Annotated in this window: 51 protein-coding genes (1 of these 51 only partly in view); 29 read left to right on the top strand and 22 right to left on the bottom strand. The window is 72.3% G+C overall.

All coding sequences use genetic code 11. The annotated features are described in order from the left end of the window. The 5 genes from hemG to ACIBJC_RS38260 all read left to right on the top strand — a co-directional run. A protein-coding gene (hemG, locus tag ACIBJC_RS38280; protein ID WP_399301117.1) for a protoporphyrinogen oxidase crosses the window boundary here: on the top strand, window positions 1-1078 show its 3' portion. Its footprint begins 383 nt before the window's first position; 1078 of the gene's 1461 nt are visible here — the last part of the coding sequence; the start codon falls outside the window, past its left edge; it ends in the stop codon at window positions 1076-1078. Between the two features lie 4 nt (window positions 1079-1082). Continuing rightward, on the top strand, window positions 1083-1799 hold the full coding sequence (gene hemQ, locus ACIBJC_RS38275) for a hydrogen peroxide-dependent heme synthase (protein ID WP_399301115.1): 717 nt from the start codon (window positions 1083-1085) through the stop codon (window positions 1797-1799). Window positions 1800-2915: 1116 nt separating this feature from the next. After that, window positions 2916-4265, top strand: coding sequence for an MFS transporter (locus ACIBJC_RS38270; RefSeq protein WP_399301113.1), 1350 nt, complete (start codon window positions 2916-2918; stop codon window positions 4263-4265). Then, on the top strand, window positions 4262-5206 hold the full coding sequence (locus tag ACIBJC_RS38265; RefSeq protein ID WP_399301111.1) for a dihydrodipicolinate synthase family protein: 945 nt from the start codon (window positions 4262-4264) through the stop codon (window positions 5204-5206). Before ACIBJC_RS38270 ends, ACIBJC_RS38265 begins: the two co-directional genes overlap by 4 nt. Continuing rightward, entirely contained in the window at window positions 5203-6339 is a 1137-nt protein-coding gene (locus ACIBJC_RS38260; RefSeq protein ID WP_399301109.1) for a mandelate racemase/muconate lactonizing enzyme family protein, read from the top strand. Before ACIBJC_RS38265 ends, ACIBJC_RS38260 begins: the two co-directional genes overlap by 4 nt. Before the next feature lie 241 nt (window positions 6340-6580). Here ACIBJC_RS38260 and ACIBJC_RS38255 read toward each other — a convergent pair whose 3' ends face one another. Then, entirely contained in the window at window positions 6581-7654 is a 1074-nt protein-coding gene (locus ACIBJC_RS38255; RefSeq protein WP_399301107.1) for an alkene reductase, read from the bottom strand. A gap of 279 nt (window positions 7655-7933) precedes the next feature. Between ACIBJC_RS38255 and ACIBJC_RS38250 the strand changes: the two genes are divergently transcribed. Then, window positions 7934-8428, top strand: a complete 495-nt coding sequence (locus tag ACIBJC_RS38250) for a MarR family winged helix-turn-helix transcriptional regulator (RefSeq protein WP_399301140.1) — start codon at window positions 7934-7936, stop codon at window positions 8426-8428. On the opposite strand, the gene ACIBJC_RS38245 is transcribed toward ACIBJC_RS38250, so the two are convergent. The 5 genes from ACIBJC_RS38245 to ACIBJC_RS38225 all read right to left on the bottom strand — a co-directional run bounded on the left by ACIBJC_RS38245 (window position 8419) and on the right by ACIBJC_RS38225 (window position 14714). Further along, complete coding sequence (locus tag ACIBJC_RS38245) at window positions 8419-10056, bottom strand: alpha/beta hydrolase (RefSeq protein WP_399301105.1); 1638 nt, start codon at window positions 10054-10056, stop codon at window positions 8419-8421. The two genes, ACIBJC_RS38250 and ACIBJC_RS38245, sit on opposite strands and share 10 nt — an antisense overlap. A gap of 243 nt (window positions 10057-10299) precedes the next feature. Continuing rightward, a complete protein-coding gene (locus ACIBJC_RS38240; protein ID WP_399301104.1) occupies window positions 10300-11310 on the bottom strand; it encodes a TIGR04222 domain-containing membrane protein in 1011 nt (336 codons plus the stop codon). Window positions 11311-11316: 6 nt separating this feature from the next. Beyond that, window positions 11317-12693: a DUF692 domain-containing protein gene (locus ACIBJC_RS38235; RefSeq protein WP_399301102.1), complete on the bottom strand. Its 1377-nt coding sequence runs from the start codon at window positions 12691-12693 to the stop codon at window positions 11317-11319. Between the two features lie 220 nt (window positions 12694-12913). Then, window positions 12914-13690, bottom strand: a complete 777-nt coding sequence (locus ACIBJC_RS38230) for a DUF4142 domain-containing protein (RefSeq protein ID WP_399301100.1) — start codon at window positions 13688-13690, stop codon at window positions 12914-12916. Between the two features lie 169 nt (window positions 13691-13859). Beyond that, the gene (locus tag ACIBJC_RS38225) at window positions 13860-14714 is read right to left on the bottom strand and encodes an aminoacyl-tRNA hydrolase (protein WP_399301098.1); all 855 of its coding nucleotides are present in this window, start codon (window positions 14712-14714) and stop codon (window positions 13860-13862) included. A gap of 98 nt (window positions 14715-14812) precedes the next feature. On the opposite strand from ACIBJC_RS38225, the gene ACIBJC_RS38220 reads away from it, so the two are divergent. The 4 genes from ACIBJC_RS38220 to ACIBJC_RS38205 all read left to right on the top strand — a co-directional run bounded on the left by ACIBJC_RS38220 (window position 14813) and on the right by ACIBJC_RS38205 (window position 17326). Continuing rightward, the gene (locus tag ACIBJC_RS38220; protein WP_329822040.1) at window positions 14813-15490 is read left to right on the top strand and encodes an AIM24 family protein; all 678 of its coding nucleotides are present in this window, start codon (window positions 14813-14815) and stop codon (window positions 15488-15490) included. Between the two features lie 22 nt (window positions 15491-15512). Beyond that, the gene (locus ACIBJC_RS38215) at window positions 15513-16427 is read left to right on the top strand and encodes an ATP-binding cassette domain-containing protein (protein WP_399301096.1); all 915 of its coding nucleotides are present in this window, start codon (window positions 15513-15515) and stop codon (window positions 16425-16427) included. Further along, entirely contained in the window at window positions 16424-17095 is a 672-nt protein-coding gene (locus ACIBJC_RS38210) for an ABC transporter (protein WP_399301094.1), read from the top strand. The genes ACIBJC_RS38215 and ACIBJC_RS38210 overlap by 4 nt, the downstream gene beginning before the upstream one ends. A 63-nt stretch (window positions 17096-17158) precedes the next feature. Beyond that, window positions 17159-17326 (top strand): hypothetical protein, encoded by a 168-nt coding sequence (locus ACIBJC_RS38205; RefSeq protein WP_329822037.1) that lies wholly within the window; start codon window positions 17159-17161, stop codon window positions 17324-17326. A gap of 39 nt (window positions 17327-17365) precedes the next feature. Here the strand turns inward: ACIBJC_RS38205 and ACIBJC_RS38200 are convergent, their stop codons facing one another. From ACIBJC_RS38200 to zapE, 5 genes are all read right to left on the bottom strand, one after another. After that, window positions 17366-18229 (bottom strand): polysaccharide deacetylase family protein, encoded by an 864-nt coding sequence (locus tag ACIBJC_RS38200; RefSeq protein ID WP_399301091.1) that lies wholly within the window; start codon window positions 18227-18229, stop codon window positions 17366-17368. Window positions 18230-18315: 86 nt separating this feature from the next. Next, entirely contained in the window at window positions 18316-19257 is a 942-nt protein-coding gene (locus ACIBJC_RS38195; RefSeq protein WP_399301089.1) for a PPK2 family polyphosphate kinase, read from the bottom strand. A gap of 137 nt (window positions 19258-19394) precedes the next feature. Continuing rightward, on the bottom strand, window positions 19395-20759 hold the full coding sequence (locus tag ACIBJC_RS38190; RefSeq protein WP_399301087.1) for an alkaline phosphatase PhoX: 1365 nt from the start codon (window positions 20757-20759) through the stop codon (window positions 19395-19397). A 209-nt stretch (window positions 20760-20968) separates the two neighbouring features. Continuing rightward, on the bottom strand, window positions 20969-21394 hold the full coding sequence (locus ACIBJC_RS38185; RefSeq protein WP_399301085.1) for an OsmC family protein: 426 nt from the start codon (window positions 21392-21394) through the stop codon (window positions 20969-20971). Between the two features lie 103 nt (window positions 21395-21497). Further along, window positions 21498-22607, bottom strand: a complete 1110-nt coding sequence (zapE, locus tag ACIBJC_RS38180) for a cell division protein ZapE (protein ID WP_399301083.1) — start codon at window positions 22605-22607, stop codon at window positions 21498-21500. A 37-nt stretch (window positions 22608-22644) separates the two neighbouring features. Between zapE and ACIBJC_RS38175 the strand changes: the two genes are divergently transcribed. From ACIBJC_RS38175 to msrB, 4 genes are all read left to right on the top strand, one after another. Next, window positions 22645-23466 (top strand): pyrimidine reductase family protein, encoded by an 822-nt coding sequence (locus ACIBJC_RS38175; protein ID WP_399301081.1) that lies wholly within the window; start codon window positions 22645-22647, stop codon window positions 23464-23466. A 194-nt stretch (window positions 23467-23660) separates the two neighbouring features. After that, window positions 23661-24113 (top strand): indole-3-glycerol phosphate synthase, encoded by a 453-nt coding sequence (locus tag ACIBJC_RS38170; protein WP_399301079.1) that lies wholly within the window; start codon window positions 23661-23663, stop codon window positions 24111-24113. Between the two features lie 82 nt (window positions 24114-24195). Then, on the top strand, window positions 24196-25602 hold the full coding sequence (murC, locus tag ACIBJC_RS38165) for a UDP-N-acetylmuramate--L-alanine ligase (protein WP_399301077.1): 1407 nt from the start codon (window positions 24196-24198) through the stop codon (window positions 25600-25602). Window positions 25603-25653: 51 nt separating this feature from the next. Next, a complete protein-coding gene (gene msrB, locus ACIBJC_RS38160; protein ID WP_329822030.1) occupies window positions 25654-26061 on the top strand; it encodes a peptide-methionine (R)-S-oxide reductase MsrB in 408 nt (135 codons plus the stop codon). Window positions 26062-26063: 2 nt separating this feature from the next. Here msrB and ACIBJC_RS38155 read toward each other — a convergent pair whose 3' ends face one another. Both ACIBJC_RS38155 and ACIBJC_RS38150 read right to left on the bottom strand, forming a co-directional pair. After that, on the bottom strand, window positions 26064-28589 hold the full coding sequence (locus tag ACIBJC_RS38155; protein WP_399301074.1) for a GTPase-associated protein 1-related protein: 2526 nt from the start codon (window positions 28587-28589) through the stop codon (window positions 26064-26066). Between the two features lie 147 nt (window positions 28590-28736). Beyond that, window positions 28737-29141, bottom strand: coding sequence for a VOC family protein (locus tag ACIBJC_RS38150; RefSeq protein ID WP_399301072.1), 405 nt, complete (start codon window positions 29139-29141; stop codon window positions 28737-28739). A gap of 228 nt (window positions 29142-29369) precedes the next feature. Here ACIBJC_RS38150 and ACIBJC_RS38145 point away from each other — a divergent pair, with 228 nt between their 5' ends. The 3 genes from ACIBJC_RS38145 to ACIBJC_RS38135 all read left to right on the top strand — a co-directional run bounded on the left by ACIBJC_RS38145 (window position 29370) and on the right by ACIBJC_RS38135 (window position 32573). Then, the gene (locus ACIBJC_RS38145) at window positions 29370-30344 is read left to right on the top strand and encodes a hypothetical protein (RefSeq protein WP_399301138.1); all 975 of its coding nucleotides are present in this window, start codon (window positions 29370-29372) and stop codon (window positions 30342-30344) included. 81 nt (window positions 30345-30425) lie between these two features. After that, the gene (locus tag ACIBJC_RS38140) at window positions 30426-31565 is read left to right on the top strand and encodes a M24 family metallopeptidase (protein WP_399301070.1); all 1140 of its coding nucleotides are present in this window, start codon (window positions 30426-30428) and stop codon (window positions 31563-31565) included. A 198-nt stretch (window positions 31566-31763) separates the two neighbouring features. Beyond that, a complete protein-coding gene (locus ACIBJC_RS38135; protein ID WP_399301068.1) occupies window positions 31764-32573 on the top strand; it encodes a class I SAM-dependent methyltransferase in 810 nt (269 codons plus the stop codon). A 65-nt stretch (window positions 32574-32638) separates the two neighbouring features. On the opposite strand, the gene treZ is transcribed toward ACIBJC_RS38135, so the two are convergent. Further along, window positions 32639-34447 (bottom strand): malto-oligosyltrehalose trehalohydrolase, encoded by a 1809-nt coding sequence (gene treZ / locus ACIBJC_RS38130; protein WP_399301066.1) that lies wholly within the window; start codon window positions 34445-34447, stop codon window positions 32639-32641. Window positions 34448-34705: 258 nt separating this feature from the next. On the opposite strand from treZ, the gene ACIBJC_RS38125 reads away from it, so the two are divergent. Further along, on the top strand, window positions 34706-35254 hold the full coding sequence (locus ACIBJC_RS38125) for an FHA domain-containing protein (protein WP_399301064.1): 549 nt from the start codon (window positions 34706-34708) through the stop codon (window positions 35252-35254). Between the two features lie 141 nt (window positions 35255-35395). Here the strand turns inward: ACIBJC_RS38125 and ACIBJC_RS38120 are convergent, their stop codons facing one another. Beyond that, the gene (locus tag ACIBJC_RS38120) at window positions 35396-36460 is read right to left on the bottom strand and encodes a lytic polysaccharide monooxygenase (protein WP_399301062.1); all 1065 of its coding nucleotides are present in this window, start codon (window positions 36458-36460) and stop codon (window positions 35396-35398) included. 160 nt (window positions 36461-36620) lie between these two features. Between ACIBJC_RS38120 and ACIBJC_RS38115 the strand changes: the two genes are divergently transcribed. After that, entirely contained in the window at window positions 36621-37574 is a 954-nt protein-coding gene (locus ACIBJC_RS38115) for a phosphotransferase family protein (protein WP_399301060.1), read from the top strand. A 200-nt stretch (window positions 37575-37774) separates the two neighbouring features. On the opposite strand, the gene treY is transcribed toward ACIBJC_RS38115, so the two are convergent. The 3 genes from treY to glgX all read right to left on the bottom strand — a co-directional run bounded on the left by treY (window position 37775) and on the right by glgX (window position 43198). Next, window positions 37775-40117, bottom strand: coding sequence for a malto-oligosyltrehalose synthase (gene treY / locus ACIBJC_RS38110; RefSeq protein WP_399301136.1), 2343 nt, complete (start codon window positions 40115-40117; stop codon window positions 37775-37777). A 34-nt stretch (window positions 40118-40151) separates the two neighbouring features. Further along, window positions 40152-40973 carry a GNAT family N-acetyltransferase gene (locus ACIBJC_RS38105; protein ID WP_399301059.1) on the bottom strand — a complete coding sequence of 274 codons (822 nt, stop codon included), beginning with the start codon at window positions 40971-40973 and terminating at the stop codon, window positions 40152-40154. Between the two features lie 104 nt (window positions 40974-41077). Then, window positions 41078-43198, bottom strand: coding sequence for a glycogen debranching protein GlgX (glgX, locus tag ACIBJC_RS38100; RefSeq protein ID WP_399301057.1), 2121 nt, complete (start codon window positions 43196-43198; stop codon window positions 41078-41080). A 375-nt stretch (window positions 43199-43573) separates the two neighbouring features. Here glgX and ACIBJC_RS38095 point away from each other — a divergent pair, with 375 nt between their 5' ends. Together ACIBJC_RS38095 and ACIBJC_RS38090 are read left to right on the top strand one after the other, a co-directional pair. Further along, window positions 43574-44806, top strand: a complete 1233-nt coding sequence (locus tag ACIBJC_RS38095; protein ID WP_329822010.1) for an SAV2148 family HEPN domain-containing protein — start codon at window positions 43574-43576, stop codon at window positions 44804-44806. Between the two features lie 103 nt (window positions 44807-44909). After that, a complete protein-coding gene (locus ACIBJC_RS38090; RefSeq protein ID WP_399301054.1) occupies window positions 44910-45617 on the top strand; it encodes a 3'-5' exonuclease in 708 nt (235 codons plus the stop codon). 14 nt (window positions 45618-45631) lie between these two features. Here ACIBJC_RS38090 and ACIBJC_RS38085 read toward each other — a convergent pair whose 3' ends face one another. Continuing rightward, window positions 45632-46504, bottom strand: a complete 873-nt coding sequence (locus tag ACIBJC_RS38085) for a phosphotransferase enzyme family protein (RefSeq protein ID WP_399301134.1) — start codon at window positions 46502-46504, stop codon at window positions 45632-45634. A 172-nt stretch (window positions 46505-46676) separates the two neighbouring features. Between ACIBJC_RS38085 and ACIBJC_RS38080 the strand changes: the two genes are divergently transcribed. From ACIBJC_RS38080 to ACIBJC_RS38055, 6 genes are all read left to right on the top strand, one after another. Next, the gene (locus ACIBJC_RS38080; protein WP_399301052.1) at window positions 46677-47645 is read left to right on the top strand and encodes a carbohydrate ABC transporter permease; all 969 of its coding nucleotides are present in this window, start codon (window positions 46677-46679) and stop codon (window positions 47643-47645) included. Then, a complete protein-coding gene (locus tag ACIBJC_RS38075; protein ID WP_399301050.1) occupies window positions 47642-48481 on the top strand; it encodes a carbohydrate ABC transporter permease in 840 nt (279 codons plus the stop codon). The genes ACIBJC_RS38080 and ACIBJC_RS38075 overlap by 4 nt, the downstream gene beginning before the upstream one ends. Next, window positions 48481-49839, top strand: coding sequence for an ABC transporter substrate-binding protein (locus ACIBJC_RS38070; protein ID WP_399301048.1), 1359 nt, complete (start codon window positions 48481-48483; stop codon window positions 49837-49839). The genes ACIBJC_RS38075 and ACIBJC_RS38070 overlap by 1 nt, the downstream gene beginning before the upstream one ends. 59 nt (window positions 49840-49898) lie before the next feature. Then, window positions 49899-51113 (top strand): macrolide-inactivating glycosyltransferase, encoded by a 1215-nt coding sequence (mgt, locus tag ACIBJC_RS38065; RefSeq protein WP_399301046.1) that lies wholly within the window; start codon window positions 49899-49901, stop codon window positions 51111-51113. Between the two features lie 67 nt (window positions 51114-51180). Then, window positions 51181-51747 (top strand): DUF1697 domain-containing protein, encoded by a 567-nt coding sequence (locus ACIBJC_RS38060; protein ID WP_399301044.1) that lies wholly within the window; start codon window positions 51181-51183, stop codon window positions 51745-51747. Beyond that, on the top strand, window positions 51740-52105 hold the full coding sequence (locus tag ACIBJC_RS38055) for a DUF4440 domain-containing protein (RefSeq protein ID WP_399301042.1): 366 nt from the start codon (window positions 51740-51742) through the stop codon (window positions 52103-52105). Before ACIBJC_RS38060 ends, ACIBJC_RS38055 begins: the two co-directional genes overlap by 8 nt. On the opposite strand, the gene ACIBJC_RS38050 is transcribed toward ACIBJC_RS38055, so the two are convergent. Together ACIBJC_RS38050 and ACIBJC_RS38045 are read right to left on the bottom strand one after the other, a co-directional pair. Beyond that, window positions 52102-53304 carry a GDSL-type esterase/lipase family protein gene (locus ACIBJC_RS38050; RefSeq protein ID WP_399301040.1) on the bottom strand — a complete coding sequence of 401 codons (1203 nt, stop codon included), beginning with the start codon at window positions 53302-53304 and terminating at the stop codon, window positions 52102-52104. The two genes, ACIBJC_RS38055 and ACIBJC_RS38050, sit on opposite strands and share 4 nt — an antisense overlap. Window positions 53305-53438: 134 nt before the next feature. Continuing rightward, window positions 53439-54008 (bottom strand): TetR/AcrR family transcriptional regulator, encoded by a 570-nt coding sequence (locus tag ACIBJC_RS38045; RefSeq protein WP_399301038.1) that lies wholly within the window; start codon window positions 54006-54008, stop codon window positions 53439-53441. Window positions 54009-54079: 71 nt separating this feature from the next. On the opposite strand from ACIBJC_RS38045, the gene ACIBJC_RS38040 reads away from it, so the two are divergent. Then, window positions 54080-54571 carry an FBP domain-containing protein gene (locus tag ACIBJC_RS38040; protein WP_399301036.1) on the top strand — a complete coding sequence of 164 codons (492 nt, stop codon included), beginning with the start codon at window positions 54080-54082 and terminating at the stop codon, window positions 54569-54571. 12 nt (window positions 54572-54583) lie between these two features. On the opposite strand, the gene ACIBJC_RS38035 is transcribed toward ACIBJC_RS38040, so the two are convergent. Further along, complete coding sequence (locus ACIBJC_RS38035) at window positions 54584-55501, bottom strand: aldo/keto reductase (RefSeq protein ID WP_399301034.1); 918 nt, start codon at window positions 55499-55501, stop codon at window positions 54584-54586. A 34-nt stretch (window positions 55502-55535) separates the two neighbouring features. Between ACIBJC_RS38035 and ACIBJC_RS38030 the strand changes: the two genes are divergently transcribed. Next, on the top strand, window positions 55536-55937 hold the full coding sequence (locus tag ACIBJC_RS38030) for an NUDIX domain-containing protein (protein ID WP_399301032.1): 402 nt from the start codon (window positions 55536-55538) through the stop codon (window positions 55935-55937). Window positions 55938-56028 lie beyond the last annotated feature (91 nt).

Below are 56028 nucleotides of genomic sequence, written 5' to 3'. Positions count from 1 at the left end.
CGAGGGGCTCGCCCGGATCGCCCGCGAACCGGAGCTGCCCCCCACCGAGGTCGGCGACGACGTCGCGGTCGGCGCGTACGTCGCCGAGCGGCTCGGCCGCGAGGTCGTCGACCGGCTGGTCGAACCGCTGCTCGGCGGGGTCTACGCGGGCGACGCCTACCGCATCTCCATGAGGGCCGCCGTCCCCCAGCTCTTCGAAGCCGTCCAGGCCCACGACTCGCTGCTGGCCGGCGTCCGCGAGATCCAGGAGCGGACCGCGGCCAAGCGGCCCGGCGGCGCCGTCTTCGCGGGCATCGAGGGCGGCGTGGGCCGCCTCCCCGGCGCCGTCGCGGACGCCGTACGCGCCGGGGGCGGCGAGATCCTGCTGGAGACGCCCGTCCTCGCCCTGACCCGTACCGCCGAGGGCTGGCACCTGCGCACCGGACACCCCACCCGCCCCGACGTGCGTGCCCTCACCGCCGACGGCGTGGTCCTCGCGACCCCCGCGTGGTCCGCCTCCGCGCTGCTCGCCGACGCGTCACCAGCCGCCTCCGCCGAACTCGCCGCGGTCGAGTACGCGTCGATGGCGCTGGTGACGATGGCCTTCCGGCGCGCCGACGCCGGCGCCGTGCCCGACGGCAGCGGCTTCCTCGTCCCGCCCGTCGACGGCCGCACCATCAAGGCGTCGACCTTCTCCACCCGTAAATGGGGATGGGTCGACAAGGCGGCCCCCGACCTGTTCGTGCTGCGCACCTCCATCGGCCGCTACGGCGAGGAGGAACAGCTCCAGCGCGAGGACTCCGAACTCCTCGACGTCTCCCTGCGCGACCTCCGGGAGGCGACCGGCCTCACCGCCCGTCCGGTCGCCCACGAGGTGACGCGCTGGATCGACGGACTGCCCCAGTACCCGGTCGGCCACCAGGCCAGGGTCGCCCGTATCCGCGACTCCCTCGCCGAACTCCCCGGGCTGCGCGTCTGCGGCGCCGCGTACGACGGCGTCGGCATCCCCGCCTGCGTCGCGAGCGCGCGGCGCGCCGCGGACGAGATCATCGCCACGTCGACCCTGGCGCCGGGCACCGGTCGCGGCGCGGGAGAATAGCCCCATGACTGCTGCTCCCGAGAAGATCCCGAACGCCGGCAAGAAGGCCAAGGACCTCAACGAGGTCATCCGCTACACGCTGTGGTCCGTCTTCAGGCTGCGTGATGTCCTGCCCGAGGACCGGACCGGTTACGCGGACGAGGTCCAGGAGCTGTTCGACCAGCTCGACGCCAAGGACGTCACCGTGCGCGGTACGTACGACGTGTCCGGGCTGCGCGCCGACGCCGACGTCATGATCTGGTGGCACGCCGAGACCTCGGACGAGCTGCAGGACGCGTACAACCGCTTCCGGCGCACCCGGCTCGGCCGCGCGCTGGAGCCGGTCTGGTCGAACATGGCGCTGCACCGCCCCGCGGAGTTCAACAAGTCCCATGTGCCGGCTTTCCTGGCCGACGAGACGCCCCGCGACTACGTGAGCGTCTACCCCTTCGTCCGCAGCTACGACTGGTACCTGCTGCCCGACGAGGACCGCCGTAGGATGCTCGCGGACCACGGCAAGATGGCACGCGGCTACCCTGACGTACGCGCCAACACCGTGGCGTCCTTCTCGCTCGGCGACTACGAGTGGTTGCTGGCCTTCGAGGCCGACGAGCTGTACCGCATCGTCGACCTGATGCGTCATCTGCGCGCGTCCGAGGCGCGGCTGTACGTGCGGGAAGAGGTTCCGTTCTACACGGGCCGCCGCAAGTCGGTCGCGGATCTCGTGGCAGGGTTGGCGTGACGGTATGACGTGGTGGCCGGGTCCGTGACCGTACGGACCGGGCCGCCCCACCCGGAAGATCAGACGGCCGGCGGCAGTCTCCTGCTGCGCGCACGGCCCGTCCAGCGACACCGGGTTCGGCTCCGGGTTCCCATCGGCCGCAGGCCTGCGGAAACGCGGTGGACGGGGAAGAATCCTGTTCTTCCCCGTCCCCGCCCGTTCCGCCCCGGTCGCGGCCGATGGAACCCGGGTCGGTGTTCCGCCCCTTGAACGCGCCCCCCCGCCAACTACGCGCCCCACGGCCGGACTCCGGACCCGGCCGTCCGCCAGTTGCTGCCGGCGGCCACCGGAGCCGCCCCCTGGCCCCACCCGAGCTGGAGCTCTACCGCCACGCGGCGACGGACGTCGTCCACGCGGCGGCGGACGCGGGTGACCCCGGGGGCCCGCGCGGCGGTCCGGCGTCAGTGTCGCCGCCGGCCTGGGTGCGGACGAACAGGCCGCCATGGTCCGCGTTCCGGCGTGTGTCGAGGACAGCCTCAGCCGGGCGGTTGAGCGTCGGACGCCCGTTGTGCAGGCGGCTCGTCCTTCCCTGCTCCAGCCCGTTCCGTGCCGATCGCGGCCGATGGAACCCGGGTCGATACCCCAGGCGGAGCGTACCCCGGAATACCGGGACGGACAGTACGAAGGCCTGGCGGTGTCCGCCGGGCCTTTGTCCGTTTTCGCGCCACTGAATCCCGCCAACAGGCCGTCGTGGTCCGGCGGTACGGTCCGCGGTTCCTCGGAAACGGATTTTGTCAGAAGCGTTGACTAATCTCTTCGGGCGCTCCTACCTTCATCGCGTCGCACGTCGTACGTCATATACGAGGCCCGTTTTGAAGGGAGTAGGGGGCCTGTGGTTGTTATGTCCGCTTGGGGGTCGTCTCACGTGTTTGAGGGCTCAACGGCGCGGATCCTGCCACCCGTTTGGGGCTTCGGCGGATGGTCCGGCCGGCTGATCGGACAGCAGCCGTTCACTGACTGACGAGGTGAGACGCGGCCCGTTCACCGCCAAGATCCCGGGCCGCGACAGGAGAGTTCCGATGCTCCCTCCGGGGAGCTTAGCCAGATTCGGGAGCAATGGTGCCCCCTCTTTCCCCCATGCCCTTGTCCAAGACAGGGAGCTCGCCGGCCCGGCAGCGCAGCGGTATGCGCTGGACGATCGTGGGCTTCTCGGCCCTCGGCCTCACGATCGCCTATCTCGACCGCGCCGCGTTGAGCGTGGCCATGCCCTACATGTCGAAGGAGTTCCACATCAGCCCTGCCGTTCAGGGCGTGATGCTTTCGGCGTTCTTCTGGACGTACGCGCTGTTCCAGATTCCCTCGGGTTGGCTGCTCGATCGTTTCGGCCCGAGGATCATCTACCCCGTCGCCGTCGGCTGGTGGTCGATCTGGACGGCGCTGACCGCCCTCGCGCAGGGAGTCGGATCCGTCATGGTGTTCCGCCTCGGCCTGGGGATCGGCGAGGCGCCGGTGCAGCCGGCGAACATCAAGGTCGTCTCGCGGTGGTTCCCGCGCAAGGAACGGGCTTTCGCGTCAGGCCTGTTCGACATGGGCCAGCAGATCGGAACGGCGCTGTCGATCCCGGTGGTGACGGCGCTGGCCCTCTTCGGCGGCTGGCGCATGGCATTTGTCGTGATCGGTGTCGCCGGGCTGCTGTGGATCGTGGGCTGGTTGGCCGTGTACCGCGAACCCGAGGAGCATCCGCGGGTTTCCGCCGCCGAACTGGCCCACATCCGCTCCGATCGGGGTGCGACGGACTCGGCGGAGTCGGTCGGTGCCAACGTGCCGTGGCGGGAGCTGCTGGGCAACTCTCAGGTGTGGGCACTGATGACCGGTTATGTGTTCCGCTCGCTCGCCGGGGCGTTCTTCCTCACCTGGTATCCCAGCTATCTGCTCGACGACCGCGGATTCTCCGAGAAGGATTTCGGCATGGTGGGCTGGATTCCGGCGCTCATCGCGATCGGCTCCACCGTGCTCGGCGGCATCGTGTCCGACCGGATGCTGGCGTCCGGAATCTCCGCGAATCTGGCCCGGAAGGTTCCGATCGTCTCCGGGCTCGCCCTGAGCGCATGCATCGGTTTTGCCCCGTTCGTCGAGAGCAACCTTGTGCTGATGGTCGTACTCACCGTCAGCAGCGCCACGCACTCGTTCGCGGGCGCGGCGATCCTGAGCCTGCCGGCGGAAGTGGCGCCCTCGTCGGCGTCCGTCGGCGCGGTGGCCGGCTTCCAGAACTTCGGCTCCCAGGTGGGCAACCTCCTCAGTCCCATCGCCATCGGAGTGTTCCTGGCTTCCAGCGACGGGTCCTATGTGGGCCCCTTGATCGGCGCGGCGGCGTGTTCTCTGGGAAGCGCGGCGATCTACCTGTTCTGGGTACGCGTCAAGCCCGTCATGCCGCATCACGATCCTCCCGCGGATCTCACCGAGCACCCTGAAAGGACCACCTCGTGAGCACCTCGTTGAACGCCGGCCGTCTGGTCGAGCAGCTCAGCACCGTCATCGGGATCCCCGTCGTCCCGTACGACGAGGACGGCGCGGTCGACCAGGACCTCACGGTCGCACTGACGGAACGTCTGGTCCGCAACGGAGTGACCGCGCTGACGCCCAACGGCAACACCGGTGAGTTCTACGCGCTCTCCCCGGACGAACGCCGCGACGTTCTGACGAGCGTCCTCTCGGCGCGTGGGAGCGCCACGACGATCGTCGCCGGCGTGGGGTTCGATCTCGGGACGGCCATCACCGACGCACGCTTCGCCCGCGACTCGGGTGCGGACGCGATCATGATCCATCAGCCCGTCCTGCCGTATCTGACGCCGAACGGCTGGGTCGAGTACAACGCGAGGATCGCGGAGACCGTACCCGATATCGGAGTGTTGCCCTACCTCACCCATCGTGCGGTCACCGGTGCGCACATCACGCGCCTGGCGGAACGGGCGCCGAACGTGGTCGGGCTGAAGTACTCCGTACCCGATCCGGTCGTGTTCGCCACGACGAGGGCGGAGGCGGCGGACGGACTGCTGTGGATCACCGGCCTGGCGGAGTCGTACGCTCCGGCCTACTGGCAGGCAGGGGCACGGGCCTTCACCTCGGGCCTGGTCAACGTCGCTCCGGCCGTGTCTCTGGAACTGCTCGAAGCGCTCCGGCACCGTGACTACGGCGCCGCCACACGGGTCTGGCGGCAGATCCGGCACTTCGAAGAGCTGCGGGCCCGCGATGCCTCGGCCAACAATGTGTCGGTGGTGAAAGAGGCCATGCACCAGCTCGGTCTGTGCCGGCGCGACGTCCGTCCGCCCAGCCACCCGCTGTCCGACGCGCTCGCCCGCGAGGTCGCCGAGTCCATGGTGCAGTGGCGCTCCGCGGTGCCCGAGGTGGCCGGGGAGCGTGCGGCGTGAAGATCGAGTCGCTTCAGACCTTCCTCCAGCGGGTGGGCGACCGGCCCAGAGTGCTGGTCAAGATCAGCACTGAGGACGGGATCGACGGATGGTCGGAGGTGTACAACCACGGCCCCGACCTGGCTTACCCGCCGCTGCTGGACTACCTGTTCGAGCAGATCAAGGGTATGGACGCCCGGTCCCCGAGCCGGATCAACCAGTTCCTCCTGCAGTCCGGCCGCTTCCCCCAGGGGGCGCTGGGCCTCGCCGCCATCGCCGCCGTCGACCACGCGCTGTGGGACATCGCGGCCAAGGCCGTGGGTGTGCCGGTCTACCAGTTGCTCGGCGGTGCGGTACGCGACCGGGTGCGGGTCTACGCCGGTCTGTACTCCGCGCCGGATGTCGGGGAACTGCAGGACACCACCGCGGCGTTGCACGACCGGTTCGGCTTCACGGCGTTCAAGCTCAGCCCCTACCGGACGGCCCCGCACCGGACCCGGTTCGGGCTCGTGGTCCGCGAACTGGGCGAGTACTTCAGCGGGGTCCGCGACAGTCACCCCGCGGAGTGGGACTTCGCGTTCGACGCGCACGCGTGTCTGTGGGAACCGCGGCAGGCGATCGAACTCGGCGCCGCGCTCGCGCCCAACCAGCCACTCTTCCTGGAGGAGCCCATACGGCCCGAGCACATTCCCGCCTGGGGCAGGATCCGGTCCGAGATCGCGGTGCCGCTGGCGACAGGGGAGTGCCTGTACTCCCCGCACGAGTTCCTGGCGCTGCTCGGCGCGGGCGGAGCGGACATCGTGCAGCCGGACATCTGCGTGGTCGGGGGCCTCACCCAGATGGTGAAGATTGCCACCATCGCTGACGCGCACTACGTCCCGGTCGCCCCGCACAACCCGCTCGGTCCGCTCGCGACCGCGGCGAACGTGCACTTCGCGGCCGCGACGACCAACTTCAGCATCCTCGAGTACAAGCCGGACGACGTGCCGTGGTGCCCCGACCCCTACCTTCCGGTCGACGGCCACCTCGCACTGCGCCCGGACCGCCCCGGGTGGGGCATCGAGATCGACGAGGCCGCGCTCACGACCGACGACTGGATCACCTGGAAGCGGAAGGTTCCGGTCCGATCCGACGGCTCGACGGCATGGATGTGAAGCGGGTGACCGCCGCGGTATGAGCGGCGCCGTACAGGGGCGTCGCCGGTACCCACAGGCACCCGCGACGCCCCGCCCCGCCCCGGAATGCTCCGGTCCGCCCCGACGGGTGCTTCGGCACACAACGAGACGCTTACCCGCCTCGCTGTATCACGCACGCCGGTTGTCGCCGAACAGCTCGACGGACCCCTCTTCCACTGACGGCCGCTGCTGTTCGCCGGATGCCCGCGCGGGGCCGCCGTCAGCCGAGGGCCGGGTAGTCGGTGTAGCCGCCCTGGTCACCGCCGAAGAAGGCGGCGGGGTCGGGGGTGTTGTAGGGGCCGCCGGCGGCGAGGCGGGCCGGCAGGTCGGGGTTGGCGAGGAAGAGGGCCCCGTAGGCGATCAGGTCGGCGGTGCCGTCCTCGATGAGCTTCAGCTCGTCCGGGCCCGTGGGCTCCGTGCCGGTGAAGGGGTTGAGGACGAAGGTGCTCGGCCATGCCTTGCGCAGCCGCAGGACCAGGTCGCGGACTCCGGGCGCCTCCATCTGGTGCAGGTAGGCCAGACCGAGCGGGGCGAGCGCGTCCACGAGGGCGGTGTAGGTGGCCTCCACGTCCGGCCGGTCGCTCTCGTCGATGTCGTTGTAGGTGTTGCCGGGCGAGATGCGGAAGCCGACCTTGTCCCCGCCGATGGCCTCGGCCACGGCCTTCGCGGTCTCCACGGCGAAGCGGATCCGCCGCTCGGGGCTGCCGCCCCAGGCGTCGGTGCGCTGGTTGGAGCTGGGCGCCAGGAACTGGTGGATCAGATAGCCGTTGGCGCCGTGCAGCTCCACACCGTCGAAGCCCGCCTCGACGGCGTTGCGTGCCGCGGTGGCGAAGTCGGCGATGGTCTCCGCGATCTCCGTATCGGTCAGCTCGTGCGGTTCGACGAAGTCCTGCGGACCCTGGTGTGTGTAGACCTGGCCCTTGGCCGTGACCGCCGAGGGGCCGACCGGGGTGAGGCCCATCAGGCTCGGGTGGCCGACCCGTCCGGTGTGCATGATCTGCAGGAAGATCGCGCCGCCCTCGGCGTGTACGGCGTCCGTGATCCCGCGCCAGGCCGCGATCTGCTCGGCGGAGTGGATGCCGGGGGTGTCCGGGTAACCCTGGCCGATCGCGGACGGCTGCGTGCCCTCGGTGACGACCAGACCGGCGCTCGCCCGCTGCGTGTAATAGGTCGTCATCAGCTCGGTGGGGGTCTGCCCGGCGCCGTGGGCGCGGCTGCGCGTCATGGGGGCCATCACGATGCGGTTGGACAGGCGGATGCCGCCGAGTTCGTAAGGGGCGAAGGCCGTAGTCATGATCAGGATCCTGTTCGGTTCGGCTGGACGACACCACGCGATGCCATTGCCTGTTCGAACAAGTAAATGACCTCACCGCATTCCTGAACTTCTGTGACGTGTGTCACTCTTCTGTGCTGAAGTGCTGGCGGTGCCCGTCCCGTGGGGCGCAGGGCGCGTCGCGGTAGAATGTTCCTGTTCGGGCAACAATCAGACGTGAGGGCGTGAGGGGCTGTGAGCGGCGTGAGCGACATGGCGAAGGGTCCGGGCGGCGCCCCGTCCGGGGACCCCTGCGCGGACATGACCCGCTCCGTGCTGCCGCCGTCGGTACAGGCGGGGCCCGTGAGCCACGCGATCTTCCGCGTGGCCCGCCTGCACCGGATGCTCGCCGGACAACTCCTGCGCCGCGTGGGGCTGCACCCCGGGCAGGAGCTCGTCATGATGCAACTGTGGGACCTCGGCCCGCAGCGTCAGGCCGATCTGGTGCGGCTGCTCGGCTCGGACGCGGCCACCATCACCCGTACCGTCAAGCGGCTGGAGAACGCGGGCTTCGTCCGACGGCGGCCCAGCGAGACCGACAAGCGCGCCACCATCATCGAACCCACCGCCGCGAGCCTCGCACTGCGTAAAGAGGTCGAACAGATCTGGGCGGAACTGGAGGAGGGCGTCGTCGGCGGCCTGGGCGCGGGCGAACAGGACGCCATGATCCGTGTCCTGGACCGTATCGAGGAGAGCCTCAGCCTGGTGGCCGAGCGGCGTCCGCCCCTCGACCACACGGCGTGCACTCAGGAGTGAGAAGCCGGATCGAGCCTTCCCCGCGGGTCGGCGAGCCGGTTGGCCGGTTCGAGTGAGGTCGGGTTCGGCTCGGGGTGCGGCGCGCATTCGGTGCGCCGCGCCGGTGTCCTCCCGGTCAGCAGATAGTCCTCCAGGTACGCGTTGGCGCACGGGTTGTCGCCGCCCGAGACCCCGTGCGTACCGGCGTCCCGCTCGGTCACCAGCGCCGAGCCCGCCAGCCGGCGCTGGAGCTCCAGCGCCCCCTCGTACGGGGTGGCCGCGTCCCGCTCCGCCGCCAGGATCAGCGTCGGCGGGAGCTGTCCGGGGCGGGTGCGGACGTCGACGGGCTCCTGCCGGGGCGCGGGCCAGTAGGCGCACGGCAGGTTCATGAAGGCGTTGTCCCAGGTCTCGAATGGGGCGTGCCGCGCCAGCGCCGTGTTGTCGCGGTCCCACACCTGCCACCGGGTCGGCCACGGCGCGTCGTTGCACTCGACGGCGGTGTAGACGGCGCTGCTGTTCTCACCGCTCGCGGCGGCCGCCGGGCGGGGGGTGGCCTGGGCGATCAGCGGCTCGGGGTTGCCCCGGACGTACTCGGAGAGCGCGGTGGCGCGGAGCGCCCAGTAGTCGTCGTAGTAGCCCGCGCCGAGCATCGCCGCCTGGAGCTGCCCGGGGCCGACCTTGCCGCCCGCCGGTTCGTGCGCGACCCCGGCGCGCACCTGCTCGTAACTCCTCTGCACCTGCGCGGCGTCGGTGCCCAGGTGGTACGTCGCGTCGTGCTTGGCGACCCAGGTACGGAAGTCCTCCCAGCGCCGCTCGAACGCGGCCGACTGTTCGAGGTTGTTGCGGTACCAGATCCGGTCCGGGGCCGGGTCGACCGCGGAGTCGAAGACCATCCGCCGTACGTGCGAGGGGAAGAGCGTCGCGTAGACGGCGCCGAAGTACGTGCCGTACGAGGCCCCCATGAACGTCAGCTTCCGCTCGCCGAGCGCGGCGCGCAGGACATCGAGATCGCGGGCGTTGTTGAGGGAGTTGTAGTGGCGCAGCGCCTCACCCGCGTGGTCGGCGCAGCCCCGCGCGTACGCCTTCGCCTCGGCGATCCGCTCCCGCTTGTACGACGCGGAGGGGTGCGTGGGCGCCTGGGTCGGCGCCTTTCCGTAGTCCGCCGGGTCCTGGCAGGAGAGCGGCGCGGAGCGGCCGACACCGCGCGGCGCGTAGCCGATCAGGTCGTACGCGGCGGCGATCCGCTTCCACTGCGTCACCTCGGCGGCGAGCGGGAAGTACATGCTGGAGGCGCCGGGGCCACCGGGGTTGTAGACGAGCGCCCCCTGCCGCCGGTCGGCGGGACCGCTCGCGGCGACCCGGCTGACGGTGAGGCCGATCGTGGGTCCGTCGGGCGCGGCGTAGTCGAGAGGGACCTCGACGGTGCCGCAGGTGACGGGCGCGGGCAGCTTCTCGGCCTCGGGGCAGGCGCCGAACGTGACACCGGCGGCGGCGGCGCGCGCCGCCGCCCGGGCCACGCCGCGGGTCTCGGCGGTGGCGGCGGCCGGGCCGCTGTCGGCGGAGGCGCCGTCCGCCGGGACGGCGACGAGGGCCGACAGGACCAGGGAGCCGAGGGTCGTCAGAGCCCCGTACTTCGCGACTGCTCTCATCGTGTTCCCTTCGTGCGTGCGTACGAGCGGTCCGGAGATCTCCCGGAACCGGGGGTCCGGGGGAGCGACGGCACGACGAGGGTCGGCAGGGGGGCCGGGGCTTGGCAAGGACCGGCGAGCGGTGTCGCGGGCCGATGACCCCGATGCGCCCCACGGCCACTCCTGGGCGCCGCCCGGAGTGCGGAACGGGCGGGAGTGTGCCAGGGGGCGGGCAGGTCGGGGCGGGTGGGGCGGGGTGACGCTTCAGGAGCCTCCGCCGCCTCCGCCTCCGCAGCCCCCGCCTCCGCCCCCTCCGCCGCAGCTACTGCCGCCGCCACAACCGCTCCCGCCTCCACCGGACCCGGAGTCGCCGCCCGCGCCCCCGCCTCCGCCCCCGCAGGAACCGGCGCCGCAGCCGGACCCGGACCCGCCGCACCCCGTCCCCGAACCGGGCTGCGCGCCGGAGCACCACGCCACGGCACCGGCGGCGAGATGCGGCGCGGGCGAGAAGTCCCGTCCGGGGCGCATCCCCGCCGCCGTACGCAACTGCTCCCGCAGCAGCGGGTCGGGGACCCCGGCCAGGCCGTGCGCCGCGACCTGCCCGGCGACGGACGGCGGGGCGTACGGCTGCCCGGCGAGGAAGGCGCGCAGGGCCCGCCGTCCGGCCGGCGTGATCCGGCGCCCCGCGACGGAGGCGCAGACCAGGCCGACGACGGAGCCGATGACGAGGGTGGGCAGGAGGGCGAAGTTGTCGAACCCGTCGCCCAGACCGTCGTCGTGGAAGGCCGACAGGAAGGCCACGAAGAAGGTGACGGGCACGGCCAGCAGACACAGCACGCCCTGGAGCACGCCCCACCGCCGCCACGGCCGGGCCCGCTCAGGAGGGACCAGCAGCCCGCGCGCCGCGAGCGCGTCGCCCACCCGCTGGACGGCCGGGCCGCGCATCACCGCCAGCCGCAGCGCGTGCAGCCCGCCGTGCGGCGCCGCCGCGTGTTCGTCGAGCACCGACCGCTCGACGGGGTCATGGGCGACCGGCCGGAGTACGGCGACGATCCCCGGGCCGCCGACCGAGATCCGGCCGTCCGCGTGCATCCCGGCGAGCGCGGCGTCCACGACGCGCCCGGGGCCACCGCCGAGGAACGCGGCCTCCGCCACGTCATGGACCGGGCCCGCGCCGTCCGAGCCCCGGCCGCGCGGACCGGCCACCCCGGCGATCAGTGCCACGGACGAGGCGGCCACGGTGAGATGCGCCGCCAGTACGGGAAGAGAGGTCATCGCCCGTCACCCCCCGACCAGCGCGGCGCGGGCCGCGCGGACGAGCCGTACCGCCCGGCGCGGAGGGCGCGCGCCCGCGCGCTCCTGCCACCACCGGGTCAGCCGCCGCCGGGCCGCGGGATCCTCGGGGCGCCCTTCGACCAGCAGCGTCTCGACGAAGTCCAGCGCGTCCCTGCGGTAACCGCCGCGCATCGGCCGCCGCGCGGCGTACGCGAGGAACGCCGGGCGGAAGCCGTCGCCGAGGATCCCGGGCAGCTCGGGCGCCACCTTGGCGACGACATCCGCGCGCTTGGCGGCCAGTGCGCGGCTCTGCACGCCGAGCCGGCGCGGATCGAACCCCTCCGGTACGGGGGTGCCGGCGACCAGCGCCGAGAGCAGCGCGGTCTCGGCGAGCGCCAGCCGCGCCCGGGCCGCCTCGGCGGCCTCGGCCCCGGTGGCGGCGGCGGGGTCGTCGGCCTCGGCGGGGTCTTCCGTCGCGGGCGAGGAGGCCCGTACCGGAGCGGCGGCTTCCGGGGCTTCCAGGGCAGCGGAGGCCCGTACCGTCGCCGCCCCGCCGGCCTCCAGCGTCTCGCGTATCAGCGTCAGTTCGCCCGCCAGCTCCGCCGCGGGCGGGAAGTCGTCGTCCCGCTCCAGCAGGACGCCCGGCGGCGCCACCCGGGAGCGCAGCTCGGCGAGGATGTTGAGCACGGGCCGGGTGACCGGATGGGCGTGGGTGTCGTGCCAGACGCCGTCGCGCTCGATCCCGCCCGCGACATGGACGTACGCGATGGCCTCGACCGGCAGTTCGTCCAGCGCCCTCGCCGGGTCCTCTCCGCGGTTCACGTGGTTGGTGTGGAGATTGGCGACGTCGATCAGCAGCCGGACCCCGGTGCGTTCGACCAGCTCGGCGAGGAACTGTCCCTCGCTCATCTCCTCGTCCGGCCAGGAGATCAGGGCGGCGATGTTCTCCACGGCGAGCGGCACGGGCAGCGCGTCCTGCGCGATCCGTACGTTCTCGCAGAGCACGCGCAGCGCGTCGCGGGTACGCGGTACCGGCAGCAGATGACCCGCTTCGAGCACGGGGGACGCGGTGCGCGCCCCACCGGCCCGCACGAAGGCGATGTGCTCGGTGACCAGAGGGGAACCAAGGGCCTCGGCGCACTCCGCGAGCTCCCCCAGCCGCCGCGGATCGGGGCGGTCCGCGCCGCCGAGTCCGAGCGAGACCCCGTGCGGGACGACGGTGACGCCGCGCTCGCGCAGCCGTACCAGCGACTCGGGGAGATGGCCGGCGCACAGGTTCTCCGCGACGGCCTCGACCCAGTCGACCCCGGACAGGGCCTCCACCGTGTCGGCGATCTCCGGGCGCCAGCCGATGCCGGTGCCCAGACGTGGTGTGTCGTTCATGGTTTCCCCCTGTTGCGGACTCCTCCGTACGCGACCTCGCTCGCGGTTGCAGGGGTCATGACCCCGGGAACGCCTCGGTGAATCCTGGAGGGGAGACGTTCAGAGGTTGATTTGAGGTTCCATGCCCCCGCCACGAAAGCACGGTGCCTCCCCCCGTACGGATATGAGGGGGGAGGCACCGTGCTGTGGAACCGATGTGGAACCGCCGTGGATCAGCGGATCAGCTCGCGCCGGGCTCCGGCCGGTTGGTGTTGATCGAGGTGGGGGCGCCGGGCCCGGTGGAGGGCTCGGAGGTCAGCTTCTCGTTCCCGTTCGGCTCCACCGGATCCGCGGCCGGGGGCAGGTTGCCGTTCGGGGGCGGCGGGCCGGTCGGGCTGGCGGTCTTGGTACCGGCGGCCTCGTTGGCGATCTGGTCGAAGTCGACCATGCCGGTGGCCTCCAGCATGGTGATGTGGTCGAGGACCGTGATGTTGGCGTCGCTGGCGAGGTTGCGGATCAGGGTGTTCCTGGTGGTGTGCCGCACCTCCGCGATCAGGGCGAAGACCTTGCCGTGGGCGTTGCGCAGCAGGTTGGCGAACTTCTGCTCGTACTCCTGGCCGGTGGACGCCGACAGCTCCCTGAGCCAGCCCTGCTGCTGGTCGTTGGGCTGGTTCGGCAGCTCGACGCCGAGCTTCCCCGCCACGTCGCGGGCCCGCTTGTCGAGGTCGGTGTGGCCCACGACGAGGTGGTCACCACATTCCTTGATCGCCTTGGTCGGCGCGCGTTCGATGGCCTGCTGTCCGGCGGGCAGCTCCCAGAGCCCCGCCAGCCTGACCTTGACCAGGAAATCACGGTCGGTGGCCGTCAGGGGGCCCCACTGGGTGGAGACGGACGACGCGTTGATGTTGGCCTGCCCGGTCCCGGAACGGTCGGCGTACGACCACACAGGGAAGGCCAGTGCCGCCACTGTGGCGACCAATGCCGCGATGATGAGCGCCGAACCGTTGATACGTCGCAACAATGTGCTGCCTCCCGAACCGAAAACTGACACCGCTGAATCAACCGCTGAGAGCGCGGCCGTTCAACCCGCTTGGCGGTATGGAGGAATACGCACGGCGCACCGGGTGTGTTCAATCCGATGGCGACGGATGATCGATGACCGTGCGGGCCGCTCTCCCGGGCGTCGGTCAGCGGCGCAGCGACGGGTGGTCGGCGACCACCGTGCAGGACCCCGCGGCGATCTCCGTGAAGCCCGCGTCGCGGACCACCGGCAGCCCGGCGGTGGTGAGTTCACGCCAGTGCGCGGCGTCCGCGGTGCGGACGGAGAGCGGGAACCCGGCGTCGCGCCACGACGCGCGGTCCGTCTCCGACAGCTCCCACCAGGCGAGTTGGGCGCCGTGTCCGGCCTGGGCCATGGCTTTGCCCGCCGACATGTCGAGGTCGGGGCTCAGCCACAGCACCGGGTGGGCCGGGTCGGCCGGGGGCGGCGGCGCGGGGTCGTCCAGGTCGGTGCCGGAGACCTGGAGCTTGGCCAGCTCCTTGGGCCAGCCGTCGAGCGGGACGGGCGGGAAGACCCGTACCTCGGCGACGGACGACGACGTACCGGCGTCCGAAGTCGGCGTCCCGTCCGCCGAGGAGGCCGGCCCACCGTCCGCCGCGGCGGGCGACGCGTCACCGTCCGAGGCCGGCGCCGGTGTCAGCGGGCCGCTGCCCGTCACCGTGATCCCGGGGAGTGTGCGGGCGCGGCGCCACTCCGCGCCGCGCGCCCGCCGCACCACCTTGCGGATCCGGGCGTCCTGCCAGTCCCGTACGGCCCGGGCCCACTCGCCCTCGTCCGCGCCCTCGCCCAGGGCCCGTTCGTCGGAGAGCAGGGTGAGTACCGCGCGGGCGGCCGTCTCCAGGGCGTCGGTACGGGCCGGCGGCGCGGCCTTCTCGATCCGGACCACCAGCGGCAGTACGTACTGCGGGGCCTCGTCCCGGGCGGTCGACTCGTGACGGAAGGGACTCTCCGCCGGGGCGCTCTCGTTGCTCTCGCTGCTCACGGCCCCAGTCTGCCAGCCGCCGCGCCCCTCCCGGCCCGCGGATTTCTTGGCCGAACCTTTCTTGGCGGAAGGCACCGGTCCGGGCGACGATGCACGGCATGAAGAGCGACCTTTTCTCCACGGAACACATGGCCCAGCCGGCCACCGCGCCCGGGATGACCCTCCAGAACGCCAAGTCGATCAAGTACGCAGTCAACGGTGAGATGTACGCGCGGCAGGGGGCGATGGTCGCCTACCGCGGCTCGCTGGAGTTCGAGCGCAAGGGGCAGGGCCTCGGCGGGCTCCTCAAGCGCGCGGTCACCGGTGAGGGGCTGCCGCTCATGACGGTGAAGGGCCAGGGCGAGGTGTGGCTCGCGCAGGAGGCGGCCCACTGCTTCATCGTCGATGTGGAGCAGGGCGACGCGCTCACCATCAACGGCCGTAACGTGCTCTGCTTCGATCCGACCCTCAGCTACGAGATCAAGACGGTGAAGGGCGCGGGCATGACCGGCGGCGGTCTCTTCAACAGTGTCTTCACCGGCTACGGCAAACTCGGCGTCATCTGCGAGGGCGATCCCATCGTGATTCCCGTCACGGCGCAGGCACCGGTGTACGTCGACACGGACGCCGTCGTCGGATGGAGCGCACAACTCGGTACATCCCTGCATCGCTCCCAGTCCGTGGGCTCGATGATCCGCGGCGGATCCGGCGAGGCCGTCCAACTGATGCTCCAGGGAGAAGGGTTCGTGATCGTGCGGCCGAGCGAGGCGACTGCGCAGAAGCCCACCGCGCACTGACGCGAGCTGAGATCATGCCCGGATGAACCTCCAAGGTGTGGGCCGCCGTTACGGCCTCCGCGGGCCCTGGGTGCTGCGCGGGGTCGATCTCGATCTCCCCGCGGGCGCCCTGGTCCGGGTCGAGGGCGTGAACGGCAGCGGGAAATCAACCCTGTTGAGGCTGATCGCGGGCATCGACGTGCCGACCGAGGGCCGCCTGCGCGGCCGTTCCCGCACGGCGTACGTTCCCGAGCGCTTCCCCGTCTCGCTGCCCTTCACGGCCGCCGGATATCTGATGCACCTCGGCCGGATCCACGGGCTGCGCCGCGATGTCGCGGCGGCGAGCGCCGTCGAGTGGCTGGAGCGGTTCGGGGCGCAGGAGCATGCCCGTACGCCGATGGACGAGCTGTCCAAGGGCACCAGCCAGAAGGTGGCCGTCGCACAGGCGCTGCTGGCCGAGCCCGAGCTGCTGGTCCTCGACGAGGCGTGGACGGGGCTGGACACGGCGGCCCGCGCGGAGCTGGACCGGGCGGTCGCCGAGCGTGTCGCCGCGGGCGGCACGGTCGTCTTCGTCGACCACGACCGGCGGCGGCTGGCCGGGGCGTCCGACGCGTTGTACGGGGTGGTGGACGGCGGCGTGGTGCCCCGTACCGAGGCCGCGCTCCCCGACGACGAGCGGGACGGGGAGCACGGCGTGGTGGTACGGATCCTCGCCGAGGGACCGCCGGGCACGGTGCTCGACGGCGCGGCGGCGGCCGGACTGCCCGGGGCGCCCGCCTGCGACGTACCCGCCGAGGACGGTTCCGTCCTGCTGACGGTGGCCGCGGAGCACTCCGACGCGCTGCTGCGGGCGCTGCTCACCGCCGGTCCGCCCTGGCACATCAGGGAGGTGGGCCGGGCCGCGGAGCCGGCCCCGGCCGGTTCCGCCACCACGGAGACGGAGCGCATCTCCTCATGACCGCACTGCTCAGCTATCAGATCGCCCTGCTGCTGCGCTCGCAGCGCTGGCTGCCGCCGCTCCTGCTGTACGGGATCTTCCTCGGCGTCGGGGTGCAGTCGGGGCAGCCGATCCTGGACTCGCTCGGATACGCGGCGGCGGCCCTGCTGCCCGTCACCGCCTGGCTGGTCCGGATCTGCGTCACCCAGGAACCGGCGGCCTCGCGTGCGGTCGTCGGCGCGGTGAACGGGACGCGCCGGGCGCATCTCGCCACGCTGCTGGCCGCCGTGGCCGTCGCGGGCGCCATCGGGGTGGCGGGCACCCTGCTCGTCATCCTGATCAGCGAACCGAAGAACGCCGACTTCACGGTCGAGGTGGACGTGGTGTCCGCCGGTACGGCGGGGCTGCTCGCCGCGCTGGTCTGTCTGCTGGTCGGCGCGGCCGTCGGAGCGGTGTGCAACCGACCGCTGCTGCGCGCCCGGGGCTGGTCGATCGCGGCCACGACGGTGGTCTCGCTGGTCGCGCTGGTGATCACCGGGTCCCCGGCGCGGTACGCGGTCAGCGGCCTGGTGACCGGTTCGCTGACCGGGGAGGTCGGGGCGCCGGGGCCGGCGCTGGTGGCCGCCGTGCTGGTGGCGGGTGTGGCGGCGGCGGTGGCGTGCGTGATCGGCACCCGTCGGGACGGCTGAGCGGGCGGACCGGGGCCGGGCGACCGGGACCGGAGGACGGGCGGCCCCAGTAGGCTCGACCGTATGAGCGAGCGGACGAGCGGGCGGACGGCCGGAGAACCGGTGGTGACGGCGTACGCGGACTGCGTGCTGTGCGGGGAGCCGACCGAGCACCCGGAGACGGTCAGGGGCGCGACCCTCTGCCCCGTCTGCGAGTGGCAGGAGGCCCAGCGGACTGCGTGCTCGGGCTGATCCCGTGGGGCGGTGCCGTCCGCCGGCCTCCCCGTCGGTTCAGTGCGCCATCAGCTCCGACACCCGGACGAAGCGGAAGCCGCGCTCCCGCAGCTCCGGCACGATCCGCCGTACCGCGTCCTCCGTCACCGGCGCCGCGCTGCGCGTGCAGTGCATCACCACCAGGGAGCCGGGCTTCACGTCCGCCAGCACCTGGTCCGCGACGGCGTCCGGGTCCGTGGCGAAGGCGTCGCCGCTGACGACGTCCCACTGCACGGCGGTCACCTTCTGCGGGGCGAGCGCGCGCAGCGCCGCCTTGTCGTAACAGCCGCCGGGGAAGCGGAAGTACGGCACCACGTTGCGCGCCCCCGCCGCGCGGAACGCCTTGAAGGCCCGTTGTACGTCGCCGGCCATCCGCTCCTTGCCGATGACCGGCAGCCCGTAGCAGTCGGCGGTGAAGGCGTAGTGGCTGTACGAGTGGTTGGCGATCTCGAAGAGCGGGTCCGTGCCGATCGACTTCGCCTGGGTCGGGTACTCCTCGGCCCAGCGTCCCGTCATGAACACGGTCGACGGCACTTCGAGCCGGCGCAGCAGCGCGATCAGCGACGGGTTGTCGAAGCGCTCGCCGCTCGCGGCCCGCGGTCCCTGGTCCGCCGTCATGTCGGCGTCGAAGGTGAGGGCCACTGTCTTCCCCGCGGCGGGGGCGCCGCGCTGGAAGACCGGCGTCAGCCCGTCGGGCCCCGGAACCATGCTGGGTGGCCCCTTCGCCACGGCGGGGCGGGGCGACGCGGTGTGCGGGGGAGCGGAGGCGGTGGTCCCGGCACCGGCGCGGTCGGCGCCCGCGCACCCGGACAGGGCGGAGCCGAGCAGACCGAGTGCCCCGAGGGCGCCGACGGCGGTGAGCGTGCGTGCATATGTGGTCACACGCGGAAAATATATGATGATCTATCTGGAATCGGTGTACGGCGCTCACGCACCCCGAAGATTTGGTCCGGCCGGTCGCGCCCGGCTCAGTCCGGCCGGCCCATCGCGAGCAGCCGCCCGCGGCTCTCCTCGACGTCGAAGCCGCCCGCCGGGTACGCCGGATCCAGCGCGTCCAGGTGTTCGAGCAGCAGGGTGCTGATCGCCCAGTTGCGGTACCACTTGCGGTCCGACGGTACGAGGAACCACGGCGCCGCGTCCGTGGAGCAGCGCCGCAGCGCCTGCTCGTACGCCTCCTGGTAGGCGGGCCACAGCGCCCGGTCCGCGATGTCGGACGGCTGGAACTTCCAGTGCTTGTCCGGGTCGTCCAGCCGGGCCAGGAGCCGGTCGCGCTGCTCCTCGTACCCGATGTGGAGGAAGACCTTCACGATCGTCGTCCCGTCGTCGGCCAGCTCCCTCTCGAAGCGGTTGATCTGTCCGTAGCGTGAGGCGAGGTCCCGCCGGGAGGCCAGGCCGCGGACGCGGGCGATCAGGACGTCCTCGTAGTGCGAACGGTCGAAGATGCCGATCTCGCCGGGCCGGGGCAGCGCCCGCCGGATCCGCCAGAGGAACGGATGGCTCCGCTCCTGCGGCGTCGGCGCCTTGAACGCCCTGATCCGGCAGCCGGACGGGTTGAACAGCCCGATCACATGCTTGACCGTGCCGCCCTTGCCGCTGGTGTCCATGCCCTGGAGGACCAGCAGCAGACGGCGCGTGTCGCCCGCGGTGGAGGACGCGTACAGACGGTCCTGGAGACCGGCCAGACGTGCGGCCAGCGCGCTCATGGCCGCCCGGCCCGCGGCCTTGTCCGCCGGGCCGCCCGGGGTCGCCCTCGTGTCGTACGCGGAGAGGTCGACGGGGCCGCCTTCGGGGACGCGCAGCAGCTCACGGAGGGCCGGTACCGGCCCCGGCCGCTTACCGGCCTTTCCCTGCTTCCCCGGCTTCTTCCGCTTCTTGCTGTCCTTCGTGTTCCTCTTGTCCTTCGTGGCCACCGCGCACCCCTTCCGCTCGGTCGGCCCCTCACCGAAGAGCCCTCACCGCAGGATGCGACGGATCGGCGCGCCCTGCGACCGCTGTGCGGTCGGCAGGGCGCGCCGTCACGTACGTACGCGTCAGGGTGCGTACCGCGTCAGTGCCAGGGGCCCGTCACCGCGAACGTCGTCCCCGGGGTGTAGCAGTTCACGTACATCGTGGCGCCGTCCGGCGAGAACGTCACCCCGGCGAACTCGCCCCACTCGGGATCCTCCGGAGTGCCCACGTTGTTGGCGCCCCGGGCCATCGCGTACACCTCGCCCCGCCGCGTCACCCCGAACACGTGCTGCGCGCCCCCGCCGTCCTCGCACACCATCAGACCGCCGCTGGGCGCCAGACAGATGTTGTCCGGGGACTCGCCGGGCAACTGGATGTCGGTGTCCGGGCCGAAGACGATCACCAGCGTGAGGCGGCGCCGCTGCGGCTCGTACTTCCAGACCTGCCCGTAGTGGTCGCCCGCCGAGCCGTCCGAGCTGTGCGCGAAGCTGGACACGAAGTAGACCGCGCGGTCGCCCCAGTAGCAGCCCTCCAGCTTCTGCGCGTGGGTGATGCCCCCGGCGCCGAAGTCCTGGAAGCGGATCGGGGTCTCCTTCGCCAGCGGGTCCGGTACGGGGACCCACTCGATCCGGTCGAAGGTCGCGCCGGTCTCCATGACCGTCGACAGGTCCGGCACCCCCGGCACCCGCATGGCCTCCAGCGTCCCGCCCGCGCGCAGCGAGCCGACACCGCCGCGCGGCTTCTCGGGGAGGAAGCGGTAGAAGAGCCCGAACGGTTTCTCGAACGCGTCCTCCGTCTCGTACACGACGCCGGTGCCGGGGTCGATCGCGACCGCCTCGTGCTGGAACCGGCCCATGGCGGTCAGCGGTACGGCTCCGGTGCGGCGCGGGTCGGCGCCGTCGACCTCGAAGATGAAGCCGTGGTCCTTGGTGTAGCCGTTGGTGCCCGCGCGGTCCTCGGTCTCCTCGCAGGTGAGCCAGGTGCCCCAGGGGGTGGGCCCGCCCGCGCAGTTGACGGCGGTGCCGGCGATGGCGACGCGTTCGCCGAGGACGTTGTTGCGCCCGTCGAGTTCGAGCGCCGTACAGCCGCCCTTGCCCATCGGGTCGTAGGTGATGCCGTCGACGGTCGGTACGCCGATCCGGGCGGTGGGGCGGTTCTCGTGGTTGCGTACGAGATGGACCCGGCCGCGCCGGCCGGCGAAGGCGGCCATCCCGTCGTGGTTGCTGGGGACCCGGCCCTCGCCGGAGCGGAGCGGTTCGCCCTCCCGGGAGAGAACCTTGTAGCGGAAGCCCTTGGGCAGGTCGAGCAGGCCGTCCGGGTCGGTGACCAAGGGGCCGTACCCTCCGCGGCCCATGGTGTGCGCCGCGGCGGTACCGGTGAACAGCTCCGATACGGCCCCGGCGAAGACGATGCCCGCGGCGGTGGCACCGCCGCGGGCGAGGATCTGACGTCGTGTTGCGGACATGAGGCAACTCCCTGCTGGCGGACAGGAGATGTGACCCGCATGTGTGTATCACGTACGCATGGGACACGTGAACCATGCGGGTCACCGCGAGCCTCTGGTGTCGCGTGGGGCGCCGCTCGTCAACAGCGGGGTGACGCAATGTCAATTCCGTGTTGACGCCGGGTGAATGCCGGGCGGCGCCCCGTACGGCGCCCCGTACCGCGCCGCCGTCAGACGAGCGAGGCGCTCAGCGTGATGGTCGTCCCCGTCAGGGCCTGGCTGACCGGGCAGTTCGCCTTGGCGTCGGTGGCCGCGGCCTGGAAGGCGTCCGCGTCCAGACCCGGGACCTCGCCCTCCACGGTGAGGTGGATACCGGTGATGCCCTCACCCGGCTGGAACGTGACGTCGGCCTTGGTGGTCAGCTTGGTGGGCGGGGTGCCCGCGCCGGCCAGGCCGTGCGACAGGGCCATGGAGAAGCAGCTCGAATGGGCGGCGGCGATCAGCTCCTCCGGGCTGGTCTTTCCGTTGGCCTTCTCGGCGCGCGACGGCCAGGAGACGGGCTGCTCGGCGATGCCGGACGAGTCGAAGGTGACGGTGCCCGAACCCTTGAGCAGTTCGCCTTCCCAGACCGTGTGAGCGGTGCGAACAGTAGCCATGATGGTTCCTTCCGATGGTCAACGGCGGTGCCGGGACGGCCACGGGGGCCGACCGCTCCGGCACGGGGGTTTGCGGCCCCCAAAGCCCCCAACCTACTGGAACCTACGGAGTGACCAGGCCCTTCGCGTCCCTCGCCAGCGCGGTGAGACGGGAGATCGCCCGGAAGTACTTCTTCCGATAGCCGCCGTTCAGCATCTCGTCGCTGAACAGTTGGTCGAACGGCACGCCGGAGGCGAGCACCGGCACCTCCCGGTCGTACAGCCGGTCCGCGAGGACCACGAGCCGCAGCGCCGTCGACTGGTCGGGGACCGGGACGACCTCCGTGAGGCAGACGGCCCGTACCCCCTCCGTGAGCGCCCCGTACCGGCTCGGGTGGACCGAGGCGAGATGGTCGAGCAGCCCGGGGAAGTCGTCCAGGCTGGCGCCCTCGGTGGCGTACGCCGCCCGGGTCACCGCCTCGTCGGAGTACGGGGCGGGCGCCTCCGGCAGCCCCCGGTGGCGGTAGTCCTCGCCGTCGATGCGCAGGGGCCGGAACTGGGCGGAGAGCCCCTGGATCTCCCGGAGGAAGTCGGCGGCGGCGAAGCGGCCCTCGCCGAGCTTGCCCGGCAGGGTGTTGGACGTCGCGGCCAGCGCCACGCCCCGCTCGACCAGCCGGCCCAGCAGGCTGGAGACGAGGACGGTGTCGCCCGGGTCGTCGAGTTCGAACTCGTCGATGCACAGGAGCCGGTGCCCGCCGAGCGTCTGTACGGTCTGCTGGAAGCCGAGCGCGCCGACGAGGTTCGTCAGCTCCACGAACGTGCCGAACGCCTTCTGCTCGGGCGGGGCCGGGGTGGCGTGCCAGAGCGAGGCCAGCAGATGCGTCTTGCCGACGCCGTACCCGCCGTCCAGATAGACCCCGCGCGGCCCCGTGGGCGCCGGCGGCTTCCGCGCGAACCAGCGGCGCATGCCGCCCCCGGAACCCCCGGAGCCGGCGACGCGGTGCGCACCGCCCAACCCGGCGGCGAAGGCGTCCAGGACGGTGACGGCCTCGGTCTGGCTCGGCTGGTTCGGGTCGGGTACGTACGTGTCGAACCGTACGGAGTCGAAGCGCGGCGGCGGCACCATCTCCGCGACCAGCCGGTCGGCGGGGACGCGCGGCTCGCGGGCGCAGAGGGAGAGGGGTGCCGACTCGGTTGTCGAGGCGGGACCGGAGGCGTGGGTGGAGGACGACACAACTCCTCACTCTATGCTCCGTGCCAGACTGCTGGACATGCGACGCCTGTTCCCTGTGACCGATCAGACAGCGCCCGGCACCCCCGCTGACCTCGGCGCCGACACCACCGGGCGTGAGTGGACGCTCGACGAGCTGGCGGACACCTACGCCTACCCGGAGTACGTACGGGGCGGGGGCCCGGAGGACGGGCGGGTCTGGCTGCGCGCCAACATGGTCTCCACCCTGGACGGCGCCGCCCAGCACGACGGTCTGTCGCACGCCCTCTCCTCCGACGCCGACATGCGGATCTTCGGCACGCTGCGCGGGCTCGCCGACGCGGTGGTGGTGGGGGCGGAAACGGTTCGGCGGGAGGGGTACCGGCCGGCCCGCGCCCGTGAGGCGTTCGCCGCACGGCGCGCCGCGGCCGGCCAGAGCCCCGCGCCGGCGATCGCCGTCGTCACCGCCGGCCTGGACCTGGATCTCGCGGCGCCGCTGTTCACCGCGCCCAGCGTCCCGACGCTCGTCCTGACCGGCGCCGCCGCCCCGCGGGACCGGGTGCACGCCGCCGAGAAGGCCGGCGCGGTGGTGATCGTCGCGGGGGAGGGGGCCGGGGTGGACCCCGCCCGCGCCGTACGCGCCCTGGCGGAGCGCGGCCTCGTCCGGCTGCTCACCGAGGGCGGCCCGCGGCTGCTGGGTCAGTTCGTGGCGGCGGGCGTTCTGGACGAGCTGTGTCTGACGCTCTCCCCGACGCTCACCGCAGGGGGCGCGCAGCGCATCGCGGGGGGCCCCGTCGTCGCCGTACCGGAGCGGTTCGCACTGGCGTCCCTGCTGGAGCAGGACGGGTTCCTCTTCACCCGGTACCACCGCGTCCGACAATGAGCGGAATTCACCGTTCCGGTTAGCTTCCGCTGGGCAGACTTATTCTCAGACCCCGTGCGGGCACGGGGAAGGATGGTTTCCGCAGCGGGTCCGGAGGGCCCGTGCACCAAGTGGCTCAGTTGACTCAATGGAACAGCTCAGTGGAACAGCTTCAGTGGAACAGAAGGGCGCCTGTCGTGTTCACAAGCGTATTGATGATCGAGAAGCCCCTGACGCCGGAGGACGTGGAGTTCGTCACCACCCTCCACGGTGACGAGAGCGTCTCCTTCGTGGTGCTCATGCAACCCCGCGGCGACCAGGCGGACGTCCTGCTGCGCGCCATCGACGACGTCGCGGTCGGCGAACTGCGGGACGCCACGCGCGAGGGCGACGAACTGGAGGGCACGGCGGCCAGACAGCCGGCCGAACTGGCACTCGAACACTCGCTGAGGGCCCTGCGCGCCGCGGGCTCAGAGGCCGTGGGCCAGGTGGTCGAGGAACACCCGCTGGACCTGCTCAAGACCGTCGTGGAGGACGCGGCGGCCGACGAGGTGATCGTGCTGACCGAACCGCACTACGTGGAGGAGTTCTTCCACCGGGACTGGGCGTCCCGGGCCCGTCACAAGGTCGGCGTACCGGTGCTCAAACTCTTCGCCCACAGCGAATAGGCTGAATCGACGGCACCGGCAGTGCCGAACGTACGCTGTCGGTCCTGACCAGCACCCCGCTCGCACCTTGGGAGAAACACAGATGGCACCCGGTACCGGTATCCCCGTCGCCATGGAACGGCCGCACTTCATCGGTATCGGCGGCGCCGGGATGTCGGGCATCGCGAAGATCCTCGCCCAGCGCGGGGCGAAGGTCGCGGGCAGCGACGCGAAGGAGTCGGAGACCGCTCAGGCGCTGCGGGCGCTGGGGGCCACCGTGCACATCGGCCACGCCGCGGAGCACCTCGCGGACGACGCCTCGTGCGTGGTCGTCTCCAGCGCCATCCGGGCCGACAACCCGGAGCTGGCGCGCGCCGCCGAGCTGTCCGTGCCCGTGGTGCACCGCTCCGACGCGCTGGCCTCGCTGATGGGCGGCGGCCTGCGGCCGATCGCGGTCGCGGGCACCCACGGCAAGACGACCACCACGTCCATGCTGGCCGTCGCCCTCACCGAGCTGGGCCTCGACCCGTCGTACGCGATCGGCGGCGACCTGGCGGGCCCCGGCACCAACGCCCGGCACGGCGGCGGGGAGATCTTCGTCGCCGAGGCGGACGAGAGCGACCGCAGCTTCCAGAAGTACGACCCCGAGGTCGCGATCGTCCTCAACGTCGAGCTGGACCACCACGCCAACTACGCCTCGATGGACGAGATCTACGAGTCCTTCGAGACCTTCGTCGGCAAGATCGTCCCGGGCGGCACCCTGGTGGTCTCCGCGGACCAGCAGGGCGCCGTGGAGCTGACCGCGCGGGTCCGCGACCTGGCCACCGTGAAGGTCGTCACGTACGGCGCGGCCGAAGGCGCGGACGTACGGGTCCACAAGATCACCGCACGGGGTCTGACCAGCGAGGTCACGGTCCTGCTCGACGGCCGCCTGCTCACCTTCACGGTCTCCGTGCCCGGCCGGCACTACGCCCTCAACGCGGTCGCCGCCCTCGCGGCGGGCGTCGCCCTCGGCATCCCCGCGCACAACCTCGCCTCGGCCATCGGCACCTACACCGGGGTCAAGCGCCGCCTCCAGCTCAAGGGCGAGGCCGCGGGCGTCCAGGTCATCGACTCGTACGCGCACCACCCCACCGAGATGACGGCCGACCTGGAGGCGATGCGCGCGGCGGCGGCCCCCGGCTCCCGGCTGCTGGTCGTCTTCCAGCCGCACCTGTTCTCCCGTACCCAGGAACTCAGCACCGAGATGGGCCAGGCGCTCGCCCTCGCCGACGCGTCGCTCGTCCTCGACATCTACCCGGCCCGCGAGGACCCGATCCCGGGCGTCACCAGCGCCCTGATCGTCCAGGCGGCACAGGCGGCGGGCGCTACGGTCACGGCCGTCCACGACAAGGACGCGGTGGCGGACGCGGTGGCGGGAATGGCGGGCCCCGGTGATCTCGTTCTCACCATGGGGGCGGGCGACGTCACGGACCTCGGCCCGCGGATCCTGGCCCGCCTGGCCGGCTGACCCGCCCGGCGGACCGGTCAGGCCCTGACGACCCAGAGAGGCAAGAGAGCCATGGCGTACGAGATCGACAAGCCGGAAGAGCAGTGGCGCGCGGAGCTGTCGCCCGCGGAGTACAAGGTGCTCCGCGAGGCCGGCACGGAGCCCGCCTTCGTCGGCGAGTACACGGACACGAAGACGACCGGCGTCTACTCCTGCCGCGCGTGCGGCGCCGACCTCTTCCGCTCCGACACGAAGTTCGAGTCGCACTGCGGCTGGCCGTCCTTCTACGACCCGAAGGACACGGACGCGGTCGAGCTGATCGAGGACCGCTCGCACGGCATGGTCCGCGTCGAGGTGCGCTGTGCGCGCTGCGGCTCGCACCTGGGCCATGTCTTCGAGGGCGAGGGGTACGCGACCCCGACGGACCAGCGGTACTGCATCAACAGCATCTCGCTGCGGCTGGCGCCGGACGAGGACTGAGCTCACCGCTGGCGGCCGAGGGAACCGAAACGCCGGCCCAGCCTGCTGAGCGCGCCCGGCCGGTTCCAGGCGCGGAACTCCTCCGCCCGGTGGGCCCCCACCTGTTCGAGATGGTGCTCTACGGCGGCGACATCCGCGTCGGGGAGCGCGCGGACCGCCGGGCGCAGGACTTTGTCGCGGAGCGTCGTACGCGTCGTGTCCCACGCGGCGCTCGCGCCCGGGAGCGAGCTCCACGCGACGAAGCAGTGTGCCGCGTACGCGGGGGACGTACGCAGCCGGTCGGCCACGCGGGGCTCCTGGGCTGCCGCGGCGTACGCCGTGAGCAGCGCGGGCTCCCCGCAGTGGATCAGCGTGTACAGCTCGCCCTCCGGCCTGTCCTCCGAGAGCAGTTGACGGCCCAGGGTCTCGAACAGCCGGGCCAGCAGGGTCGGTTCCACCGGCTCGGCGTCGGCCCGCAGGGACAACGCCCGCTCCGTCCACGGCGGTTCGGCCCGGCCCGGGCCGAGCTCGCGGAGGAAGTCGAGGAGCAGCAGCGCACCCCGTACGCGCGGCTCCAGCTTGTCGGGGAAGCAGCGCAGCAGATCGTGCGCGAGGTCCGGGGCGTCCGGGTCGTCGGCGGGGCTGTCGAGCGCCGCCCCGACGAGCATGGTCCAGGTGCCCGCCGCGCGGTGTGCGTCCGAACCCGTCTCGCCGAGCAGCCGCCCGGCCTCGCCCGCGGTCGGCGCGCCGCCGCCCCACACCAGCCGTACCGCCGTACGCAGCACGAGCGGATCGGTGAACGCCGAGACGCCGCACGCCCGTAGCGCGGCGTGCAGCGCGCTCAGACCGTCCCCGCCGGCCTCCCGCGCCCAGGGCGCGCCCGCGCACATCCGCAGATGCGGCAGCGTCTGCACCCCGCCGAGGGGGAGATCGACCGCGCCCAGCAGCCGTGTGGCGGCGGCGGGATCGTCGGCGGCGTGCGCGTCGAGTGCGCCGAGCAGCGCGGTACGCAGCGCGAAGTGGTCCTCCAGCACGGTGCGTACGGCCGGGACGCGGGCCGTGTCCGGATCGGCGGAGAGGACGCGCACAAGATGGGCGGCGAGGCCCGGAAGCAGCTCCGTACAGTCCACGCCGAGGATGCCCGCGACGCGCAGCAGCTCCACCGGGCGGGCGATGTCCGGCCCCGTGTCGTCGGCGATGCCCGCGAGGAGGCCGGGGGCCAGCTCGGTGGCGAGCCGCCGCTTCAGCTCCCCGGGGAGCGCCGACAACTCCGCCTCGGGGAGCGGCTCCTGGGGTACGCGGTCCATCCGTACGGCCGTGGTCAGCACCAGCGCGCCGAGTACGCCGAGCGTGGCCGCCGTACGGCCGCCGTCCCGCCCCGTCGGCCGCGCCAGGCCGTCGAGCGCCGTGAACAGCCGCGCCAGGGCGGCGCATTCGGCCTCCGTACGGTGGTCCTCGGCCGGGGCGGCGAGTGCTTCGACGAGCCGGTGCAGCCGCCCGGGGGACAGCTCGCGCGCGTGCCGGCCCGCCCAGGCCGCCGCTTCCGTCCGGCCTTCCGGGCCCAGGGCGATGTCCGCGCAGAGCGCGGCGAAGGCCAGCGCGCCGGGGGAGAGGGGGCCGCCCGGCAGCTCCGCCGCCTCCGTGAACACCTCGGGCGCCCTGCCGAGCCAGACGCGCGCGGCGATCTCGCCCCAGACGTACGGGGTGTACTGGGGCGACGCGGACGGGGGAGGAGCCGTCGGAGCGGGGGCGCGGCCGGTGCAGTCGAGGACCCGGACGTGCTGATCCGGCTCGGCCCATTCCCGTGCGCCGTCCGGGAGTACGCCGACGATCCGCTGACGGGCCTCGCGCGGCCGGCGGGTGTACGTGGTGAACGTCAGCGGTTCGGCGTGCTCGCGCGGCAGGGCGGCGCAGGCCAGCGCGATCCACTGGGCGACATCGGCGCTGCTCCGCTCGACGAGGACGATCCGCGCGCAGGTGCCGGAGCCGGTGCTGCCGTCGATGCCGGTGTCCGTACCGGTGTCGGTCTGTTCCCGCAGCCCGGCGAAGAACCGCGCGAGCCACGGGGCGCGCGCGGCGGCGAACCCGACCAGCACGTCCCGGCCGAGGAGCCCCAGCGGGGGCAGCTCCTCCAGCGGCGCCGGGGTCCCGCCCTCCGGTGCGGAGGTGGCCCAACGCACGGAGTTCCAGGCCGATATGGGCAGGCCGCCGCCGGGCAGCCCGGCGTCCCGGGGCAGCAGGACGGCATGGGTGTGGAAGCCGCCTGTGCCGGTGCCTGTGCCTGTACCGGTGGCCGTCACGGTGCCGACCGTACGGGCCAGCAGCCGGCTGCCGTCGGAGAGCACGCTGTGGCTGAACGCCTGCGGTAGGGAGGCGGGTTCGGCGTCGGTGGGGTGCGGCGGAGCGCCCTCGGGTGGCTCGTACCCGATCAGCCGCTCCACCTCGTCCAGCAGCGACCGGGGTATGCCCGGGGTGACGGAGACGAAGCCGGAGCCCGGCCCGTCCGGGCCCGGTGGGGCCGAGGTGTAGTGCAACTGTGCCAGGCCCATGGGCCGGCCCCCTTCGTTCCTGGCTGGTCCGGCCCGCACCCGCCGTGAACCCGGGGAGGGCGCGCCGGATTTCGGCAGCACGAAGGTACCGCCCCGCGCGGGCCCGTGCGCACCGCCCCCGCGACCGCCCCCGCGATCGTGCCGGGCCTATGCGGGCTGGAGCAGGTCCCAGAGGTTTCCGTACAGGTCCTCGAAGACCGCGACCGTTCCGTACGGCTCGTGGCGGGTCTCCTGTACGAAGCGGACACCGGCGGCGGCCATGCGGGCGTGGTCGCGGGCGAAGTCGTCGGTGTACAGGAAGAAGCCGACCCGGCCGCCCGTCTGCGCGCCGATGCTCGCGCGCTGGGCGTCGTCCTTGGCGCGCGCCAGCAGCAGACCGGTCCCGGCTCCGCCGGCGGTTCCGCCGAGCGCGCGCGGGCGGACCACGACCCAGCGGGAGCCGTCGCCGCGGTCGGTGTCCTCGGCCAGTTCGAAGCCGAGGGCCTCCGTGTAGTGGGCGATGGCCTTGTCGTAGTCGTCGACGACGAGAGTGACCAGAGCGATATGGGGCATGGGGAGAAGTTATACGTATGACCAGCCTCGGGGCAAGGCGGTGCGAGAAGCCCCGTACCGCGCCTGTCTCGTTGTCACACCCGAGGACTAGCATCGGAAGTCCGAGATCACCCGGGATCCGTCCCGGGATCCATCGGGGCCCCTGGCGGTCACCGGGCTCCCCGCGTTTTCCGGGGGAGCGGGCGGGACAGTTCCGGCGCGGGGCGGACACGGGCGGAGGCGATGGTGGTGGGGCTGTTCCGGCGAGGGCCGAGGCGTGACGGACGTGACACGCCCCGGGACCCCGCGTTCTCGTTCTTCTCGGTGGACGAGGCCGCGCTCTTCCGCGGCCAGGTCCGTGAGGCGTTCGCCGAGCACGGACTGGAGGTCACGCTCTACGCGGACATGGTGACCGACAGCGCCGGCCGCCACTTCGGCCTGGGCAACCTCGCCGCGGTCTGCCACAACGACGACCGCGGGCCCCGCGTCTGGGGCGATCTCGCCCGCAGACACGCGGGCATGGTGCTGCGCACCATGGACGGCCCCTCCGCGCTCGACACCCTGTCGCCCGAGCAGATACGCGCCCAGCTCTACCCCCGGGTGATCAGTGAGGACGGCCTCGACGCCCAGACGTTCGGGTACGCGCGCTCGGTCGCCCCCGGGCTCTACGAAGTGCTCGCGCTCGATCTGCCGGAGAGCGTCATGATGCTCACCGACGAGGCGCTGGAGCCGCTGGGCGAGGTCAGGGACCTCCGCGAGCGGGCGCTGCGCAATCTGCGCGAGCTGCCCGTCGAGGGGCGCGAGACCGTCAAGGACAAGGGCGCCGACGGGATGCGGTTCGAGGTGATCCTCGGCGACTCCTTCTACACGGCCAGCCGCGTCCTCGCCCTGGAGACGGTCGTACGGCAGGTCACCGGCGAGCGGATCCCGCCGGACGGGGCGCTCGTCGCGCTGCCGTTCCGGCACCAGCTCGCCTTCCACGTCATCCGGGACCTGACGATGATCCCGTCGCTGAACGCGATGGCGTCGTTCGCCGCCTCCGGGTACGAGGACACCCCCGGCGCCATCAGCCCGTACGTCTACTGGTGGCGCGGCGGTACGCTCACGCAGCTCAGCGAGGCGGACGACGACGGCGAGGGGCTGCGGATCGTCGTCGGCGACGACTTCCAGGAGCTGCTGGAACGGCTGGACCCGGACGGGCGGATGCCACCGGGAGTCGAGTAGGCCCTCTCGTGCGGATCCCGCCGGGCTCGTCTGCCCGCGGTGACCTCGGCCGCCCGCATGGACACCGAAGAAGGAGACCGTATGACCCTCGCCCCGCCGCCCGTCGTTCCGCCGCCCTTCACCGCGGACGACTACCGCGCCCGGATGGCCCGCGCCGCCGGGTCCGCGGCCGACGCCGGTCTCGCGGGCCTGCTCGTCGCCCCCGGGCCCGACCTCGTCCATCTCACCGGTTACCGGCCGACCGCCGACACCGAGCGGCTCACGCTGCTCGTCGTCGCCGCGGGCCGGGACCCCGTCCTCGTGGTGCCCGCCCTGGAGGCACCGGACGCGGCGCGCGCCGCCGGGGCGCCCGCGCTCATCCTGCGCGACTGGACGGACGGCACGGACCCGTACGGCGTGACGGCCCCGCTGCTGGACCCGGCGGGCCGGTTCGGCGTCAGCGACAACACCTGGGCCTTGCATCTGCTCGCGCTCCAGCGGACGCTGCCCGGCACCTCGTACGTGGCGCTGACCGAGGGGCTGCCGATGCTGCGCGCCGTCAAGGACGCGCGGGAGCTGGAGCGGATCGGGGCGGCGGGCGCGGCGGCCGACGCCGCGTACGACGAGATCCTGAAGGTCCGGTTCGCCGGGCGCAGGGAGACGGACGTGGCCGCCGATCTCGCCCGCCTCCTGCGGGAGCACGGCCACTCCCAGGTCGACTTCACCGTCGTCGGATCGGGCCCCAACGGCGCCGATCCGCACCACGAGGCCGACGAGCGGGTCATCGAGCACGGCGACATGGTCGTCCTCGACTTCGGCGGGCTCAAGTACGGGTACGGCTCCGACACCACCCGGACCGTCCATGTCGGCGAGCCGACCGCCGAGGAGCGGCGCGTGCACGACGTCGTACGCGCGGCGCAGCAGGCCGGGTTCGAGGCGGTACGGCCCGGGGCCGCCTGCCAGGAGGTCGACCGCGCCGCCCGCGCGGTCATCGAGGACGCCGGGTACGGCGCGTACTTCATCCACCGCACCGGCCACGGCATCGGCGTCACGACCCACGAGCCGCCGTACATGATCGAGGGCGAGGAGCGGCCGATGGTGCCGGGCATGTGCTTCTCGGTCGAGCCCGGTGTCTATCTGCCGGGGCGCTTCGGGGTCAGGATCGAGGACATCGTCACGGTCACGGAGGACGGCGGTCGCCGCCTCAACAACACCCCGCGCGAGATGGCGATCGTCGAGTAGGCGCAAAGGCGCCCCTGACAGGGATCGGCGGGGGTGCGGAGGGTGTTCCACAGGCGGGCGGGGGCCACGGGGGCCCCTCTCCCCGTTCGCCCGCGCAGTCCCCGCGCACGCCGCTCCGCGTCCCGCGCGAAACCGGGGGTGACCTGGCCTTCCCCGGTCTCCGGTGGCACCGTACCCCCCATGGGGGAAGGGGAGTCGATGGACCGGAGCATACGCACGACCGAGGATGTACTGAGGCTGTTGGACGGCCTGTTCGCGCCGGAGGCCGACCGCTGGACGGCCGGTGCGGCCACCTGGTGGGACGGCTTCTACGCCGACCGCTCCAAGCGGGTGCCGTTCTTCGTGGCGAAGCCGGACGAGAGCCTGGTCTTGTACCTCGACCAGGGCCTGGTCGCACCGGGCCGCGCGCTCGACCTGGGGTGCGGCCCGGGCCGTAACGCGCTGTATCTCGCCTCCCGGGGCTTCCGGGTGGACGCCGTCGACCTCTCCCCGGCGGCCGTCGACTGGGCGCGGGAGCGCGCCCGCGAGGCCGGTGCCGACATCCGCTTCCACCTCGGCGACGCCTTCGCCCTCGACCCGGCCGAACTGGGCGGCCCGTACGACCTGATCCAGGACTCGGGCTGCTTCCACCACCTGCCGCCCCACCGGCGTATCAGCTACCTCGCCCTTGTCGACCGCGTGCTCGCCCCCGGGGGCCATCTCGCCCTCACCTGCTTCGCCGCCGGCGAGACGGGCATGGGCTCCGAACTCCCCGACGCGGCCTTCTACGGCCGGCCGGGCCGGTCCGACGGAGCCGACGGAGCCGACGGAGCCGACGGAGCCGACCGGCCCGGCCTCCACGGCGGCCTCGCGTACACCCCCGAGTCCCTGCGCCGGATCTTCTCCGGCCTCACGGAGATCGAGGTGCGCCGCATGCACGACGAACCGCCCGGGTCGCCGCGCTTCGGCGAACCCTTCCTGTGGACGGCGCTGTTCCACCGTCCAGCGTCCGGCTCCCCCGTCGCCTAGGCGAGGCGGGCGGCCCCGTACGACTCCGGGCGGGGAGGGGCGGGGTGGGGCCGGGCGAGGCGGGTTCAGCCGTCGGTCAGGACCACGCAGGACTCCGGCGGCATCCGCAGCACCCCGTCCGCCCCCGGCGCCGCCACCGGATCCCACGCCGCGAGTACCCGACCGGAGCTGTCCGTGGACAGGCCGTCCAGCGGGATCTCCACGCCCCGCGCGGAGAGGTTCACCGCGATCCGCAGATCGCCCCTGCGGTACGCCAGCCAGCGCGCCCCCTCGTCGTAGGCGACCCGCACCGCCGCCAGGTCCGGATCGGCCAGATCCGGCTGGGCGTGGCGCAGCGCGATCAGTTCGCGGTACCAGGCCAGCAGACGCGCGTGCGGCTCGCGCGCCTGCTCCGAACGGTCCAGGCACGAGCGCTCGCGCGTCGCCGGGTCCTGCGGGTCAGGGATCTCCTCCGCCGCCCAGCCGTGCGCGGCGAACTCCCGGCGCCGGCCGCTGCGTACGGCCTCCGCGAGCACCGGATCGGGGTGGTCGGTGAAGAACTGCCAGGGCGTGGTCGCGCCCCACTCCTCGCCCATGAAGAGCATCGGGGTGTGCGGCCCGGTCAGCACGAGGGTGGCAGCGCAGGCGAGCAGCCCGGGGGAGAGGGTGGCCGAGAGCCGGTCGCCGAGCGCCCGGTTGCCGATCTGGTCATGGGTCTGGGCGTAGCCGAGGAAGCGGTGCGCGGGCGTCCTCGTACGGTCGACGGGACGGCCGTGCGTACGGCCGCGGAAGGTCGAGTACGTACCGTCGTGGAAGAAGGCGTGCGTCAGCGTCTTGGCCAGCGCGGCCAGCGGCGCGCGGGCGAAGTCGGCGTAGTAGCCCTGGGATTCGCCGGTGAGCGTGGTGTGCAGGGCGTGGTGGAAGTCGTCGTTCCACTGGGCGTGCAGTCCGAGGCCGCCCTGCGCGCGGGGCGTGGTGGTGCGGGGGTCCCCGAGGTCGGACTCGGCGATCAGGAACAGCGGACGGCCCAGGTCGGCGGAGAGCGCGTCGACGGCCGTGGACAGCTCTTCGAGGAAGGTCAGCGCGCGGTGGTCGGCCAGCGCGTGCACGGCGTCCAGCCGCAGCCCGTCGAGCCGGAAGTCCCGCAGCCAGGCCAGGGCGCTCTCCCGCAGATACGCGCGGACCTCGTCCGAGCCGGGGGCGTCGAGGTTGACGGCGGCGCCCCACGGGGTGTGGTGGGTGTCGGTGAAGTACGGGCCGAACGCGGGCAGATGGTTGCCCGCCGGGCCCAGATGGTTGTGGACGACGTCGAGGACGACCCCGAGGCCCACACCGTGCGCCGCGTCGACGAATCGCTTGAGCGCCTCGGGGCCGCCGTACGGCTCGTGCACCGCCCACAGCGACACCCCCTCGTACCCCCACCCGTGGGTCCCGGGGAAGGGACACACCGGCATCAGCTCGACATGGGTGATCCCCAGCTCGGCCAGGGGCGCGAGCCGCGCCGCCGCCGCGTCGAAGGTGCCCTCACGGGTGAAGGTGCCGATGTGCAGCTCGTACAGGACCGCGCCGGGCAGCGGCCGGCCCGGCCAGGGGACCCGCCAGTCGTACGCGGCCTGGTCGACGACGGTGCTGCGGCCGTCGGGGCCCTCCGGCTGGCGGCGCGAGCGGGGATCGGGCCGTACGGGGCCGCCGTCGAGCGCGAAGCCGTAGCGCGCCCCGTCGGCCGGGGCGGGAGCCGTCTCGGCGGTCCACCAGCCGGGTCTTCCCTGGTCACGCTCCATGGGGAGGACGACGGGGCCCGCCCCGCCGCGGCGGTCGGGCCCGTCTGGGCCCGTCCCCTCCAGATGGAGGTCGACCCGCTCCTGCGCCTTCGGTGCCCACACCTCGAACTGCACGGGTGGCTCCCCCTTGTCGTCGGCACTGTCCCTCTGACGGTGACACCTCTCATGGTGGCAAGGGAGTGGGCCGGGGGCTCGGTGATCACGGTGATTCGGGTGGCCGTGGCGCGGACGCGAGGGGGAAAGCGTGTGGACGGAAACGCCGGACGGCGGAGGGAGAAACGCCGGACGGCGGAGGCAGAAACGCCGGACCGCTTTCACGGGAACACCGGACCGTCTGGACACGTCAGGGCCGCCGGAAGGACAATCACGTCTGTGACGTCCTCCTTCGAGTCCCCCGCGTACCCCGTGCGGCTCTCCGACGCCGAGCGTGACCGTGTCCTCGCGGTACTCAGGGAAGGCATGGCGCAGGGAAAGCTGTCGCACGACACCTTTCTGCGCCGGACGGACCTGGCGCTCGCCGCCCGCGGCGCCGACGAGCTGAAGCCGCTCGTCGTGGACCTGGAGGCCGAAGGCCGCTGGTCCCGTGGGCTGTTCGCCGCGGTCGGCCGGATCTCCGCGTTCTCGCACCGGCTGGGCCGGGCGTGGCAGGCCGAGCGGCTGCCGAAACTGCTGCTGCCGCAGCCGGGCCCGTATCCGCTGCGGATCGGCCGCGACCCGGTCAACGGGCTGCGGCTCAGCCATGACACGGTCTCCCGGCTGCACGCGGAGCTGAGCATGCAGGGCGAGCGGTGGGTACTGCGCGACCTCGGCTCGACGAACGGAACGACCGTCAACGGACGGCGCGTCACCTCGACGGTCGTCGTACGGGACGGGGACTTGGTGACGTTCGGTCAGATGAGCTTCCGGCTCGCCGCCGGCTGAGCGGTGCCGGGCGGCCGTCGAGCGGCCCGGCCCGCCGCCCGGTGTGGGGGGTGTGACGGCGGGCCGGGTGCTGTCCGGCGTCCGGGTGGGGGCCGGGCCGGAGTGTGCGGGTGCGCCTGTGGTGACGCGGGCGCGCCCTGGTCAGTGCACGGAGCAGGGCGCTGTGGTGGCGGTGTCCGGTGGTCCGCCCGTGGCGACGTAGTTGAAGGTGGCGGAGGCGCCGGCCGCCAGCGATCCGTTCCAGTCGACGTTGTGGACCATCACCTCCTGGCCGCCGTAGGTGGCGTTGCCGTTCCAGAGGCTGTCGACCTTCTGGCCGGTCGGCAGGGTGAACTCGACCATCCAGCCCAGGATCGGGTTGGCGCCGGTGTTCTTGACGGTGACCTCGGCCTGGTAGCCGCCCGACCACGAGTTGGTGGTCTTCCGGGTGGCGGTGCAGGTGGCCGTCGGGTCGGTCGGCGGGTCCGTGGGGCTGCCCGCCTCACCGACGCCGGTCACCTCGCCGTTGCCGCCGTCGAAGACCACGTCCGAGCAGCTGTAGAAGGTCTCGTTGCTGTCCGAGCGCTGCCACACCATGTAGATGATGTGCCGGCCGCTCTTGTCGCCGGGCAGCCTGCCGGTCCACTTGTACGCGCCCTCCACGGTGCCGACGCTGCCGGTGACCTGCGGGTGGTCGACCGTCATGAACGGGGTGGACTCCAGGTCGTCCCAGGTGAACGTCTTCGTGGGGTCGAAGCCGTCCTTGGTGACGTACACGTAGAACCAACCGGGGTGCGCGGCCCACGCGTTGTACGAGAAGTCGAGGGAAGCGCCCGAGGTCAGGTGGGTGAGCGGCCAGTCGCTCCGCGACTTGTTGAAGCCGTTGAACGTGGTGTTGCCACCGCTGCACAACTGGCCGTCGGGGATGAAGCCCTTGGTCCGTCCGGCGCCGTCGGAGCGCAGCACGGAGAACCAGTTGTAGAGCGGGGTGGTGCCGCTCTCCGCGACCGCGGCCTTGCACGCGGGGTTGACGGGCTTGATCTCACCCGTGTTGGTGAGACCGTCCCGCCAGCACATGAAGGTACGGCTGGCGGGCTTCATCGGGGTGCCGTGGGCGGACGAGGGCTGACTGTCCGTCACGACCAGCAGCAGGGCGGGGAGTACGGCGAGAAGGGCGAGGAGTACGGCTCTGCGGGGGTGTAACAGCCACAGTGGGGGGCGTTTCATCATGCGGGTCCCTTCGGCATGATCATGACAAGCGAGCGAGTGGCGAATGGGAGCGCTCCCATTTCTCGGAACGTAGCGCGGCTCGGTCACTCTGTAAACGCCGTGAACCGAACTTCCGGTAACAGGCGCCGGTCCTTCGGCGGAATGATGGGATGGCAGGGTGACCGACCACGAGGACGCGGCGGCTGTCCGACCGTTGACGTCGGCGTGGGTGATCCGGCATCTGGAGGCCGGCGAACGGATCGTCAGGACCGAGGCGCTGCACGGCGGTATCACCGCCGACATGCGGCGGCTGACCATCCGCACGCGGGACGGAGGCACCCGCGACCTGGTGCTGCGGACCTTCGTCGACGTGGAACACGCCGAGGACGGGCTGAACAGGGAGGCCGGGGCCCTGACCCTGCTCACGGGGACCGGTGTACCGGCTCCTGGGCTGGTCGCGGTCGATCCGACCGCCGCGCACTGCGCGTATCCGTCGCTCCTCATGACCCATCTGCCGGGCCGGACGGTCCTCGACGACGAGGGAGTGGCGACGCGCGTCCCCCTGCTGGCCCGTCAACTCGTGGCGATCCACGCGGTGCGACCCGCCGTACGGCCCCCGGAGTACGTGGCGTGGACGACCGCCGACACCGTCGTGACCCCGAAGGGCGCCGACGCGGCGGCATGGGCCGCGGCGATCGACGTGATCCGCGAGCCCGCGCCGCCCTATGAAGGGCGGTTACTGCACCGGGACTTCCACCCCGGCAACGTGCTGTTCGACGTGGCGCGCTCGGACCCGGCGGGTGCCCGGATCACCGGCGTCGTCGACTGGGCAGCGGCCTCCTGGGGCCCGGCGGACCTCGATGTCGCACACTGCTCCACCAATCTCGCGCTGCTGCACGGACCGGCGTGGGGTCCGCGGTTCGCCGAGGCGTACGAGGAGGCCGGCGGGGTCCTGGCGCCGACCGGGAGCGAACGGCTGTACTGGCAGGTGCGGGACGCGCTGGCGTTCTCGGAAGACGTGCGGCTGGTGGCGCGGCCATGGCGGGAGTCAGGGAGGACGGAGCTGACGGCGCGAGCCGTGGAGGAGCGGCTGGACGCCTATGTCACCGCCCTGATGGACGCGATGGGCTGAGCCGGGGCGGCCCGGGGCGGTCAGGGGCGGTCAGGGGGCGGTCCGGGGCGGTCAGGGGGCGGTCCGGGGCGCGGCCCCGGCGGCGAACCGCCCTTGCCTGTGCTCCCCCTCGAATCGGTGCGCACCGCGGCATCGCCCGCCGTGACCGCTCCCCGTGATCCGTGACGGACCTCCCCGAGAGCTGACCCCGCCGGTCACCCTCAGTCCGTCGTCAGCAGGGCCACCGGGAACTGGTCGAGCAGCTCGGCGAGCCGTACCATCCCCGACACCTCACGCCCCGTCAGCACATCCCGCCACTGTCCCGGCGGCAGCGGCAGCTCCGTCGTACGCCAGCCGCCCGCCCGCTCCAGGCCGTACGGAAGCCGCGTCGCCACCGTGACCGTGGCGCCGGTGCGGGCGAAGGCCAGCGCGTGCGCGGCGGCCGGGCCCACCGCGTGCAGCGGGGTGTACGTGCCGGACTCGCCGAAGACCTCGGGCCGCTCCCGGCGCAGCCGCAGCGCCGCCGTCGTGACCACCGTACGGTCGTCGGGCGGCCCGGTCCTGAACGGCCGCCGGTTGTCCGGATCCACCAGCGCCAGGTACTCGCGCTCCGTGCCCTGGTAGAGGTCGGGCACCCCCGGCATGGTGAGGTGCACCAGCGCCGCGCCCAGCGCGCTCGCCCGTACGTACGGCGCCAGGGCGCGGTTGAACGCCGTGACCGTACGCCGCGCGGGACCCGCGGGGCCCGCCTCGACGAACGCCGCCACCGCCTGCTCGTACAGCGGCTCCGGCTCCGTCCAGCTCGTCCGCAGCCCCGCCTCCCGTACCGACTTCAGCAGCGCGGGCACCATCCGCGCCCCGTCCGGCGGGGTCCCGTCCACGGCCGGGGTGAAGCCCACCGCCGTCTGCCACGCCTGCCACGCCACCTGCGGGTCCGGCGCCGCCACCCCCGCCACCTGCTCCAGCAACTGGTCCCACCGCTCGGGGCACTCGGCCAGGATCGCGATCCCGGCCCGTACGTCCGCGCTGCGCTTGGTGTCGTGCGTGGTCAGTACGGTGCCGGTGGACGGCCAGTCGCGCGCGAGGCGCAGGCAGTACGCGTGGAACCGCTCCGGGCTCACCGCCGGGCTGCCCGGGTCGCCGCCCACCTCGTTCGCCGAGATCAGCGGCACGTACCGGTAGAACGCCGTGTCCTCCAGCGACTTGGCGCGCAGCGCGGACGCGGTCTGCGCGAACCGCGCGCAGAACACCGCCTGGTCCTCGCCCGTACCGAGCCGGCCGAGCGCCAGCTCCCGCACCACGTCCACGACGGTCGCCTCCCGCTCCACCGCGAACGCCGTCTTCGCCTGCCGGACCGCCTCCTCGGAGACCGCGGCCTCGGCCGCCTCCGGGCAGGGCCCGCCCGCCGTCGTGTACGGGCGGTAGACCGGCACCCGGACCAGCAGCTCCCGGATCGCCGTGCGCAGCGCCCAGGGCGCGTGGTCGCGCAGCGCGGGGTCGGCGGCGCAGACGCGCCCCGCCGTACGGACGAGGAAGGCGGTCTCGGCGGCCAGTTCGTGGAAGACCACCTTGTAGGCCGCGCGCCTGGCCGTACCGTTCCAGTAGCCGCCCCGGTCACCGGCCGGGCCCGCGACGTCCCGGTAGCGCCGCTCCAGGACCTCGGCGCCCGCCCCGTCGGTGAACACCCCGTCGATGTGGCGCAGCGCGTCGTAGCCGGTGGTGCCGGCGACGGCCCATCCGGCGGGCAGCACCTCGTCGTCGGTGAGGATCTTCTCCACCACCGTCCAGCAGCCGCCGGTCGCCTCGTTCAGCCGGCGCAGATACTCCTCCGGGTCGGCGAGCCCGTCCGGGTGGTCGACGCGCAGCCCCTCGACGACACCGTCCCGTACCAGCTCGACGATCTTGGCGTGGGTGGCGGTGAAGACCTCCGGGTCCTCCACCCGGACCCCGATCAGCTCCGGGATGGTGAAGAACCGGCGGTAGTTCAGCTCGGTGCGGGCCAGCCGCCACCACGCGAGCCGGTAGTGCTGGGCGTCGAGCAGCTCGGGCAGCGGCAGTTCCTCGCTCCCGGCGGCGAGCGGGAAGCGCTGCTCGCCGTGGTGGAGCACGCCGTCCTCGACGCGCAGCGCCCCCGCCGCCAGCTCGTCGCCGACCGGGCCCGGCAGCAGCGGCAGCAGCACCTTGCCGTCGCCCGCCGCCCAGTCGATGTCGAACCAGCGGGCGTACGGCGACCCGGGGCCCTCCCGCAGCACCTCCCACAGGGCGCGGTTGTGGACGGGCGCCGCGGCCATGTGGTTGGGGACGATGTCCAGCACGATCCCGAGGCCGTGCTCGCGGGCGGTGGCGGCGAGGCGCCGCAGCTCCTCCTCGCCGCCCAGCTCGGCCCGTACGGCGGAGTGGTCGACCACGTCGTAGCCGTGCGCGGAACCCGGTACGGCCTCCAGCACCGGTGACAGGTGCAGATGCGAGACCCCGAGCGCGGCGAGATACGGCACGGCCCTCCGGGCGGCCGAGAACGGGAATTCCGGCTGGAGCTGGAGCCGGTAGGTCGCAGTGGGCGTCATACGGTCGTACGTACCCCGCTTCTCGACTTCTGTGTCATGGGAGTGACTCATGTTCCGCCTCCACCGTAGGGCCTGTTGCCCATGGTGTGTGAACGTATGGCGTGGTCGTGCTCAGGACGGTGAAACCGAGGCGCTCCAGAATGGGACGGCTCATGTCCGTCGCGTCGACCTGGAGGTAGGGGTAGCCGCGGGCGGCGGCGATCCGGGCCCGGTAGGTGACGAGCGCGCGGTAGATGCCCCTGCCGCGCCACTCCTCCGTCGTACCGCCGCCCCACAGACCGGCGAACCGCTTGCCGGGCGGCAGTTCCAGCCGCGCCGCGCTCACCGGTACGTCACCCGCCATGGCGACGACCGCGGAGACCGTGTCGGGGAACTCGGTGAGCCGGCCGAGGAGCTGTTGAGCGATGCGGCTGCCGTCCGTGCCGAACGCCTGATCGTGCACGTCCGCCATGAGGGCGACACCGGCCGCGTCGGTCACGGGGACCAGCCGGACGCCCTCCGGTGGCTCGGCGTCGTCGAGCAGATCTTTGACCTCGGCGACCATGAGCGCCTCCGTGGGCTCGGCGACGAACCCGGCCGCGAGCAGCAGCTTCCCGAGACCGGCGGGAGCGTCATGGCTGTAGAGCTTCCACTCGGACTCCAGGCCGAGCGCGGTGAAGTGCGCCACCTGCTCCGCGATCGCCGCCGCGGCCGAGTTCTCGTCCAGGTCCGACCAGAGGACCCCGTTCCAGTCGTGCGGGCCGCCGCTGCGGCGCACCACATTCCCCACCCGCTCCGGCGACGCGCGCGAACCGTCGGCTCCCGCGTGGAGTCGCATGTCCCGGTCGAACGCCTTCAGTACGGTTTCCTTGTCCATCCGGGCACTGGATCACCGGCGGAGCGGCGCGGCAACCGGATTTCCCGGCCGGCCGCGCCGCGTCCGCTCCCGTACGGCCCGTACGCCCCCGTACCGGCCGGGCCCTACGCCGGGCGCATCAGCACCGTCATGCTGCGGCCGATCATCTTGAGCCGCTCGCCGCCGTCGACCTTCTCGCCCTGCCCCCGCACCACACCCTCCGGGCGGGCTGTGTCCACCATGACCTGCCACTGCCGCCCGTGGTTCACCGGCACCCTGAACTCCAGCTCCTCCGCGCTCGCGTTGAACATCAGCAGGAACGAGTCGTCCGAGATCCGCTCCCCGCGCGGCCCCGGCTCCGAGATCGCGTGGCCGTTGAGGAAGACCGTCATCGCCTTGGCGTGCGCCGCCTGCCAGTCCTGCTGGATCATCTCCTCACCCTCAGGGGTGAACCACGAGATGTCCGACAGGTCGTCGTGCGTGCCCTCCACCGGACGTCCGTGGAAGAAGCGCCTGCGCCGGAAGACCGGATGGTCCCGGCGCAGCCACACCATCGCCTGGGTGAAGGCCAGCATCGTCCGGTCGGTCTCCGCGCCCGGCTCCGGCCAGCGGACCCAGGAGACCTCGTTGTCCTGGCAGTACGCGTTGTTGTTGCCGCCCTGCGTACGGGCGAACTCGTCGCCGTGGCTGAGCATGGGCACGCCCTGCGAGAGCATCAGCGTCGCGATGAAGTTGCGCATCTGGCGGTTGCGCAGCTCCACGATCTCCGGTTCGTCGCTCTCGCCCTCCGCCCCGCAGTTCCAGGACCGGTTGTGGCTCTCGCCGTCCCGGTTGGACTCGCCGTTGGCCTCGTTGTGCTTGTCGTTGTACGAGACGAGGTCGTGCAGGGTGAAACCGTCGTGGCAGGTGGTGAAGTTGATGGAGGCCAGCGGGCGCCGCCCGTCGTCCTGGTACAGGTCGGACGAACCGGTCAGCCGGGACGCGAACTCGGCCAGTGTCCTGGGCTCGCCACGCCACAGGTCCCGTACGGTGTCGCGGTACTTCCCGTTCCACTCGGTCCACAGCGGCGGGAAGTTCCCCACCTGGTAGCCGCCCTCGCCCACGTCCCACGGTTCGGCGATCAGCTTCACCTGGCTGACCACCGGGTCCTGCTGGACGAGGTCGAAGAACGACGACAGCCGGTCCACCTCGTGGAACTGGCGGGCCAGGGTCGCCGCGAGGTCGAAGCGGAAGCCGTCGACGTGCATCTCGGTCACCCAGTACCGCAGCGAGTCCATGATGAGCTGGAGCACATGCGGGCTGCGCATCAGCAGGGAGTTCCCGGTGCCCGTCGTGTCCGTGTAGTAGCGCTGGTCCTCGGAGAGCCGGTAGTACTGCGCGTTGTCCAGGCCGCGGAAGGAGAGCGTCGGGCCGAGATGGCTGCCCTCGGCCGTGTGGTTGTAGACGACGTCGAGGATGACCTCGATCCCGGCCTGGTGCAGCGCCCGTACGGCCTGCTTGAACTCCAGGACCTGTTCGCCCCGGTCGCCCCACGACGCGTAGGCGTTGTGCGGGGCGAAGAAGCCGATGGTGTTGTAGCCCCAGTAATTGGCGAGCCCGGCGTCCGCCAGCCGGTGGTCGTTGACGAACTGGTGCACCGGCATCAGCTCCAGCGCCGTGACCCCCAGCTCGGTCAGGTGCTCGATCACCGCCGGATGGGCGAGCCCGGCGTAGGTGCCGCGCAGCTCCTCGGGAAGCTCCGGATGGAGCATCGTCAGGCCCTTCACATGGGCCTCGTAGAGCACGGTGCGGTGGTAGTCGGTCCGGGGGCGGCGGTCGTCGCCCCAGTCGAAGTACGGATTGACGACGACCGAGGACATCGTGTGGGGGGCGGAGTCCATGTCGTTGCGCGAGTCCGGCTTGCCGAAGTGATAGCCGTACACCGACTCACCCCACTCGACGGAGCCGCTGATCGCACGTGCGTACGGGTCGAGGAGTAGCTTGGCGGAGTTGCAGCGGTGTCCGCGCTCCGGCTCGTACGGCCCATGGACCCGGAAGCCGTAGCGCTGACCAGGCATGATGCCGGGCAGATAGGCATGGCGCACGAAGGCGTCGGTCTCGCGGAGCTCCACCGCCGTTTCTGATCCGTCGTCGTGCAGCAGGCACAACTCGATCCGGTGCGCGACCTCGGAGTAGACCGCGAAGTTCGTACCGGCGCCGTCGTACGTGGCGCCGAGGGGATATGTCTGTCCCGGCCAGACCTGCATAGATAGGACTCTTCCATTTCTGATCCGGGTGGTGCGGGCTGTTGAGCCAGATCTTCCCCGAAAGTAGGGCAACCACCTAGGAACCCGCAGCGTTCTTGGCGCTTCTTGCCCGGAGGGTCAACCGCGTGCACCGCGCCGTCCCCCGGACCGGTCACGGTGCTCAGCGGCCCCACCGGACCCCTCCCGCCCCGCCGGTGCGTGGCGGAGATCGGGCGCAATCGTGATGAACCATCTCACTCCGGTAGAAGTCACCACCAGGAACAAGCCTCACGAACAAGGGAGTTGGGTAAGGACCCTGTGCATCCTGCTGCACCTGGTCCGGTCGGCGGAGTACCCTTCCTTGATCGTTGAAAAGGGAGAGAAGGCGGTGCGCGGGTGAGCTCGGGAGGGCTGGAGCTGCCCCCAGGTGACGCAGGTCATGCGGGGGAATCCGGCGACATCCCGCCCGGAGTGGTCTCCCTCGCGCGACCGATGGAGATCGGGGCGGAACTGGACTGGGGCGCGGACGCCTGGAGCGAGGTCCGTACGCGCGCACAGCGGGCCGGGCGGGCCTACATCTGGCTGAATCTGGTGGAGCAGCGGCTGCGCGCGGTCGTCGCCGCGGTCCTGCGGCCCATCTACGAGCCCGTGCACGGCGAGGAGTGGGTGGTCGCCGCCGCCGGACCGGCGGGGCAGGAGTGGGTGCAGCGCGCCGTCGCCGTACGGGAGGTGTCCCGGCGCAAGGGCTATCTCCTCGACCCGGCCGACGACAACGTGCTGAGCTTCCTCACCCTTCCGCAGCTCAGAGAGCTGATGGTGCAGCACTGGCCCTGCTTCGAGCCGTACTTCGACGACCGCCGCGACGTGGAGCTGGCGCTCGACGAACTGGAGGTCGCGCGGAACGTCGTCTCCCGCAACCGGGCGCTCTCCGAGACGGTCCTCGCCCAGGCGGAACGGGCCTCCGCCAGGCTGCTGGAGATCCTCGGCGGCGGCAGCGGCATACCGTCCTCGCAGCGGCTGCGCGTCGACGCGGTGGAAGACCTGGTCGGCGACCGGTACGGGGACGTCGTCTCCGTCCACTCCGACCGGGTCAGGCTCCAGCGCCAGCTTCCCGCGGAGGACCTGTTCGGCGGCGCCCGGCGGCTCGACGCCATCGGTATCGGCCTCAACCTCCTCGTCCAGAACTTCTCCGGACGCCGGCTCATCCGGCTCGCCGAGTCCGGCTGCCGGACCCGGCTGGTCTTCCTCAACCCGGCGAGCAGCGCGGTCAAACGCCGCGAGCGCGAGCTGGGACTGCGCAAGGGGGAACTGAGCCGTTCGGTGGAGATGAACATCCTCCACATGCGCCGGGTGCGCTCCAAGCTGCGCGACCCGGGCGCCTTCGAGATCCATGTCTTCGACGAGACACCGCGCTTCACCGCGTACCTCGTGGACGGGGACGGCTCCGACGGCCTGGCCGTCGTCCAGTCGTACCTGCGCCGCGCCCGTGGCATGGAGGCCCCGGTCCTCGTGCTGCGGGGCGGCGGGCGTGAGGTCGTCCGTGCGGGGCAGGACACGGAGACCGGACTCTTCCAGACCTACCGCGAGGAGTTCGAGTCGGTCTGGACGGACTCCCGGCCGGTCTCCTGAACCGGGCGTTGTCAGTGGCCCGTGGCAGGGTGAAGGTCCGGCGGGGAGATCCGGCGGGGGGAAGCGGGGGACGCGCCACCGCACCACGAAGGAGGGCCACACGATGACTTGGCACGGGGAACCACTGGTCGGTTTCGACCTGGAGACGACCGGCACGGAGCCGCTGGAGGCCCGGATCGTGACGGCGGCGGTCGTCGAGGTCCGGGGCGGCGAGGTGATACGGGAGCGGAGCTGGCTCGCGGACCCGGGCATCCGGATCCCCGCCCAGGCGTCCGCGGTGCACGGCATCAGCAGCGAGCGGGCGGCCTCGGAGGGGCGCCCCGCGCCCGAGGTGGCCGGTGAGATCGCGGAGGTCCTGCGCGGCTACTGGGCGCGCGGGGTGCCCGTCGTGGCGTACAACGCGCCGTTCGACCTGACGCTGCTCGCCGCCGAGCTGCGGCGCCACGGGCTCCCGGAGCTCGATCCGGTCGGCCCGGTGATCGACCCGTACACGATCGACCGGGCCGTCGACAAGTACCGCAGGGGCAAGCGCAATCTGGAGGCGGTCTGCGCGGAGTACGGCGTGGTGCTCGACGCGGCCCACGACGCGGGCGCGGACGCGCTGGCGGCGGCCCGGGTGGCCACCGCGATAGCCGAGCGGCACGCCTCGGTGGCCGCGCTGACCCCGCCGGAGCTGCACGAGCGTCAGATCACCTGGTACGCGGAGTGGGCGGTGGACTTCCAGCGCTTCCTGCGGAAGAAGGGGAACACCGACGCGGTGGTCGACGCGGTGTGGCCGCTGCGCGAGCCGGTGGTGACGACGGCGCCCTGACCGCGGGCGGCTGGTCAGAAGGGGTACCAGCGGACCTCGGGGTCGTCGTCGCGCAGGGAGGCGACCCGGCGCCGGAACTCCGCGAGCGCCTTCGGGTTGGCCGGGGCGTGCTGCGCCACCCAGGCGCAACTGGCCGTCTCGCGGGCGCCGCGCAGCACCGGGCAGCCCGACCAGGCGCGGACGTCCCAGCCGTAGACGGCGGTGAACCTGTCGTACGCCTCGTGGTCCAGCCCGTACCGGTCCCGGGACAGCGCCATGACCACCAGGTCGTGTTCGCGGAAGTCCGCGGAGAAGGTCTCCAGATCGACCAGGACAGGCCCCTGCGGGCCGACATGGACGTTGCGCGGCAGCGCGTCGCCGTGGATCGGACCGGCCGGCAGATGCGGGGTGAGCGTGGCGGCGGACTCGGCGAAGCCGTCCCTGCGTCCGCGCAGGTAGTTGGCGTCGGCGGGGTCGATCGTGTCGCCCGCGATCCGCAGCCAGCGCTCCACACCGCCGAGCAGTTCGCGGCGGGGAAGGGCCAGTACGGAGGGATCGGGGGTGGGCAGCGCGTGGACGAGCCGCAGCAGCGCGGCCAGATCGGCCGGTCCCGCCGGGCGTACGGCCTCGGGCAGCCGGTGCCAGAGTGTCACCGGATGACCGTCCACGGAGCGCGCCCCGGGTTCGGCGGCCCGTACGGCCGGCACCCCGGACTCCGCGAGCCAGGAAGCGAGGGCGACCTCGCGCCGGGCCCGCTCCAACAGCTCGGGGTGGTCCCGCGCGTCCCTGCCGACCTTGACGACCAGCCCGGCCGTCCCGAACACCGCGTTCTCGCCCAGGGCCAGCAGCTCCGCGTCGTGCGGCAGCCCCGTCGCGGCCAGAATCTCCCGCGCCCGCGCCTCGTCCATCGTCGGCTCACTTACTTCCGGTCGTTGCTCCGCGCGTTCCACCGCGTCCCGCGCCACCGCGAAGTCTCCCATCCGCCCGCGTGTGCGTGCTTGACGTACCGAGGGGGCGTCACCACGATGACGAGGTCGGACAGGACGGCCCCTGACAGCCCCACCCGAAGGAGTCGCATCCGTGACATCGGCCACCGCGACGACGCGGTCAGAGCGGGAGCGTACGGGCGAGGGCCGCTCCGGTACGGGCCGGACGGGCCGGAGCGGCCGGCCCCGGAAGCCGCTGGACCACGGTGCCTGGTTCCTGGTGCTGCCCGCGCTGCTGCCGATCCTGGTGCTGAGCGTCGGCCCGCTGCTCTACGGCGTCACGCTCGCCTTCACCGACGCCCAGTCCGGCCGTACCGAACCCACCCGGTGGATCGGCGCCCTGAACTTCCAGGACCTGCTGCACGACACGCTCTTCTGGGACTCCTTCGGCATCGGCCTGCTCTGGGCGGTCGGGGTGACCGTGCCGCAGTTCGCGCTCGGCCTCGGCCTCGCCCTGCTCCTCGACGAGGACCTGCGGCTGCGCTGGCTGGCCCGGTCCCTGGCGATCATCCCCTGGGCCATGCCCGAGGTCGTCGTCGCCGTCATGTGGCGGCTCGTCTACCACTCCGACGCAGGGGTCCTCAACGAGACGCTGCGCGATCTGGGCCTGGGCGAGGGGCGGGACTGGCTGACCGGGCTCTCCACCGCCCTGCCCGCGGTGATCGTCGTCGGCGTCTGGGCGGGCCTGCCGCAGACCACCGTCGCCCTGCTGGCCGGCCTCCAGAACACCCCGCGCGAACTGCACGAGGCCGCCGCGCTCGACGGCGCGGGCGCCTGGCGCCGCTTCCGTACCGTCACCTGGCCGGCGCTCCGGCCGGTCGCCCTCGCCATCACCGCGCTCAACTTCATCTGGAGCTTCAACTCGTTCGCGCTGGTCTACGTGCTGACCAGCGGCGGCCCCGGCGGTCGCACCCGGCTGCCGATGCTCTTCGCGTACGAGGAGGCGTTCCGCTACGGCCAGTTCGGCTACGCCGCCGCGATGGGGTGCGTGATGGTCGCCGTGGTCTCCGTACTCCTCGCGCTGCATCTCGTCGGCCGGCTCACGAAGGGGGCACAGGCATGAGCACACGCACCAGCGGCTCCGTGCGCGCCGGGCAGTACGCCGCGCTCCTGTGCTACCTCGTCTTTCTCGCCTTCCCGTTCCTCTGGCTGATGTCCACGGCCTTCAAACCGGCCCGGGAGCTGGGCAGCCTCCACCCGACCTGGATCCCGCACCACCCGACGCTCGACAACTTCCGCCAGGCGTTCGACGAACAGCCGCTGCTGCGGGCGGCGGCCAACAGCCTCACGGCCGCCCTCGCCGCCGCGCTGATCGCCGTCGTCGTCGCGACCCCGATGGCCTATGTGATGGCCCGCCGGCGCGGCAGGCTCGCGGCGGCGGCCACCGGCTGGGTGGTGGTCAGCCAGGCGTTCCCGTTCGTCCTGGTGATCATCCCGCTCTTCCTCGTCCTCAAGAACCTGCGCCTCGTCGACTCCGTGGGCGGGCTGGTCCTGGTGTACGTGGTGTGGTCGCTGCCGTTCGCGCTCTGGATGCTCACCGGGTACGTCCGTGCCCTGCCCGCCGAGCTGGAGGAGGCCGCGGCGGTGGACGGCGCGGGCCGGATCCGGACCCTCGTCTCCGTCACCGCGCCGCTGCTCGCGCCCGGCATCGTCGCCACGGCGCTCTTCGCGTTCATCACCGCGTGGAACGAGTTCTTCTTCGCGCTCGTCCTGCTCAAGTCACCCGGGAAACAGACGCTGCCGGTGGTGCTCACCCACTTCGTCGGGGCGGAGGGCGTCGCGGACCTCGGGCCGCTCGCCGCCGCCGCGTTCCTCGCGACCCTGCCCTCGCTCCTCGTCTTCGCCCTCATCCAGCGCCGGATCACCGGCGGGATGCTGGCCGGGGCGGTGAAGAGCTGATGCGCCGGCCGAAGACGCTCGCGGCCCTCGCCGTCGCCGCCGTTCTCGCCCTGCTGCTCGGCGGCTGCTCCGGCGGCGGAACCGACGGCGCGCGGGACGGCCGGATCACCCTGCGCTTCCAGTCCCTCGCCTGGCAGGACGAATCGGTCCGCGTCACCAAGGAGCTGGTGAAGGAGTGGAACGCGGCCCATCCCGGCATCCGGGTCGAGTACGTCCAGGGAAGCTGGGACAGCGTCCACGACCAGCTCCTCACCTCCTTCGAGGGCGGCGAGGCACCCGACCTCATCCACGACGCCTCCGACGACCTCGCGGACTTCGCCTACGGCGGCCACCTCGCCGACCTGCGCCCCCTGCTCTCCGACCGGCTCACCCGGGACATCCCGCGCCGCAGTTGGGACACGGCCACCTTCGGGGACGGTGTCTACGGCGTGCCCTTCCTCCAGGAGCCCCGCGTCCTGATCGCCGACAAGAAGATCCTGGACGCCTCCGGGGTCCGGATCCCCACCGCGGAGCGGCCCTGGAGCTGGCCGGAGTTCCGGCGGATCAGCGGCGAACTGACCACCTTCATGAGAAAGGGGAAGGGGCAGGGGCCTGCGAAGGGGAGGTTCGCGGTCGCCTGGCCGCTCAAGGACCCCGTCTCCGCGACGCTCAACCTCGGCCTCTCCACCGGCGGCAAGCTCTTCCACCGGGGTACGGACGGAAAGGTGACGGTCCGCTTCACCGAGGGCGACGGCGTCGTCCCCGACACGATCAGACGGCAGGTCGTAGCGGACCGGAGCGCGTCCGGCGCCACCCTCGGCATGGGCGGCTCCGACACCCTGCCGGGGCTGTTCGGCGGCAAGTACGCGATGGTCCCGCTCGGGTTCTCGTACCGTCAGCAGATCATCCAGCAGGCACCGGAGGGCTTCGAGTGGACCGTCCTGCCGGCCCCCGCCGGGGACGGGGCGGCCGGGGCCGGTGAAGGGGCCGCCGAGCCCGCGCAGGGGGTGAGTCCGCAGACCCTCTCCATCGCCCAGGACAGCCCGCACAAGAAGGAGGCGGCGCGCTTCCTCGACTTCCTGCTGCGCCCGGGGAACCTGGTGCGCCTCGCCAAGGGCGACTGGATGCTGCCCACCGGTGCGGCGGCTCTCGCGGACCCGTCCCTGCACACCGCCGAGCACGGCTGGGCGACGGGCGCGGCGCTCGCGCGCGGACTGCGCCCGGCCCCCGCCCAGTCCGTACGCGGCTATCCGGAGTGGAAGGACAAGGTGGCGACCCCGGCGCTCCAGGAGTACTACAGCGGCGCGATCGACCGCGCGGAACTGGAGAAACGCCTGGTCAGAGATGGTAACCGGGTTCTGGCCCGCTATCAGCGGTAGATGGCCGGGGCCGTGTAAAGAGGTTGCACGAGACGTATCGTCTTGTTTACGTTGTGGGCATGACCGCAGCCAAGCCCGCCCACATCGCCATGTTCTCCATCGCCGCCCACGGGCACGTGAACCCGAGCCTCGACGTCATCAGGGAACTCGTCGACCGGGGCCACCGCGTCAGCTACGCGATCCCCCGGATCTTCGCGGAGAAGGTCGCGGCGACCGGCGCCACCCCGGTGATCTACAGCTCCATCCTGCCCACCCCCGACGACGACCCCGAGAAGTGGGGCACGGAACTGATCGACAACCTGGAGCCCTTCCTCGACGACGCGATCCAGGCACTGCCCCAGCTCGTCGACGCCTTCGAGAACGACCGCCCCGACCTCGTCCTCGGCGACACCACCTCCTACCCGGCGCCCGTCCTCGCCCACCGCTGGGGTGTGCCGTTCTTCCAGATCTCCACGCACATGGTCGCCTGGAACGGCTACCGCGAGGAGGTCGCGGAGCCGATGCTCGCGGAGCTGGAGACGTCGGAGCGCGGCAGGGCGTACCGGGCGCGGTTCGCCCAGTGGCTCGTCGACCAGCACATGGACCACACCGACCCCGACCGGCTCTCCGCCGAACCGGGCCGCTCCCTCGTCCTGATCCCCAAGGCCCTCCAGCACCGGGCCGACGAGGTGGACGAGTCCGTCTTCACCTTCGTCGGCGCCTGCCAGGGCGACCGCGCCGACCAGGGGGAGTGGCACCGCCCCGCCGGGGCCAAGAAGGTGCTGCTCGTCTCGCTCGGCTCGTCCTTCACCAAGCAGCCCGCGTTCTACCGGGCGTGCGTCGAGGCGTTCGGCGGAGATCCGGGCTGGCATGTCGTGCTCCAGATCGGCAAGAACGTCGAGGTGTCGGAGCTGGGCGAGATCCCGGCCAACATCGAGGTACGGGACTGGGTGCCGCAGCTTTCCGTCCTCCGGCAGGCCGACGCGTTCATCACCCACGCGGGCGCGGGCGGCAGTCAGGAGGGTATGGCCACGGCCACCCCGATGGTCGCCGTACCGCAGGCCGTCGACCAGTTCGGCAACGCCGACATCATGGTCGGCCTCGGCGTCGCACGCCGGATCGACACGGCGGAGGCCACCCCCGAGGCGCTGCGCGAGGCCGTTCTCGCCCTGACCTCCGACCCGGAGGTGGCCCGCAGGCTCGCCGGGATCCAGGCCGGGATGGCGGCGGAGGGCGGCACCCGCCAGGCCGCGGACCTCATCGAGGCCGCGCTCGCGGCGGACGCGGCACGATGACCGCACGGCGTTCCGGGTCCGGGGCACGCCGGGTGCCCCGGGCGCGGCCCCGCCCTATCGTGGGCACATGATCACGACCTACGTGGCGCTCCTGCGCGGAATCAATGTCGGCGGCCACCGGAAGGTCCCCATGGCGGACCTCCGGGCCCTGCTCACCGGGCTGGGCCACGGACAGGTCCGTACCTACCTCCAGAGTGGCAACGCCGTCTTCACGAGCGCGTCCGACGACGAGCAGGCCCTCGCCGCCGCGCTGGAGCACGCCATCGAGGAGCGCTTCGGCTTCACCGTCGACTGCCTCGTACGGAACGCCGCGTACCTGCGGGCCGTGGCCGACGCCTGTCCCTTCCCGGCCGGAACCCTGGAGGGCAGGCAGCTCCATCTCATCTGCTTCTCCGAGCGGGTGGGCCCCGAACGGCTCGCGTCGCTCGACCCGGCCGCGTATCTCCCGGAGGAGTTCCGGCTCGGCGACCGGGCCCTCTACCTGTACGCGCCCGACGGGCTCGGCCGCTCCAAGCTCGGCGACGCGCTCGGCAGGCCCGCCCTGTTCCAGGGCGTCACGGCCACCAGCCGTAACTGGAACACCGTCGTCAAACTGCTGGAACTGACCCGTCTGCCGGAACCGACCCGTGACTGACCGCACCTCCGCGATCGCCGCGGCCATCCGCGCCGAACTGCGCCTTCTCGACCCGGCCGTCCGCGCCTGCCCGGCACTCCTCGCGGAGCTGCTGCACCCGGAGTTCCGGGAGTTCGGCTCCTCGGGCCGGGAGTGGACCCGCGACACCATCATCGCCGCGCTCACGGCGCCCGGCGGGCCCGTGCCCCGGCCGATCACCACCTCCAAGATGCGGGGCGTACAGCTCGCCCCCGACGTGGTGCACCTCACCTTCGACACCGAGACGGACGGCCGCCGGGCCCACCGCAGTTCGCTGTGGCGGTTCACCGGCGACACCTGGCTGCTCCACTTCCACCAGGGCACGCCGTACGGCGTCTAGCGCCTCTCGTTGGATCTCGCTGGGCTCGCGTGGAACGGGCCGTCGGTGGCGAAGGCCAGTTCGGCGAAGCGTTCGCCCATACGGCGGTGGGTGGCGGCGTCCGGGTGGAGGGCGTCGGGCAGCGGCAGTTCGGCGGAGTCGGCCTCACCGTAGAGGGCGAGGCCGTCGAGGAGGTGCAGGTTCGGATCCTCGGCCGCCCGCTGTGCCACGATCCGCGCCAGCTCCGCCCGGATGACCCCCAGGGTCAGCTTCCCCTGTGCGCGCTCCGCGGGATCGCCCGTGGCCCGGAACCGCAGGCGCCCCTCGCCGAGGCCGGAGAAGTCCGGGGCGCTGGGGCCGGGGGTGTCCTCGTGGATGGGGCAGAGGATGGGCGAGACGACCAGCAGCGGGGTGGTGGGGTGGCCCTCGCGGATGGTGTCGAGGAAGCCGTGGACGGCGGGGGTGAAGGCACGCAGACGCATCAGGTCGGCGTTGACCAGGTTGATGCCGATCTTGACGCTGATCAGGTCGGCGGGGGTGTCCCGCAGCGTGCGGGCGGTGAACGGGTCGAGCAGGGCGCTGCCGGCCAGGCCCAGATTGATCAGCTCCACACCGGCGAGGGAGGCGGCCAGCGCCGGCCAGGTGGTGGTGGGGCTCGCGGCGTCGGAGCCGTGGCTGATCGAACTGCCGTGGTGCAGCCACACCGCGCGGCCCGGATCGGGCGCGGGCTCGACCGGGGCATCGGTGCGCAGGGTGAACAGTTCGGTGGTCTCGTTGTGCGGCAGCCAGATCTCGATGTCCTTGGCGCCCTCGGGCAGATCGCCGAAGCGGAGCGTGCCGACCGGCCCCGACGTGAGCTCCACCGACCCGGCGGTCATGTCGATGGTCAGGGTGTTGCCGCCGGTCACACTGGCCTGGCCCGTGAGACGGCCGTCGACGAGCAGGTCGTACACGCCGTCCGGGCGGGGCGGGGCGCCGACGTAGGAGCGCTTGGTGGGCAGGGTGTCCAGCTCCAGGGCGGTGGCCCGGGTACGGAAGGCGAGCCGCACCCCGGAGGGCTGGGACTCGGCCATGGTGAGCTGCCCGTCGGCGTACTGCGCGCGGGCCCGGGCGGGCAGCCGGTGCGGCAGCACGCCGTGCTCGGTGCGCTCCACTTCGATGGCGCCACGCAGCAGCTCCGCGGTGACGGGTGTGGTGGTCCAGTGGTTCTGGGTGCTCATGGGCTCAGCCTGTTGGTCGGTGGGCCCGCGTGAGGCCGGACGGTCGGGTGGTCGGCGGGGAGGGGGCCGGAGGGGAAGGGGCCGGAGGGGAGGGCGGCCGGGAGGAGGGCTGTCCGTGTGGTGGCCGCGCGCGTTCAGGGCGCGGACCAGCCCCGCAGCAAGGCGTCGAGGCGGTCGAGGGTCCAGGACCACGACTCCTGGGAGTCGGGGGCGCTGTGGCTGAAGCCGCCCGCCAGCTCCAGGCTGACGTAGCCGTGGAAGACGCTGCCCAGCATCCGTACGGCGTGGGTCTCGTCCGGTTCCGTCAGGTCGTAGCCGCGCAGGATCGCCCGCGTCATCCGCGCGTGCCTGCCCCCGGCGCTCGCCGCCGCCGCCTCCGGGTCGAGCCGGTACTGGGCGGCGGCGTAGCGGCCGGGGTGCTCCCGGGCGTAGTCGCGGTAGACGTTGGCGAAGGCGGCCAGGGCGTCCTTGCCGGCCCGTCCGGCCAGGGCGGCGGCGCCCCGGTCGGCCAGCTCCTCCAGGGCGAGCAGGGCGATCCTCGTCCTGAGGTCGTGGGAGTTCTTGAGGTGCGAGTACAGGCTCGCGACCTTGACGTCGAACTGCCGGGCGAGCGCCGAGACGGTCACCTGGTCGAAGCCGACCTCGTCCGCCAGCTCCGCCCCGGCCCGGACCAGGCGTTCCGTGGTCAGTCCTGCGCGAGCCATAGCCATCCCTTCATCAGCCTGAATCGATTATGCATTTGCCTATAAGACTTAGGCAAATTAGCTTACGGTGCATGAAGCCGCTGACCGAGCAAGAGATCCGTACCGCGTTCGTGAACTGCACCAAGGGCCAGGCCAAGCGGCTCTCCGTGCCGCGCGACCTGGCCGACCGGCCCTGGGACGACCTGGACTACCTGGGCTGGCGGGACCCGCAGGCCCCCGACCGCGCCTACCTCGTCGCCGAGCTGGACGGCCGTCCCCGGGCCCTCGCGCTGCGCTCGCCCAGCCCCGCCTCCTGGCAGACGCGGCGCAGCATGTGCTCGATCTGTCTGACCCTGCACACCGGTGGCGTCTGCCTGATGGTCGCGCCCAAGGCGGGAAAGGCCGGACAGCAGGGCAACACGGTGGGCACGTACATGTGCGGCGACCTCGCCTGCTCGCTGTACGTACGGGGAAAGAAGGACGCGGGCGTCGGCTCCCGGCTCCCCGAGTCGCTCACCCTGGAGGAGCGGATCCACCGGACCGTCGGGAACGTCGCCGCGTTCATGGCCAAGGTGACCGCCTGACCGGGTACTCCTTCAGCCGAGCGGATCGAGCGGATCGAGCCGATCGAGCGGGGCGAGCGCGTCCAGGCCGCGCAGGTCCTCGGCGGACAGCCGGATCTCCGCGGCGCCCAGGTTCTCGTCGAGATGGGCGGGCGAACCGGTGCCCGGGGTCGGGCACAGCACGGGGGAGCGGTGCAGCAGCCAGGCCAGGGCGATCTGCCCGCGTGTGGCGCCGTGGCGCCCGGCCACGGAGTCGAGGGCCGATGCCGCCGCACCCGTCAACGCGCCGTTGGCCAGCGGGAACCACGGCAGAAACGCCAGCCCGTGCGTCTCGCACAGCTCCAGCACCCCCGTCGACGCGCGGTCCAGGAGGTTGAAGCGGTTCTGCACCGAGTCGATCCCGGTCAGGGAGAGCGCCCGTTCGAGCTGCTCGGCGGTGACGGTGTCCAGGCCGACGCAGCGGATCTTGCCCTCCCGCCGCAGCTCGTCCAGGGCCCCCAGCTGCTCCTCCATCGGCACCGCCGGATCCAGCCGGTGGAGCTGGTACAGGCCGATCGTCTCCGTACGCAGCCGGCGCAGGCTCGCCTCGCACATCGCCCGCAGCCGCTCCGGGCGGCCGTCGACGTGCCAGGCGCTGTCGCTCGTCCGCACCACGCCGCCCTTGGTCGCCACGGTCAGCCCGGCCGGATACGGTGCCAGCGCCTCGGCGACCAGCTCCTCCGCGAGCCCCGGCCCGTAGTTGTCCGCCGTGTCGATCAGGGTCACCCCGCGTTCGACGGCGCGCCGCAGGACGGCGACGGCGTCCGCCCGCTCGCCGCGCGGGCCCCAGTAACCGGGGCCGGTGAGCTGCGCCGTACCGAACCCCAGCCGCCGCACGGGGAGTCCGCCGCCCAGCGGGAAGGTCTCCGCGACCGGTTCCCTCTTCGCCCGTCCGTCTGTCCGTTCCGTCATTCCCGGACGGTATCCGACTGCGAGACTGGCGTTCATGACACAGGAACCCCTGATCGTGGTGGCCGCGGCGATCGTCAGACAGGGACGGCTCTTGGTCGTCAGCAAGAAGGCGGCCCCGGAGTTCTTCTACCTGCCCGGCGGCAAACCCGATCCGGGCGAGAGCCTGGCGGGCGCGCTGATACGGGAGCTGGACGAGGAGTTGGGCGTCGTGCCCGAGGAGCCGCGCTTCCTGGTCGAGGTGGAGGCGGTCGCCGCGCTGGAGGGGGTGCCCATGCGGATGACGGTCTTCGAGACGCGGGTCGGCGGGACCCCACGCGCCGCCGCCGAACTGGCCGACCTGCGGTGGACGACCGGTGCGGAGGAGGGCCTGGTGCTCGCCCCGGCCGTACGGCACCACGTACTGCCCCTGCTCCGGCTGGGCACCGCCGCCTACTAGTACTACAGGGCTAGATCTTGATCATGGGGTGATGGGAGGCTCTGGCTGTGGCTACGACACAGCTCCATGATCAAGATCGTTCGTTGGACGC

Origin of the sequence: Streptomyces sp. NPDC050509, from assembly GCF_044457965.1 — a bacterium.
GTDB lineage: Bacteria > Actinomycetota > Actinomycetes > Streptomycetales > Streptomycetaceae > Streptomyces.
Note: the sequence above shows the minus strand (reverse complement) of the source record. Positions and strands in the feature narration are given on the sequence as shown.

Bases quoted from the DNA above. Each gene is read 5' to 3' on its own strand.
- hemQ (WP_399301115.1), top strand. From the start codon at position 1,083: ATGACTGCTGCTCCCGAGAAGATCCCGAACGCCGGCAAGAAGGCCAAG.
- ACIBJC_RS38270 (WP_399301113.1), top strand. From the start codon at position 2,916: ATGCCCTTGTCCAAGACAGGGAGCTCGCCGGCCCGGCAGCGCAGCGGT.
- ACIBJC_RS38255 (WP_399301107.1), bottom strand. From the start codon at position 7,654: ATGACTACGGCCTTCGCCCCTTACGAACTCGGCGGCATCCGCCTGTCC.
- ACIBJC_RS38250 (WP_399301140.1), top strand. From the start codon at position 7,934: ATGACCCGCTCCGTGCTGCCGCCGTCGGTACAGGCGGGGCCCGTGAGC.
- ACIBJC_RS38245 (WP_399301105.1), bottom strand. From the start codon at position 10,056: ATGAGAGCAGTCGCGAAGTACGGGGCTCTGACGACCCTCGGCTCCCTG.
- ACIBJC_RS38240 (WP_399301104.1), bottom strand. From the start codon at position 11,310: ATGACCTCTCTTCCCGTACTGGCGGCGCATCTCACCGTGGCCGCCTCG.
- ACIBJC_RS38235 (WP_399301102.1), bottom strand. From the start codon at position 12,693: ATGAACGACACACCACGTCTGGGCACCGGCATCGGCTGGCGCCCGGAG.
- ACIBJC_RS38220 (WP_329822040.1), top strand. From the start codon at position 14,813: ATGAAGAGCGACCTTTTCTCCACGGAACACATGGCCCAGCCGGCCACC.
- ACIBJC_RS38215 (WP_399301096.1), top strand. From the start codon at position 15,513: ATGAACCTCCAAGGTGTGGGCCGCCGTTACGGCCTCCGCGGGCCCTGG.
- ACIBJC_RS38210 (WP_399301094.1), top strand. From the start codon at position 16,424: ATGACCGCACTGCTCAGCTATCAGATCGCCCTGCTGCTGCGCTCGCAG.
- ACIBJC_RS38205 (WP_329822037.1), top strand. From the start codon at position 17,159: ATGAGCGAGCGGACGAGCGGGCGGACGGCCGGAGAACCGGTGGTGACG.
- ACIBJC_RS38190 (WP_399301087.1), bottom strand. From the start codon at position 20,759: ATGTCCGCAACACGACGTCAGATCCTCGCCCGCGGCGGTGCCACCGCC.
- ACIBJC_RS38185 (WP_399301085.1), bottom strand. From the start codon at position 21,394: ATGGCTACTGTTCGCACCGCTCACACGGTCTGGGAAGGCGAACTGCTC.
- ACIBJC_RS38175 (WP_399301081.1), top strand. From the start codon at position 22,645: ATGCGACGCCTGTTCCCTGTGACCGATCAGACAGCGCCCGGCACCCCC.
- ACIBJC_RS38170 (WP_399301079.1), top strand. From the start codon at position 23,661: ATGATCGAGAAGCCCCTGACGCCGGAGGACGTGGAGTTCGTCACCACC.
- murC (WP_399301077.1), top strand. From the start codon at position 24,196: ATGGCACCCGGTACCGGTATCCCCGTCGCCATGGAACGGCCGCACTTC.
- msrB (WP_329822030.1), top strand. From the start codon at position 25,654: ATGGCGTACGAGATCGACAAGCCGGAAGAGCAGTGGCGCGCGGAGCTG.
- ACIBJC_RS38155 (WP_399301074.1), bottom strand. From the start codon at position 28,589: ATGGGCCTGGCACAGTTGCACTACACCTCGGCCCCACCGGGCCCGGAC.
- ACIBJC_RS38150 (WP_399301072.1), bottom strand. From the start codon at position 29,141: ATGCCCCATATCGCTCTGGTCACTCTCGTCGTCGACGACTACGACAAG.
- ACIBJC_RS38140 (WP_399301070.1), top strand. From the start codon at position 30,426: ATGACCCTCGCCCCGCCGCCCGTCGTTCCGCCGCCCTTCACCGCGGAC.
- ACIBJC_RS38135 (WP_399301068.1), top strand. From the start codon at position 31,764: ATGGACCGGAGCATACGCACGACCGAGGATGTACTGAGGCTGTTGGAC.
- ACIBJC_RS38120 (WP_399301062.1), bottom strand. From the start codon at position 36,460: ATGAAACGCCCCCCACTGTGGCTGTTACACCCCCGCAGAGCCGTACTC.
- treY (WP_399301136.1), bottom strand. From the start codon at position 40,117: ATGACGCCCACTGCGACCTACCGGCTCCAGCTCCAGCCGGAATTCCCG.
- ACIBJC_RS38105 (WP_399301059.1), bottom strand. From the start codon at position 40,973: ATGGACAAGGAAACCGTACTGAAGGCGTTCGACCGGGACATGCGACTC.
- glgX (WP_399301057.1), bottom strand. From the start codon at position 43,198: ATGCAGGTCTGGCCGGGACAGACATATCCCCTCGGCGCCACGTACGAC.
- ACIBJC_RS38090 (WP_399301054.1), top strand. From the start codon at position 44,910: ATGACTTGGCACGGGGAACCACTGGTCGGTTTCGACCTGGAGACGACC.
- ACIBJC_RS38085 (WP_399301134.1), bottom strand. From the start codon at position 46,504: ATGGACGAGGCGCGGGCGCGGGAGATTCTGGCCGCGACGGGGCTGCCG.
- ACIBJC_RS38075 (WP_399301050.1), top strand. From the start codon at position 47,642: ATGAGCACACGCACCAGCGGCTCCGTGCGCGCCGGGCAGTACGCCGCG.
- ACIBJC_RS38070 (WP_399301048.1), top strand. From the start codon at position 48,481: ATGCGCCGGCCGAAGACGCTCGCGGCCCTCGCCGTCGCCGCCGTTCTC.
- mgt (WP_399301046.1), top strand. From the start codon at position 49,899: ATGACCGCAGCCAAGCCCGCCCACATCGCCATGTTCTCCATCGCCGCC.
- ACIBJC_RS38060 (WP_399301044.1), top strand. From the start codon at position 51,181: ATGATCACGACCTACGTGGCGCTCCTGCGCGGAATCAATGTCGGCGGC.
- ACIBJC_RS38050 (WP_399301040.1), bottom strand. From the start codon at position 53,304: ATGAGCACCCAGAACCACTGGACCACCACACCCGTCACCGCGGAGCTG.
- ACIBJC_RS38045 (WP_399301038.1), bottom strand. From the start codon at position 54,008: ATGGCTCGCGCAGGACTGACCACGGAACGCCTGGTCCGGGCCGGGGCG.
- ACIBJC_RS38040 (WP_399301036.1), top strand. From the start codon at position 54,080: ATGAAGCCGCTGACCGAGCAAGAGATCCGTACCGCGTTCGTGAACTGC.
- ACIBJC_RS38035 (WP_399301034.1), bottom strand. From the start codon at position 55,501: ATGACGGAACGGACAGACGGACGGGCGAAGAGGGAACCGGTCGCGGAG.
- ACIBJC_RS38030 (WP_399301032.1), top strand. From the start codon at position 55,536: ATGACACAGGAACCCCTGATCGTGGTGGCCGCGGCGATCGTCAGACAG.